This is a genomic window from Shewanella glacialimarina (assembly GCF_020511155.1).
GTDB lineage: Bacteria > Pseudomonadota > Gammaproteobacteria > Enterobacterales > Shewanellaceae > Shewanella > Shewanella glacialimarina.
Genome location: NZ_CP041216.1, coordinates 1441787 through 1499457 on the forward strand (window position 1 = coordinate 1441787; position 57671 = coordinate 1499457).

The following is a 57671-nucleotide window of genomic DNA, read 5'->3' on the forward strand; positions in this document are numbered from 1 at the left end:
CTTTTTTGTTGATGAAAGTGCCACGACGCTGCAGTCATGCCAAGCGGTTTGTAATCAGTACCCTTTAAATGGTAATACAAATGAGCTCAGTTGTAAGGGAATTGAATTTCGTGAAGAGGGGGCTAACTCTGTTGATAAGACGGCCAGATGCGAAATTTGGACTGCAGCCATTGTAACAACAGCACCTCAATACACTTACAGCTGTTACGCAAGGTTAAATGAAATTCCTGAAGTATTGTCATTTAAAAATCCACCTGATTTTGATGAACCATCAGATAACGATTACAACAACGTCTATGAGGTTGAAGCTATCGTGTCAGATGGGGATGATAGCCACAACACCTCTCAAATTATCAAGGTCAGCGTTTTCCCCGAAGGCGAATATATTGGCACTAGTGGCACCGCTTGCCGAGCTGGTTCTCAGAACGAAGGACACCCTGAAGATCCTGATAACGATAATTATTTTATTGTCTCGAACGACGAAGATTCTTTAGCAAGCTGCCAAGCGCTTTGTAATAGCTACCCAACAGAAAATGATCCTCTTGTTAATTGTACAGGCGTGGAATTTCGATTAGAAGGTGCTGATTATGCCGATACAACAGCGCGATGTGAGCTTTGGACAGTGCCCATTATTGCCACTACCCCACAAAAAGAATATGGCTGTTATTTACGTGAGTTAGTACTGAATGAATACACCCCCGACATTAGTACGTTTGTTGGAAAATACAATGGCTATGGAATAGCAGAAATGGTTTTAGAAAAAAAATCATCGAATGAATTGACTTGGATAGAAAATGGGCAAAGTTGGACTGTTTCACTTACTGCAGATAGAAACTTTCTTAATGTTGGTACTGATTATCCCGATTGGGGGCCATTTTCACCACGACGACAAGTAAAAGTTATCTGGGATGCCCATGAAGTGGCTGCTCTGCACTTTGATAAAACTCGCCCATGGGACTTTAGTTTGCGATTAGAAGGCGCCAACATTTACAGCCGGACTTGGTCAGAAGCTAAGGCTGCAAAGTCACAAGGTGTTTATCAAGCTTATATCGATCTTAACCCAGATAATAACTTTATTCGTGTTGAGGAAGCCCAGCGGCAAATAAGAGAGTTGAAGTGGGCCGTTGCTGAACTCATAAACACCGCAGAAGGCTATAAGGACTATAAAAAGGATTTAGGTGCCTACGGCCGCACTGATGAAGCGGACAGGCGAATTGGTACTTTTAAATCATATGTCACCGCTGAAGTACTCTCAATTTGGGTTGATGAGATTGTGCCTTTTATTGGTGAAAATGATGATCTCGAATTGTATTACATGTTGGAGTTCACCAAAAATGACTTCAGAGCTCGCCCTGATGATTTAAACTGGACTAACAGTGATGTCATATTGGAATCAATAACTCAGCCAAACGGAGATAAAATTACCAATATTAACAATGGTATCGAAGACGCTTTTATTCCTGGTGCATCAACAGAAAAAACCATCGTGGTCGAACAGTGGCAATCATTACGTTATGGTGGGTTAATGTTTGAATTTGATGACCTGCCAAGTAATTCTAATTATTGGTTTTCACAATACGGTATCTTTGATTCAGGCTGGAAAAACGGTGAGCATCGGACATGGGCCGGTGGCGCAACAACACTTTCAAGATCACTCGATTTTAGTTATTTCACGCTAGATCCAGATGACTTAGAATACAACAAGCCTGAATTAAAGATCCACGATATTAGGTTTGAGTGGAATGAACCCATCCGTTTGACCTATGAATTTACCAAGCGCACTGCAGAGCAGCATGAAGAGTTTCTTCAAAAGAGCACGCTTTATTGTGCCGATCCGGTACTTAAAGATGACAAGTATGACAAGCGATGGAGCAGCAAAATAATGGCACCTGGTTTTGTTATCAGAAACGAAACCGGTTACACCTATAGTGTTTCACTTGAACAAGTAGGGCCTGTTTATTCTCAAGAAATTGGGCCAGGAAAAATATTTAGTCGAGATACTTTCTGGGGACCTTTTACCATAGCAGCAAATCTTAATTTGACTGGCGAGCAAAAATACTCAGATTGGGATGTTATTGTTCCCATTGCACAGTTTACTGCAGAAACGTTATTCACTCTCTATACAGGAGGAGCCGGCAAGATTGGATCATTTGGCCAATTATTTAAAGCCGGCGTGAGGTCCACCGCTTCTTCAGCAACAGCGTTAAAGGGAGCGGCTTTTCTTTCTAGGTCTAGTTTTGGAAGGGCCTTATTATGGGTAGGAAGACAATACATATCAAAACCCACTGGTAGCTGGACTATAAGAATTATTAAAGGCGCAGCAACTGGAGCTGCTGTAACCGTGGCAACATATGATATTAATCAAGAGGTTAACCGCGCTTTTACAGACGCTTTGTATAAGAATGTATATGCAGAAGAAAATATCAAAGAAAGCAGAGCTGGTAGTTATTCTGGAGCTTATGGCCGCGTGCAAATGTATCACATTATAGGCGGCCCACGCTTACCCTGCTTAGATGCTGACGATAACATAGTAATAGAATCAGATGAATTGCAAATATTGAATGATGAAGAGTGTTCAAATAACCCTAGATGTTCGATGGACTAATTAACCTGATAACGGTTTAAACCATAACAAATGAGATTGAAATAGACATCTGTGGTATGACGTCGTGGCTAGTTCACGTTTACGTTGTGTAATTTATGCTGGCAAGCTAGTTAAAAATAAGATGTGAAAACGCATAGCGTTGACTCATTCTTCGCCCAACTAGAACCTTATATGGTTATTGTCGAAGCACATAATGGATCTAACTTTTGGGTACCGTAGCTTCAAAGGTTTGGTTATGATGCTAAGCTAATTGTGCTTCGGTAAGTTGTCACTTGCAGTCATGGAAATATGAATAATTATGACGATACCGTTTGTTATAGCTAATGCAGTTCAAAAACCTAACATGTTTTTTTAAAGCCAAAACTAGTCGAGCAGCAAGACGCCGGTGTGAATTATGAAACATCACTGACCACGTGGCCTTGATATTACGAGTATCCTGAATATCTTTGCTGCAGATAATAAATATCAATCAAGTATTGGACTTGTTAACCTAACCAGAGTGCAGCCGTTTGGTAATTTAGTGGATCAAAGTAAACCTTTACAAAAGGGGCGATTTCTAACACGCTTATCCTCTCAATAAGCATCAGCTTTTGAAGACTACAGGCATCCAATTTATATCGCTTTGCCTTTGAGTAATTTTCGCATCCACATTCGATTAGGGCTCAGCAGGGTTTGTGTTTCAAGATTAATAGGCATGATTTCACCGCATAGGCTTGCAGCCAGACACTCGGCAACTAAGGGCGCTGAACTTAACCCCCGAGAGCCACATCCGCCTAAAACAAATAACCCATCATGAATAGGAGCTGGTGTCGTTTGCCAGTATTGTTGCCATAAACTGGGTTTATCTTTGCTGGCTTGTTGAGTTTGGTAGCGTTTATTTAATTCTGCCATATCAGTTGCATAACCCATTACCGGAAAATGGTCGCGACTGACCATTCTAATACCGACACGGGCTTCATTTTTACTCACATCGATATCGTCTGGCCAACTTACATCAGCAAAGCTTTGGCTCATTTTCTTACCGTTTTCTTGTTGTTCAGTCGGACAAAAATCTAAATGTTGAGGATTTTTGACATAACTGGCGCCGACACAGTGAAGTTCTTCATAAACCGGGGTTAAGTAGCCATTGGCGCAAATCACCGTTTTTAGACTGGCAAGTGTTCCTTGTGAAGGTACATGGCTGACCTGTCCCCTGAAGCCGCTGAGCGGGATCTCACGGGTTTGTTGATAACGGGTTAAATTTGCACCATTGGCAACGACTAACTGCTGGTGAAAGGCGATAGGTGAGTCTTGTTCGTTACACAGTTGCTCGCCAGAAAATAATCCCCAACCTTGCGCTGTTTGTTTGATAGATTCAATATTGCAGTTCATCTTTATGGTGATATTGCCAATAGCGATAGCATGATCTAATGAGGCTTTGGCAAATTCATAGGGGCAAATCCATCCTCCTAAAGGGTAAAACAAACCTGTTTGCTTTATTTCTACACCGGCAATGTCGCTCGCTTGATTTGCCGATACCGGACGAGCAATATCATCAGGCCAGTCCTGGCCTTTGATTATTTTATCCAGCCGCGCTTTGCTGCGTTCATCAAAACCTGTGTGAAGTACACCACAGAAGCCATGACTAACGTTATAACCTTGACTGGTTAAACGTTGAATCCGCTGACGACTATACAAAAAAGCCTGTTGAAAAAATTGACTTAATGCATCATTTTCGGGTGTGAGCAAAGGATAAATGGCACCTTGTCTATTGCCTGACGCACCTTGACCAATCTCTTCGTCCTGACAATAAAGCACCACGCTTTTGCCTCTTTCTGCTAACGATAAAGCGAGTGAAGCACTGGCTATACCGCCACCAATAATTCCTATGTGCTGATTAATTGATGCAGGCGTAAGCGGACCTTGATAGGCGAAAGTAGCTTGTTGTTGATGCCTTAATGCTTGTCGCTCTTGGCAAGCAATCGTATCAACAGCGTTAGTCGATGTGGTTGGCCCAGTTACTTCCTGAGTGATTGAAGCAGTGGTTTGCTCCGTCAATAACTTAAACCCAGCCTGAGCAATAGCTGTTTGCAGAGAATAGAAAAATGGATCCGTTTGCGTGATTGGTTTGTCGTAAATACTGATTGCCGTATTATTATGGCTAAGTCTGCCGAGTTGCCAAACATTGGCTATCTGGTAAAAGTGATCCCTTAATAAGGGCGTCATCGTATCGGAACAGGCAAACCAATGGTGAACCTTATGTTGAATATTGGCTACGCTTGATAATTGCAGCTCAGTGCGACTAAAGTAGCAGTCTATTGAAATATCATCTCGAATATTAATGCGCTGACAGCCTTCAATCGGCGCAATGGCAATATCTAAAATAAAATCGCATAATATTTGTTTAAAATGTAACATAAAAGCATTAAATTCAGCTTGTTGCTCTTTGCTATGATGAGTAAATAAACTCACATGCAAACGACCATGTTGCCAGGCTGGGCTGGTTTGTTTTAATTGTGTAAATGCAGCCACTAAATCATTAATATGTGACGGTTCAGCTAGGCCTAAATGTCCAACATGGATCAGCTTTGTTTCTGTATCAAGTTGTTTTATAAGCCGCTGGAGATAATTCAGATAATGATTTACCATGATTAAATTGGTGCTTTTACTCAAAATAGTTTACTCAAACAGGAATAATTAACATTATTTTACCTGTGTTTATGGAAAGCTGACCACTTAAATGCCGTAAAACAGATATTATTGCCGCAATTAAGTGCCGACATCTACTAAATGGATATCAAATAATGAAAAGAGTCGTGATCACCGGGCTAGGTATAGTTTCAAGTATCGGTAACAATAAGCAAGAAGTGTTAGATTCACTTAAGGCGGGTCGCAGTGGCATTACCCATTCAGCGCAGTTTGAAGAAATGAAGCTGCGCAGCCACGTTTGGGGCGATATTAAAATCAATCCGGCAGACCATATTGACCGTAAAGCACTACGTTTTATGGGCGATGCAGCGGCTTATGCTTATATCGCGATGCAAGAAGCGATTGCTGATGCTAATTTGACTGAAGAGCAGTATTCACATGACCGTGTTGGATTAGTGGTTGGTACCGGTGGTGCGTCTTCTTCAAATCAAGTACAAGCCGCTGACACCTTGCGCGAAAAAGGCGTCAAACGTGTCGGGCCTTATATAGTGCCACGCATTATGTCTAGCACTGCTAGCGCGTGCCTAGCAACGCCGTTTAAAATCAGAGGCGTTAACTACTCCATTAGTTCTGCCTGTGCAACATCTTCCCACTGTATCGGCCATGCCGTTGAGCTTATCCAAATGGGTAAGCAAGACATGGTATTTGCTGGTGGCTCTGAAGAAGTTGATTGGACGCTTACTATGGGCTTTGATGCTATGGGAGCGCTATCGACTAAATATAATGATAACCCAACTAAAGCATCGCGCACCTATGATGCAGACCGTGATGGTTTTGTGATTTCTGGCGGCGGTGGCATAGTCGTTGTTGAAGAGTTAGAGCATGCTTTAGCCCGAGGCGCAAAAATTTATGCTGAAGTTATTGGCTATGGCGCATCGTCAGACGGTTACGACATGGTTGCACCATCAGGCGAGGGCGCGGTTCGTTGTATGAACCTAGCACTAGCGGATGTTGATACACCGATTGATTATGTTAACTCCCATGGTACCTCTACTCCAGTTGGTGATGTTCGTGAACTAGAAGCACTACGTGCGGTATTTAAAGATAAAATGCCTCCTGTTGCATCAACTAAGTCACTTACTGGTCATGCACTAGGCGCTGCGGGCGTGCATGAAGCGATTTACAGTATGTTGATGATGGAAAATAACTTTATTGCACCAAGTATCAATATTGATAACATTGATGAGCAAGCGAAAGATATTCCTATTGTTCGCGAGCTACGTGAAGCTAACTTAACAACAATTATGAGCAATAGCTTTGGTTTTGGTGGCACAAATGCCACATTGGTTATGCGCAAATATAAGTAACGTCTTACAGTTTACCCAATAAAAAACCAGTCGTTAGACTGGTTTTTTTATTGCTATAGCTTGGGTAGCTAATTAAATACTTAATCTATTGCATCATGGGGCCAAAACCTAAGCTCCATAAAATAACGCTTGAACCCATCAACGCGACCAGTAAGACCAAACCTGCCGTCACTACCGAACTTGCATAGATAAAGCCTTTTTCTTCTGGAATGTTCATTATTATCGGAACACCGGCATAAAGCAGGTATACAGAGTAGGCTAAACCGAATAAACCGACCACCATAATAAACCATAGTACCGGATATAAAGCGGCTAAACCGACCATAAATAAAGGTGTTGCGGTATAGGCAGCGAGTTCAACGGCTTGGGTATAAGTTGGGTCTGCATCAAATGTTTTACCCATCCAGTAGGCCAGATATGCTAAGGCCAGCACGCCAGCAATAAGGCCAAAGTACATTCCAACAGACATTATCATCGCACTTTCACTGGTTAGAAATAAGGCCTCCCCAGCACCAGGGTTCCAACCAATATGTGCGGTTGCAAAATATGCACATATCGCAGGGATGAGGGCAATAAGCAGCACATGGCTAAGGCTGCTTTTGAGTGCCTCATGATTTTTTTCAATTGTTTGCCACTCTTGTTTTGGATGAGTGTAAAGCCCCATTAAGTGATTCAGTATCATTATTGTTATCCTTGTTTAGCACATTACTACAAGCTCGCCAAACTACAGACGAACTGACTACAGCTCTTTACAATCGCCTTAATCAGTCCTGCGTATACTTAGCACTACAAAATTGAGTAGTAATATTGCCAAGTAATAACCTCATTCCTAATTTGAAGTATATCTATTAAGGTAATTGAATGCGCTTGTTAATATTAAGTTAAAACTAACTGCGCATAAGACTATTTATTGAACATAAATGGCATTTCGTCAAGCGGTATTATGTTTTTGTGTTCATAAAAAAAATATCTGCAGGTAAGATAGTCACAGATACTTGATAGGATAATGGGCTTTATGCAGCAACTACTTGCACCAATTAATGAGTTTTTAGGTTGTGAAACCCCTAACAGTTGGATTGAACATGCTAAAAAACCGCAACAATTAACGGATTTATTAATCGACCACTGTAACTGCGAGTTAAAAGCGGCTCAAACCGCGATGATGATGGTGCGTAAATATGCGATTGATAAAAGCAGCGCAAATATACTAAAAACCTGGGCTAAACCCTATGAAGATTTTGTCTATAGCCAAGCCCGAGATGCTCATGCTTTTCTTAACCGTGATGTGAAAAAGAATGACATTACTAATGAGCTAGTTGCTAACCATCGTTTAAGTATTAGTGCTGATTTACTATCAAAAATGATTAAGTTGATTAAAGAAGAGTTCCATCATTTTGAGCAAGTACTACAAATTATGACGGCTAGAGGCATTGATTACAGTAATATTCGTGCAGGTAGCTATGCTAAACAGCTCATTAACCATGTACGTACCCATGAACCGCTCACTATAGTAGATAAGCTAATAGTAGGTGCATTTATTGAGGCTCGCTCATGTGAGCGATTTGCTAAAATTGCCCCTCACTTAGATGATGAATTAAATAAGTTTTATATTTCTTTGTTGCGTTCAGAAGCGCGTCACTATCAAGATTATTTATCACTTGCTCAAGATGTAGCGGGTGAGGATATCAGTGATCGTATCGCGTATTTCAGGGTGCAAGAAGCGGCATTGATTATGACTGATGATACCGAGTTTCGATTTCACAGTGGCGTGCCAGTGTAGTTATAGGTAACGATACACAGCTCTTGTAATGCTTTGGTGCGTGATTGAGTTGAATACATCATTGGCAAAAAATAAAAAATCAGTGTTTTGAGACCGTTTTTGATGTCGAATTAATTTTCAATAAAAGGTAATTGCACCAATTCACAACCTGATTTATCAACCATTAATACACTGCCTTGGGTATACCAGTCGCCAACAACAACCCGCTTTTTGCCTTCGGCTAATAAGTGAATGTTAGGGCGATGAGTGTGGCCATGTATCATAAGATCACAACCGGTTTCAGCAAGTAAACGCTGAACAGCACTTGGCTCAACATCCATAATTTCATAATGTTTTTGCTGATTGCCCGTTTGACTTTTTTGCCTGATTTTAGCGGCAATATTTAGGCGGGTCTGTTTAGGCAAGTGTGAATAAATCCAGCGGACTATGGCTAGGCTGCGAAAGCGTCTAAAGCGCTGGTAACCAATGTCTAAAGTACATAAGCTATCGCCGTGCAAAATAACCGTTGAGTTGTCATAAAGATTGGTTTTATACACATCGGGTAATAAGGTCATGCCTGCTTTGCGACAGAATGCCTCACCGACCATAAAGTCTCGGTTACCCTGGGTGAAAAAAACCGGTATATGTTGAGACACTAGCTTGATGGAATTAGCTATTTCAATGGTATATATTTCGGCGATATCATCACCCATCCACACTTCGAACAAGTCACCAATAATATAAAGTGCTTCTACATTATCTAAGCCTTGTTTTAGAAACAGCAAGAATGCCTGGGTGATGTCAGGGCGATCTGCACTTAAATGCAAATCACCCACAAAAGCGGTACGCATTACTTAACAGATACGCTTTGAATAATAATCGCTTCTAATGGTACATCTTGATGCATGCCACGGTTACCTGTTGCGACCACTTTCATTTTTTCAATGATGTCTAAACCTTCAACCACTTCACCAAACACACAGTAACCCCAGCCTTGAGACGTTTCTGACTTAAAATCAAGGAATGTATTGTCATTGACGTTGATAAAGAATTGCGCTGTAGCTGAATGAGGATCAGAAGTACGTGCCATGGCTACCGTACCCTTGCGGTTTGATAAGCCATTGCTTGCTTCGTTTTTAATTGAAGCATTAACACGTTTTTGATCCATTTCTTCTGTAAAACCACCGCCTTGGATCATAAATCCATCAATTACACGGTGGAAAACAGTGCCTTCGTAAAAGCCTTCTTCTACGTATTTCATGAAGTTAGCCGCTGTAATAGGGGCTTTTTCAGCATCAAGTTGTAAGCTAATGTCACCAAGGTTGGTATGTAAAGTAATCATGAAGTCTCACTTAGATAAAATAATTTGCGGCGATTCTAACTTATCTTGATTGCTGCTTAAAGCATTGTGTTCAAAAGCGTGTCCATCATGCTAGAATCGCTAGGAATTATTTTTCGATTAATATGCTTAAAAGAGAACTTCGATGTTAAAGATTTACAACAGTATGAGCCGTGAAAAACAAGAGTTTAAACCGATTAACCCAGGTAAAATTGGGATGTATGTTTGTGGCGTAACGATTTATGACTTATGCCACATCGGTCATGGCCGTACCTTTGTATCCTTTGACATGATAGTGCGTTATTTACGTTACATAGGTTACGAGGTTAATTTTCAACGTAATATTACCGATGTTGACGATAAAATTATTCAGCGTGCTAATCAAAATAATGAATCTTGCGATGCGTTAACAGAGCGTTTGACCGCGGAAATGCACAGAGATTTTGATGCACTCAATATGGTACGTCCTGATTTTGAGCCAAAAGCCACATTGCACATGCCTGAAATTATTGAAATGGTGCAGCGTTTATTAGACCGTGGTCATGCTTATGTTGCCCCGGATGGCGATGTATTATTTAGTGTTGCATCTTACAAAGATTATGGCCGTTTGTCTGGACAAAATCTAGATCAACTTCAAGCTGGTGCACGTGTAGAAGTGGATCAAAGCAAGCAAAATCCGATGGATTTTGTGCTATGGAAAATGTCAAAGCCGGGTGAACCTACCTGGGATTCGCCATGGGGCTCAGGTCGTCCAGGTTGGCATATTGAATGTTCAGCCATGAACAGCAAGCACTTAGGGACGCATTTTGATATTCATGGCGGTGGCAGCGATTTACAATTCCCACACCATGAAAATGAAATAGCCCAGTCCTGCTGTGCCCATGACACGCCTTATGTAAACTACTGGATGCACTCAGGCATGGTGATGATAGATCGTGAAAAGATGTCTAAGTCATTAGGCAATTTTTTTACCATTCGTGATGTATTAGCGCATTACGACCCTGAAACTGTGCGTTATTTCTTATTGTCTGGCCATTATCGTAGCCAGTTAAATTATTCAGAAGATAATTTAAAACAGGCCCGAGCCGCATTAGAGCGCTTATACACCGCGCTAAAAGATTTAGACTTAACCGTTGAGGCTGCGCCAGCCACAGAGTACGTCGCTAAGTTTAAATCAGCTATGGACGATGACTTTAATACCCCTGAAGCCTACTCAGTACTCTTTGATATGGTGCGTGAAATCAACCGTCTTAAGTTAACGGATATGGCCGCAGCTTCGGCATTAGGTGTTAGCCTTCAACAGTTAACCTCAGTATTAGGTATTGTCAGCCAAACTCCGGACGCTTTCTTCAAAGGTGAGGGTACTGATGATGAAGTGGCTGAAATTGAAGCCTTGATTGTTGAACGTAACCGCGCCCGTACAGAAAAAGATTGGCCAGCAGCGGACGTTGCACGCGATCGCTTAAACGAGCTTGGCGTCGTGTTAGAAGATGGCCCAAGTGGCACTACATGGCGTAAAAAGTAATTAGATTGCTGACAAAATAAGCCTGCTAATTAAGCAGGCTTTTTTGTGGCTGCAATTTGCTCATTTTGAACAAAGGCATCTAAGCAATCTAAACCACTGCGGCTTTGATATTGCCAAAAGGTATTGATTAAACGACTTCTGGCTGAGTCTTGAACAGTGTTCTGTACTTTACTGTCAGTTAAATCATGGCGCTGATCAGCAAATTCAATTAAATAATCCTGTAAATCACTAAAGGTGAATAAGTCGATGCCTGCCTTAGGTAATTGAGCTACATAGGGGTATTCACTGCGACATTCTGCTTGATAGTGTGCTTTATCAAATAAGAAAAAAGCAATGTCACATGGGTATTGCAGGGCATCTATAAAGATAGATGAATAGTCTGTTATTAACAAATCAATTTTCTCCAGAATGCCGTAAATATCATCCCAAAAAGTGACATTAATAATATTCGAATACTGGCTTAGCTCAGTCGCAAGATGCGCTTCATTTGGATGTAACCTTATCAACAAACATTGATTCGACTGTTGTAATTGTGCTGACAAACGTTCAAAGTCGATAGCTTGAGTATAAATGTTGGCAGCGTTATCTAAATGGCTGTCGCGCCATGACGGCGCATATAGGATAACTTGCTGCGTGTTTAACGGCAGCTGAAGTTGCAACCAATCTTCACTTTTATAACGCTGATAATAGTCGGTGCGTGGATTGCCACAGGTTAAAAACTGCTCATCGTTAATTCTAAAGCTACTAGCAAACAGTTTTTTAACCGTATCGCTGGGAGCTATCATTAAGTTTGGGCGGACATATTGTTGATGATACAGGGCTTTAGCAATGAACTTTTGGCTGATATTTTGCGGATGATAAACCTGAAATAGTGGGCCATTACTGATATCAAATTCGATTTGTTTTAATGGCGAACCGTGCCATAAGTTAATTTTAACAGCGCCTTTGGCTAGGTATTGATTAACATCGCCAATATAGGTGTTATACACATAATACTTAGCGGTTGCACTATGCCACACACCTAACAGTGACCATCTTAAATAGGCTTCATATCCCTCAGCTTGTAAACGCTTAACTATGTGTTTATCAGCGGATATCCAAATGGCGCGGATGGTTTGTTGTTGCTGCCAGTGTAAAAATAAGTATTTACTGTTATCGGCAAATTTATCTTTATAACAGCCCATCACCGCTTTGTGACCTCTTGGATTCAAGCCTGAAAGAGTATAAATAAGCTGCGTGATAGCAAAGCGCATAAACAGTAAAATAGCTTTCATGGCCGTTATCCAAATTGAATGAGTGAACCGCAAATTAAACCGTTTGCGGGCTTAATATCGCGGGGCGAGTGTTAGCTAAATTATTTTTGATATCAGTGGTCGATATCTGCTGGGTACGTTCTAAATATAGGACGTTACAAATATCATTCAAGTCATCAAATTTACCTGCCCAATCGTCGCCAATTGCAAATACATCAGCATTGAGGCGAATAATATCGGTACGTTTTTGACGCCAATCCGTTTCAGCTATCACCATATCAACGTATTTACAGGCCTCAACAATTTCAATTCTTTGCTGATAATTAAAGAAGGCGGCTTTGCCTTTTAAGGCATTAAACTCATCGGTTGAGACGCCCACAATTAATCTATCTCCTAAGCTTTTTAAACGCTTAAACAATCTAACATGGCCAAAATGGAATAAATCGAATGTGCCGTAGGTTATAATGGTTTTCATATCTGTATCCTCAAATTTTGTCTGGTATGCATTAAGCTAATTGCCATAAACGTTTGACGTATCCGAGTTGACTTAACTGCTGAAACTCCATTTCAACCAATTCGACTTCTTCTGCGGGAGCATTTTTATCAAGTAACAGTTGTACCGGGCCAAATACCCCGTATTTTGCCTGTTGGTTTAAGGTTGCGCTTGCCCCGAAAAGCAATAGATTGCCTTTGGCCACATGCCACAATTGCGGTAACTTGGCTAATATTTGTGAATTGACAGCGATTTCGTATAACTGAATTGTGCGTTGCTGGTTACTACAGGCATTGAAGCGAGTGATAGGCTGCTGAGGATGAGTGGCTTTGGCGACCAGTAAACTTATTAGCATTAAAGGTAAAGCCAGTATCAGCAAAGCAAAGCCAATGAATCTATGGACTAATGACGGTTTTTGCTGTGGCTTAACGCCAGTCTGACAAGCTGCAACAAGGCTAGTATCATCAACTTTTACCCAGGTACTTTGGGCTATATCTATGATGTAATCTTGCGAAATAATTTGATTTTGTACGGTGAGATTTCTACCCACAAAAGTATTGGGCATGATGATGCTATCATTTAGCTCGCTGTCTTCTATAAAACAGTTTTGGCCAATAACGATTAAGTTATTACAGTTAACTGATGGGTGGACGAAGCTATTTGCGCCAATGCAGCCATAAACGATTTGTTCAGCAAAACTTGGGCATTGGGTTTGTTGACCAAGGTATAATCCTGCTGCTCCCATGCTATCGGCCTTACGGCCTTTAATGGCGAACTCATCGGCATGTTCTATGATGTGCCTAGTCGCAGCAACAAAGTTTTCAATACTGTCTAAATGGAAGGTTTTTCCGTGTAGTACTTGGTTGATGCTACGCTGTTGATTAAGGGGTAATTCGGCGATAGGCCAATTTAAACTTGCCCCATGTGAACGGCCCGCGGGTAACATTAATAACCCAGGATTTTGATTGTTCATAGTTGCTAATACAAAAGTGTGCTTTATGTTTGAAGCAAAATCGACAAACCTTTTAATACAGGGCGTTCTAACGATATCACCGCGGACAACCAACTGAGTTTGTTGTGGGTCTAACTGCATACGTTGTAGCACTGAATTAACATCTTCTTCAGGCTTACTTAAAAAGTAATCTATGGTTAGGTTCCATTTGGCCCCTGTGCCAATATGCGCTTCAATCTCACTTGCTCGGTTGGCAACCACTAACTTCGCATGGGTAATACCTGCACAAGATAAGTCCTCTAACGTATATTCAATTAAGGCTTTATTCACTAAAGGCATTAATGCCGCGCTGTACTGACGATTCAGTGGTGCTAGTTCTGTGGCTGAACGATTAGCAAAAATAATGGCTTGCATGGTCTTCTCCTAATACGCACCACGGGCAAATAACACCGCGGGTATGGTTTTAAATAATAATTGAATGTCTTTAACCAGCGATTGTTGGTAGATATAATCAACATCTAATTCAACTTGTTTATCAAAAGGAATGTCAGATCTTCCTGATACTTGCCAAATACAAGTGATACCGGGTTTTACCATCAATCTGCGTCTATCTGACAATTGATATTGGTTCACTTCAGTAGGTAATGCAGGACGCGGGCCAACTAATGACATCTCGCCTTTTAATACGTTCCAAAGTTGTGGTAATTCATCAATTGACAGCTTGCGGATCCACTTACCAACGTAGGTGATCCGTGGGTCTAGCTTCATTTTAAACAGGACCCCACCACGCATTTCATTTTCACTTTGAAGCTTAGCTAAACGCGCTTCAGCATCACTAAACATCGAGCGAAACTTCCACATGGTAAAAGGTTGATTGTCTTGCCCAGCACGGGTTTGGTTGAATAACACAGCGCCTTTTGATTCGAGACGAATAGCCAACGCAGTGAATAGGAATAGCGGTGAAAGTAATATCAACAGCGCACCTGAACCAAGGATATCAAGCAGCCTTTTGGCGATTTGATTCAGTTTGATTTTAAGAAAAAACCATTGATATTTTTTGTGGTTAACTTGCTGCGAATTTTTGCCTAACATCGAGAAATTTTGCTCTGCTGTTACGGCTAAATTTGCATTTTGAAAGCTAACCGCTTCATTTTGCAATTCATCTAATTCAAGTGTTGATTCAGGTTTGCTATTGAATATCTTTTGTTGGGCTAACTCGATAAAGACACGCATTACAAATAAAGGATTACCCACAATATAACGGCGCCACATTCTTTTAGGCTCTTGCATTAATCGCCAGGTCCATTCCATTCCCATTTGACGAACGGCAACAGGTGCTCTGCTTACGGCATCAGCATAAAAATCAAATAAGCCACCGATACCGATAGCCGCACCAACGCTTAGCTTTGAACTGTGTTCAGCTATCCAACGCTCTTGTGTTGGTGCGCCCATAGCGACTAACAGTATTTTTGCGCCAGAGGCATTAATTTTGTTGATTACATCATCGGTTTGTTGCGCAGAAAAATAGCCATCATGGGTGCCACAAATACGTAACTGTGGGAAGCGCTGCTGCATTTTTGCCGCCGCCTTATTAGCTATATCCGGTTTCGCACCTAACATGAATATGCCCACGTCCTGTTCGGCAGCTTGTTGGCATAAAAGTGGAAACATATCAGTACCATTCACATTATCTTTTAGGGCAATTTGATGAATTTTACAGGCCAGACGTAAACCACTTCCGTCAGCAAATACGTGCTTATTGTGGTTGAGTATTTGTCGATATTGCGGGTTTTTATAGGCGATGTTCATACAGTCAGCATTCACAAATGCATAGCTGTCGCACTTAGGGGTTTTAGCACTGTTAAGGATACTGCTAATAGCATCACTCATGGTGATATTACTGATGGTGACTTTGAATAATTGAAACTGCTTTTGAGTTGAGCAAACCACAGTCGAAGACAAGGCGTACCCCAGCAAGCAGCGCAGTGTTGCTAGCAGGTAGCATAATACTGAAGTGTTCAGTTTAGGGTTAATCACATATGGATCGTAGGCTATGCCCATTCTGGCGTGCATTTGCTTAAATGACATTAACCCAGGACGAGCCAAGTAATCATAATAGGGTAAAACGGCATATTGATATTGGCTTCCTACTAATCCTAGCTCGCCTTTTATGACATTCAGTAAACCTAGCAGATAAGATAGTTTTGAATGGGTAAACTGCAACAATGCAATCGGTTCACCCTGACCACTGTGAAGGTAGATAGTCTCGAGTGCTTGTCCTGAGGTTACTTTGAGATGAATAGCCTTAAGCACTAATATAGGGCTGATAAATACCAGTAACATTAAGCTCAGTAGAGTCTCGATAATTCTTACTGACGCTGAAATTTGTGCAGTGTGAGTTCGCATAAGCCACCTCGATATATTGTTGAATTTCCACTAGGAAATTAGTTGTTATATATCTAGCAATGCTTAAATCGTGCCATTTTTTAAGTCGTTGGTATTTAAGGTTTTTTAATTTACTAATTAAGGAGGGAAGAACCTGTTTGCAGTTTGCAAGGCAGCATGCAAACAGGTTTGTATCAGACGGGATAAGGAATGTTACATGAGTGCTTTTATAAAAAGATAGATGACACACCATCACGGCTAATTTTATACTTTTGGATACTGCCAATGGCTTTTTGGCCTAAACTTTCTAGCCAATGATAGGCAAAAGCGGGTAACAACCATTGCATATATGCCGCACTGACAGTGCTAATGGTTCTGCCCATTTCATCTTTTAAGATTTTAGGTGACGTTGTTAAGGCTTGTGTTGCTAGTTTAGCGGCCATTTTGCCATCTTTCATTCTAATAGCCTGGCGTGCCAAATATCGTAGTTGATAAGCCCTAGCATCATTTTCATGGCGTTTTAACAACTTAGGAGCAAAGTAACGTGCCTTACTGATCATTTGTTCCCATGAGGCTAACTGTTTCAGTAAGTTAGCAGACAATCCGCCATGATTTAAGCGATAGTAAGTTAATGGTTGTGGTAAGCCTTCCATTTTCCATTTTGTGGTTGCCACAATGCGCAGCCAGCATTCAATATCTTCAGATTGACGAAATTTTTCGTCAAAATAGCACGAGTAAAGCTCATAATGGTTCACTGCTTGAAAGCGAATATCATTGAGTGTTGCACGGCGGATCACCGGCGCCGAACCATTACCTACTGGGTTGCGGCATAATAAATGCGCCGCATCAATATTGTTGAGTTGTGGCATCTGATAAAAGTCTAATAACTTGCCTTCATAGCTCATAAAACTCGAGCGAGAAAAGCTGATCCCGACTTTTGGGTTGGCATCAAGATGATCGCAATGACGTTGCAGTTTTTCTGCATGCCACATATCGTCAGAATCCAAAAATGCCACATACTTACCAAGCGCATGCCTGATCCCCGTGTTACGTGCTGCAGCCAGTCCTTTGTTTTCCAAATGGTTAATTATCTTAACTCGGCGATCATGGAATTGTTGGCAGATTTTCAAACTGTTATCTGTTGCACAATCATTGACAATGATCAGCTCAAAATCAGTGAAGGTTTGTGCTAAGACGGATTCAATGGCTTGTTTTACAAACTTTTGCACGTTATATACGGGCATAACAACAGTAATTTTAGGGCTCATAGTGATTCTCCTACAGAGGTAAGTTGTTGATTATTTTTAAATACTTTTTGGTAGCTATAGATACAAATGACTGGCAAGGTGACGAGGTAACTCACCATTACGGTTTGTGCCACTGTGATCAAACTGAATTGGCAAGCAATGCCGATGACGATTGCCAGACAAATGGTAAGTGATACATTAATTTTGAGGTTGGTTTGACTTAAACCATTTGCAAGTAACAATTGGCTTGCGGCTTCGCCTAGCGGTCTTACTAAGCCACTTAGACATAGAAACAGGAATACATTTATGGCATCTGTTGATAGCCATTTATCACCGTAAACCAATGGAACATACCAATCAGAAAGTGCACTTTGCAATAAAATAACAGGTACGGTTATTGCCATAATGGCGGCGATACTGCTGAGGTATTTTGCCGATAAATCATCCTCAACCGCATTACGTTGGCAAAGGTGGCTATAAAATGCGGTGCCAAAGCTTTGAATTAACCCAAGGCTTATCCCCAGGCTAATGTTGTAAGCAAAAAAGTACACCCCTAAAGCTTCTACACCCATGAAGTAGCCGATTAATAAGTAATCAATATTTTGTCTGAGGGTGTTGGTTAAATCGCTTAAGCTAACGGGTATGCCAAAGTGTAAAAGTGTGATGACTTGAGCATGTTGAATACCTGTAACCAACTGTATTTTAGGTAAGGGGTTGTGGTGACGATGAATCGCAATCCACACAATAATCACCAATACTTTGGGTAAAATGATTGCCCAAATTTCAAACCCAGCCAACGCTAGTGTTGCCGTAAGCGCAGCATCAATAAGGGTTTGCCAAAGATTTGCTCGGCCGACAATACGCATTTTGTTATTGCGTAAGTTTAAGGTGGCATATTGCATACCTATTGGTAGTAATAAAAAGCTCGTTGCCATTACCGCAATAGGTAAAATTAACGATGAGTCATGGTAATAACTGGCAATCGGGTAACTGGTTATTAGCATCAGCAAAAATGCTAATAAACACACTCCCCAGTTAACCCAGTTAGCACTGCTTAAATGGCCAATGAATTGCTCATCATCCATACGGATTAATGCTGCTGATGTAATTCTGCGTGTTGCGGTACAAATCAACTCGAACAGGGTGAGTACAATTGCCGCTTGGCCAAACATTTCAGGCATCAGTAATCTGGCCAGTACGATACTTGAAAGCAGGCGAATAATACGTCCACTAAACTGGGCCGAACCTAACCACATCATGCTTTTTCCTAGCCCTGTAAATCCTGAGCGAATTAGCATGAGGGGTTGATCAAATAATGTTTTATGCTGGTGTTTCATATTCATCCTAGCGTTAATTTATCGCTTTGTATGCTAGGGGTTACACGAATCGTGCCATATGTTAAGGTTCTGTTTTTAAATGATTTTCATTTTATTTTTTAGTTTTGACAAATGGTTTTGCAGAATGCAAAGGCAAAATGCAATGTGGAGGGGATTAAGTTTGTGACAGCCAAGGTGAGCGCTGAAGTGGTGAAAGAGATCGAATGGTGAGATATTTCGATACTGATAATGTCTAACAGGGTCTTAGCGGCTTAGATTCTCGCGACTCATATTTTAATCATTGAAATTTGAATTGTCAGGGAATAATCATCTTGTTATCAAAAAGCAATTACTCAATTTACGGCCCTCACCATTGCATTTCAGTTATAAAATCTTTGACGCTGATGATGTAGCGCATTGTTTTTAGTCTAGTCTGGTTGATATTTGTTCATTAGGTTCTTCTGTGGGCATGTTGTCATTGTCTGCAATTAAGGCTTTACCTAAAATAATTAAGCCGGGCCAAAACAGATAAGCTAAGATTTCGAGGTTTTCACCTAAGGTGTAAAGCATTAGTAGCATTAATATCGCCATACCAACTTTAGCTAAAGGGCGGGCAAATATATTAACCATCAGCACAACAAAGCTCACTAGCATAGGCATAGCTAGTGCAACTGCACCCACTAAGCCTTTTACGAACAAAAGCCCATACCAGGTATGATGTGACCCTATTGGCATATATTCCACCATGTGCGGGCCTCGCTCAACAATGCCATGTCCAAATAATACCGCCTCATTCCACCAACGCTCGACGGCAATGTCAGCTAAGGCCTGTCTTACTCTGGTGGAATCCGCCCTTGCTGATTTTACCGCGGCAATACTCATGGTTATTTTGTTAAGAATCGATTCTCCGACAAACCCTGTGGCCAGAATAACAGGACACAGAATGAAATAAAGTATTGGAGAGCGGACAAATTTAAGCATAGAGAAATAGCCAAATAAGGCGAGATAACAAATTAATGCTAAGCGTGACTGCGACATTAACACCATTAACAGACTGCCTATCACTCCCCAGCGTTTCCATTGAGTTGATGATTCTTGTAAAGCAAAAATGAAATATAAGTTGCCAAGCATGCCTAAGGCTGGAGCCCAAGGAGTGAATAGTCGCCAACGTGGAATGCCGCTACCAGGGTCTATTTCATATAAGCTTAACGAGAAAAACTCAGGGCCAGGGCCACCAATAATGCTTAAAGGGGAAACATAAAGGGTGCTGGGTAAACGGATAATCCAAGCCAATAAAAATATAGGCAATAATAAAACCGTGTGTTTACACACTTGGCAGCAAGCCCGATAAATAATTTGCGGTCTGATATCAAGGCAAGCTACCACAGGGAAAATGGCCAGAAGTGCCCAGCCTTTTGCCCAACCAATAGTGGATTTAATTAATTTTGCCAGACCTAAACCTTGCTCTAAATGGCCTACAATTAATGCCATTAACATCACCCACATACCCAATAACCATACATAGTGGGCTAGGCTGATAGTATGTGCTGGTTGATAAGATATTTTTTTAATCAACAAGCGACAAAACAATATCCAGGCAATCACAGGGGCGACAATATACAAAGCACCCAATAGCCAAAACAGGTAGCTATACACTATTGCTTTATAGACGAGTCTTTCGTCAGCATTTTGCGGAGTAACGGTTTGCGGATCCATAAAATACTCAGTCCTATTAGTGCCATAAATGACGCGCCCAAAGCCGCTACCAGTAATAACATTGTCGCTAAATTATCTGCTTTTGATGGTAGAGAAGGTGGTGACAATAATTGCAATAATGGATAAGCAGTAAAAATATCGGCCTTACCTACATCCATTTTTGCTACTGCTGAGGTCATTACCGCTGTCGCTAATTGATGAGCGCGGTGTAAATCCTCTAATTTAGCCGCATCATCATTAGAAAGCTCTAAGCGAGTTTCCCACTGCAAAATTTGGCTATCAAGTGTATTTAGCTCTTCATTAAGGCCAGTGTTAGTGGCTTTTAACTGAATGAGCTGCTCCATTAAATCGGCACGACCATCAATATCATCTAATAATAGCTTGTTAATCAATGTGCGATCGGCTTTACCTTTTTGATGTGCAATTAAAGTGTTAATTCTTTCTGATAGGGCATTTTGCAACTTTGTTTCTTCTGCGTTTAGGCTGGTTATTTGTGGATGATTACTGCCAAAATGTGCAGAAAGCTCGTGTAATTTACCCAATATTTCATTGTGAGATGTCAGTAATTGCTGAAAATATTTATCATTGTGCAATTTTAATAAATCGGCGGCTTCATTGGCAGTGGTGCCTAAGTGCAACATTAATGATTTTTCTTCTGCTTCGATACCTTTCAATTTTGAAATCATATTAACGCGGTTATGACGTAGACGTTCGATGGTGAGTGCTAATTCTTTAAATTGGTCAAGTGAGACTAAGCCGCGTTCAGATTGAAACGCTAAAATTGCGTCTTGGGATAGCTTCACCTTTTGGTTGTATCCCGCTAAACCCTGAATGATGCCACTTTCCCTTAAATTAACTTCATCGTCACGTAAGTCGTTTAGCAAATTTTGCAATGAACGGTAAAGCGCCCAGGCTTTATCTTGCGCTTCTTTTGCCGAGCCGCCTTTGATACTAAATTCCATTAAGCCAGTTTGACTGGGTAATTTAAGTTTTGGTTTACCAAGCTGGCCAACAGGTATTTTTAAGCTGGTTGCCGCAGAGGTCAGTAATAAGTCAGTGTCTGATATTGCTTTATAGTTTTCACGTGGGTCAATTGCCGAGCTTAAATATGGTGAGCTTGATGAGCTGGTGGCCTGACCAATACTGTCCAAACTCACCAATGCGCCTGCACCATTACCCGGTAAAATCAGAGTCCATTTAGACACATAAGAAGTTGGTTTAATCGCCATCAGTAAGAAAGTAGCAGCCCAGATTATCAGTAAACTGACTAATGCGGTTTTAAGATACAATTTTTTACGGGCTTTAGGGGTGAGTTTACTGCCTTCTAATGCCGCGCGCTTAATCCAAAACAAATAAGCTAATTCACTTAAGCTATTATCTTTTGAATCATTTATTTGATAATCAGCTTCATTGGAAGATTTTTTTGAGTTGTTCTTTACCGGCTCAGTAAAAGGCACACTGATCTTTTCATATTCAATTATGTTTTTTTCAATGACGTTATCCATGGGAAACTCCTTTATAACCAGCCAATCAGGCTTGAAGGAATAAGCACTTCGGTTACGCTGCGGGCCATTTCACGGAAGTTAGTCATGCGAGAGTCATAACAGGCAAGTCCGTCACCAGGAAGCAACACAGGGTTCATCTTATTTGACCAGGGTTGTTGAATAAGGCCATCAATAGAGCGTTCTACCACATCCACTTGATTAGATAATGGATTTTTAGTGATAAGCAAAATGTAACGTCCAGCGTTAGTTGTTTGTGCACCACCGACACAGTTCGCGGCAATGGCGCCATTCAATAAACGTGTTCCATAAGGAAAACGTGTTGCCTCACGGTCTACTGCAGATTGACTGTTTGAGCTTGCTGGTTGAGTTAGGTTTGAAATATACACTCGAATACCGGGAGCTGTGATCGGCGATGGTCTGGCTAGCTCATCATCAAACTGATTACTGCTTGGCACATGGACTTTATCGCCACTCATTAATGTGAACTCTTTGATAGCCTCACCGGTTAATATACCGCTGAGATCAAGACTATAAATTTGATTATCACGAATAACATTGACTGCGGTTAAGTCGGCATCAGGGCGAATGCCACCAGAGGATCGCAGAGCGGCTTCAATGCTACGTTCGGTGGCCTGATCGCCGGCATAGTTGCTGCCATCATCTTTCTCTTCAATGGGAAGTTTCTTGTTGATCATGTGTTGACCAGGTTCAAATACGGCACCTGAAGTCATAATGTTAATTGGCGCCCAGCTGATTGGAACAATGCTAATGCGGATAGCATGTGGCTGCATTAAATTTTCAATAATAAGCTGGTTTTTAATTGCGCTGTTGAGTTGCGCTAAAGTGAGGTTTTTAGCCACAACAGCCCGCATGTAAGGCAAATAGATATTGCCGTCAGCATCAATCTCAACGGCTTTGCTAAAATCATCACCGTTTAAGATACTGATATCTAATTTATCGCCAACAGACAGCTTAAGTTGGGCATTTTTCCATTGAGTTGCTTGTAAACTCGGGTCTAAATGACCGATCTTAAAACTGTCTTTAGTTATAACAGCGTTGTTGGCATCGTTCATGGTCAGATGTTCTGCAAGTGTAAATGCAGGGTTACTGGGTCGTTGGGCACTAATTTGGCGGTCATAGGGCATATTTTGACCAAAGTAATGGCATTCTGTCAGAGTGTCAATTTGACAAATATCTTTGCTAGCAGGTGCATTCGGGGTCACACAGCCGGTTAAGCTGGTGCTAAAAATACCGATAAGTGCTGCAAGTTTTGTGTTTGTCATAATGTAGCTCCTTAGAATGAATCAATTAAGATAAATGCGAGTTAACTGGCAATATCTTCGATGATTGAGCTATAACGTAAGTTGTCTAATGCTTGTTCCTCTGATTCATAAATGTCCATAATATGATGCAAGCGAGTCAGTTCGATTAATGCCCTAACGCTGGATTTTGGGTTAAGCAGGACAATATTTCCTTGATAACTCATTGCCTGTTTACGGGCTGAAATTAACACTGATAAGCCACTTGAATCGATATAATCTAAGTTGCTCATGTCGATGACTAAACGGGTATGGCCTTGATTGATGTAATCTAAAATCGCGGCGCGGTATGTGGGTGTTTGTGCCATAACCATTTTTGCTGGTAGACGAACCACACTGGCATGTTTTTCTGCTTTTAATTCGAAGTTCATAATGTCACCTCATTTTTTGTTAAATTACCAAGTAAGATATTTTTGTCGTTTTACATTTAGTTGTAAGGGACGTAAAACAACCTATCTTGCGTGCTTAAGGATTAGCAGTAAGCATGCCAATGTTTAATTGTCTGTTTTTGTTAGGTAATTAGTGTTTTTCGATCTGGGTTTTGCAAATTGAATATGAAAATTAGCAATATGCAACAGATTGCATATACCTCTTTTTAGGGACTTAAAATCTTGAAATGAGCATTAATAAATAAAAGTCACAACATAGTTAAACGATAGCGAGCACTTGGCATTTGAGTCTTTGTTGGTAATAAATACCTTAAATCAGTCTGATTTAACCATTTCGCAGACAAGTTTTTACCCGAGTGGCTCAGTTAAGTAGCTTGTTTCACCTAAATCCGGTTTTACTACTTTCAATGAATGTTGTTGCAGAGCTGAGGGCGGTCAGCAATATACTGGTAAGTGGGTTATTGGTCATTTATTTAACTAACAAACCTACTCAACCTAGCTTTATTAAATGTAAATAATTGGACTCGATAGGTTTCAATTCATAAAATGACTAGCTTAATCAGATTAGTAAAGGTAAAGGCATGTTGCTGAAATCAGTTTGCGGAATGTTAGTTCTATTTGGGCTTAGTGCTTGTGCTACTTCACTTCACGACAATAATGATGGTCAGGATAACAGTAACGTGCCGCAGGTCCCAGTTGACAGTGTTGACCCTATGAGGGAGAACAACGAGCGTCTTATTAAAGAGGGGCGCGAGGATGTGTGGCGAAAAGGCATGAAATAACCTCAACTTGGTATAGAAACGCTTATTAAGCATAATATTTAATGGCGTTTATTGAAGTAGTTTTTATTGCCGTTTAATAAAGTCTCAGTGCTGTGGTTGCGACAAGTTGGCTGCGATTTAGGTGCAGCCAAGCTGATAATTGAGAAAGTTGATTTTGCTGTTATGGTATCTTCCATTTTAATGCCTTAATAGGCTCATTCTTAAATGGCTGCCTAATACCGTAGGTTGGTTTAAAACCTGATCCATCCAGTTATACATAATCCATAATCCTCTGCCATTTTCGGTATTATTATCAGGACAATCTGTTGGCGTTGGCAGCGAGTGATAGGGCGCGGTATCTAATAAATCGACAATAATTCGGTCGGCATTACAATGCATTAATAAGATGATATTGGCAGCATCACATTCGGTGTGTTGCAAGATATTATTCACCCCCTCTAAAGTGCAAGTAATAATCTTAAATCTTTGGCGGTCGTTTATCGCGTTATTCAGCATAAATTGGTCTAGCTCAACACAAAACTGTTGTTGTTCAATAACTTGATGGTTTAAGTTTAATTGTAAACTATTCATGTTGCGCTCCTTATGCCACGGATAATGGCGAGGGGGTTATTTGAGTTAATAAGTTATTACTCGGGTCTTTAGCGGTATTCTGTAATTGAGTTGTATTATGTGGTTGGGTAATGGTTGGACTGTGTGTGTTATTTGAAAACAACATAATAGACATGTCATCCTGACCATCACCTTGCTTCCAATCGGATAGGGCATGACGGATGTGGTGCATCATGGCATCACCGCTGATGATTTGTTTCAGGCTACAAAGTGTTTTTAATCTTTGTAGCCCAAACATTCCATGAGTCGGGTTATTCATTTCATAAATCCCGTCGGAAAAAATCATTAACTGTTGATTAGCGTTTAACCTACCTTGCCAATTAACGTATTGGGTATTCTCATCTATCCCAATAGGCAAGCTAGATTGCATATTGATTGAGTCACAATTATTTTCACTGATAAGTAGAGGCTGAGGGTGCCCTGCATTACACAATTCATATTCACCGGTATTGCAATTCATTTTGCCAATGATCATGGTGGCAAATTGCCCTTGATCACTTGGGTCAAAAAAGACTCGGTTAATATATTCCATCAATAGCTCTGGGCTAGTTCGCCAATCGGCTCTATTAGGGTTAAGCGCCTGGGCTAAGGTAAAACTTTGCATTGCAGCGCCAGCACCGTGACCTGATACATCAATCAGAAAAAAACCCATCCACTGCTCATTAATTTTGAAACATTGAAACACGTCACCCGCTAACTCACTAGCAGCCTGAAAGTAATGATTTACCTGCCATTGTTGTAGGGTGAAACGTTTGGCGGGTAACAAAGAGTGTTGAAGTTGTGCCGCTTGCTTTAGTTCGGCTTTTTTTTCAGCTAATAACTTTTTAGTTTGCTTGTGCGAGTCATTGAGCGCTTTGTGCTGAGCTTGCATTATTTTTTGAGTTTTAATCAATCGTAATGCAGCTATGACACGAATGATGAGTACTCTGGGATCAAAAGGCTTTGCTAAGTAGTCATCAGCACCTGATTGCAATGCATATACGAGATCTTCTGTTTCATTATTGCCTGTCAGCAGCAATATATATGGCGTGTAGATTTCGGCTTTCAAACGTTTACAAAGCGCTATGCCGCTAAGATTTGGCATACGCCAATCACTTACCACTAAGTCAATTGCTTGAGTTTGACAAATCGCAATGGCTTCTTCTCCATCAGCAGCCTGATGCAATGCCATAGTACAACCATCAAGTTGTACTTTTTGCAAAATGCTGGCAATAAATAAGCGTTCACTTGGTGTATCTTCAACAAGCAAAATACTAATTTTATGGGTTGCTTCAGTTAAATTCATCTGTGACTCCAGTTTTCAGTTATGCCTGCATCATTGATTATGCAACAGCAAATAAACCACTCCGTGTTTATACCTAATTGGTATAGCAATAGTCATTCCATAATTTAATATTAATATTAAACAATGTCTTACATTTATTAGTTCTAAGTTGTGATGAATCAATTATCAAATTGCATCGTGCACATTGCAAAATGCAACAGCGTCATCCATAGTGATTATGTGGTGTAAAATCAAACGTTTTAGTGGTCAGCTAACAAAGGGAGCAATAATTTGTCTTTTAGATTAAAAACAATTTTAGGCATTGCAATTATCGAGGGCGTGTTGCTTCTTTTATTGGTTTATACCAGTGTCAGTTACCTTAAAAAATCAAATCAAACTGAAGTTGAAAAGCGTGCTCAACTGACGGTGAGTTTGTTTTCTGTTGTCGCTAAGGATGCATTAGTTGACGTTAATAAACCTAAGTTAACCCTTCTTGTAACAGAACTGAGCCAGCAGCAAGAGATTGCCTATGTTTATATTTATAAAGGTGATGACTTAATCGTTGCTATGCATAAAGAGGATGACACTGCTGTTTGGGGAGGGAATGAGCTTACGTCGTCAAATAAAAATGATCATATTTTTAATATTGAAATGCCAATAATTAATCAAAAGAGTGATGTTGGTTCAGTTAAAATTGGCTTTGACCGTTCTGGTTTTGATGCATTACTGCTTCAAGCCTCTACGCGCTTCTTTTCTATTGCTGCACTTGAAATGCTGCTGGTGGCTTTATTTTCCTGGTTGTTAGGCACCTATTTAACCCGCAATTTATCTCTATTGCAAAATGCATCTAAGTTAATATTAGACGGCCAAACAGGCGTTCAAATTCCTGTGTCGGGTCAAGATGAAATTGCACAAACAACCATAGCCTTTAATCTGATGGTACGTAATGTCGATGCCAGAACACATGCATTAACAGGGGCGAATATTCGCCTGAATACCATTCTAGAGTCTGCCGCTGATGGGTTTATTGTCATAAGTCCTGATGGCGTTATTAGTGAGGCAAATAAGTCTGTTACAAATCTTTTCGGTTACACTAAAGAAGAGTTAGTGGGTCAAAATGTAGCTAAATTGATGCCCATGAATGAGCGTCCTATGCGCGATGGCTATATGAAACGTTATTTAGAAGGGGAGAGTGCGAAAATTATCGGTGTAGGACAGGAGTTAAAGGTCGAGCATAAAGATGGCCGACAGTTTCCAGTTGAATTATCTATTTCAAAAATGATTATTGATGAGGAAGTTTTATATTTAGGTTTCCTTAAAAACCTTACCGAAATTAAGCTCAATCAAGAAGCTGCTGCTCGAACTCAGTCGATATTATTAGCGACCTTAGAAGCTAGTCAAGATGCATTAATCACCATAGATATTACTGGTAGTATTGTGGAGTTTAATACCGCAGCGGTTAAATTATTTGGCTTTAGCCGTGATGAAGTTATCGGTAAGCATTTAGAAGAACTTATTATCCCTAAGGCTTTCCAACAAGCGCATAAAAAAGGCATGGAGCATTTTCGCCAAACTGGGCAGGGCGCTGTTTTGCATCAACGTGTTGAGGTTCCAGCTCATAATAAAGCAGGGGAAGAGTTTCCAATTGAGCTTAGGGTGATTCCTATTCAATTAGGTGACGATACTTTGTTTACAGCATTTTTGCGTGATATTTCTGAGCAAAAATCCAAAGAAGAAGAATTACGTCTTGCTAAAGAACAAGCCGAAGCGGGCAGTAAAGCAAAATCGCGTTTTCTGGCAACTATGAGTCATGAGATCCGATCGCCACTGAACGCGGTACTGGGTAGTGTAGAGCTACTGCTACATTCAACTCTGTTAAAAGAACAGCGTGTATATGCCACTATGGCCAAAGAAGCGGGTGATGCTTTACTCAATACCATCAATGATATTTTGGATTTCTCTAAAATTGAAGCGGGTCAAATGGTGTTGGAGTCCCATGAGTTTGAACCAGATAAATTAGTGGCTCAGGTATTACAGATTTTAGAAAGTAAAGCACTTGATAAAGGGGTGCATCTAGCCAGCTTTATTAACCGTAATGTACCGCAGCTACTGGTTGGTGATCCGCAGCGACTTCGACAAGTTATCCATAATTTAGTTGATAATGCGATTAAGTTTTCTAATTCTGGCTGCATTACGGTAGAAATGTGGATACCCGATAGCCACAAAGAACGAGTTGAATTATGTTGTGCGATAACGGATCAAGGTATTGGCATCAGTGAGGAAGCGCAGGATAAATTATTTGCTGAATTTTCTCAGGTACATGACACCCATACAACTAACTATAATGGTACTGGGTTAGGCTTGGCCATTAGTGCCGAGTTAGTGCGCATGATGGACGGTACTATATCGGTTGAAAGTGAATTGGGTACAGGCAGTCGATTCAATGTCATGGTGACCCTCAATGAAAGCTCTGAAACATCGAGTCATTATGTTCGTTTACCAGAGCATGCTAGGGTATTAATTATCCATCCCAATGAACAGCTGTGTAAATTAGTTAAGAAGCAATATGTGCAATATGGCGTTGAAACTACCTATATTCATGATGTTGCTGAAGTTTATAAACACGCTGAGATCCGTGGACGATTCGATCTGATTTTAATAGATGATTCTTGCATGATGACGGTTGATGCTAAGTTGCTGAAAGTATTGAACCAAGAATTTTTACTACCCCAGGGGATTTTGGCAGCGCTCAGCACAGGTGTAAATGCTCAAATATCACAAGTGTTAAATGACATTGGCATTGAGCAAGTGGTCAATAAACCCCTTAGTCGAGCCATGTTATTGAATTTGATCAGTGGTGCAACTCAAGAGAGCAATATTGAAATTGAATCACAGGACATTACTGTCTTTCCTACTAATAGTAAAATTTTATTAGCCGAAGATAGTCCTGCAAATCAGATGGTCGCGGGCACAATGTTAACTAAGCAAGGTGCTGAATTAGCCTATGCCAATAATGGTATAGAAGCAGTTGAAATGGCTCTAGCGGATGATTATGACATTATTTTGATGGATATTCGTATGCCTGAAATGGATGGCTTAGAAGCCACCAATAAAATTTTGCAGCATAAACCACAACAAATTATTTTAGCGATGACAGCAAATGTGTTTAAAGAAGAATTAGCAGCTTGTACTCAAGCTGGAATGCTTGATTTCATTGGTAAACCAGTTAACAGCAAAGTGCTAATTCAAACGGTGGCGCAGTGGTTAAATAATGCAAAGCTACGGCACAATACTGTTAACCCATTACCCAAAATAACCCAAACATTAGACTTACAACTCGCGCCCGATATGGAAGTAAAAAGTCATCCTAATATTGACCTTCAAATTCCATTGCAGAAGCCAATAAAGGTAGCGCTTTTGGATCATTCTCAAACGCCGATAATCGATATCAATGTGATAAACAGCTTAATTGAGGTGATTGGTGAACCCAGTTTGAAAAAAATGTTGGACGTTTTGTGTCAAGAAACCCAAATGCGTATCGACATATTAAATAACATCGACGCAAATGATGATTTTAGTAAGATTGAAGATGAAGCTCATACTTTAAAGAGCAGCTCGGGTAGTTTTGGTGTCACAAGATTATATGAAGTGGCCAAAGTATTAGAAGCCGCTGCAAGGCTTAAACAGCAGCCAATTAATCCACTAATTGAACAAACTATTAACATTGCAGAGCAAAGTATTGCAGCGATTAAACAAACTTATGTATTGAATAAAAAAGAATAAACTCTAATACTTCAAAGGAATATTATGGGATTTCGAGTCATTTTAGTTGAAGATAGTATGTCGCTAGGTGCGTTATATACTGAATACTTGTGCAGCGAAGGTGCTGACGTCACATTGGTGCAATATGGTGCCGATGCGATAAAAGAAATTGACCGTCAACCACCTGATTTGCTTATCTTAGATATCAAACTGCCAGACATGTCAGGTATGGATATACTTCTGCAAGTTCAACAAAGTCATCCAGAGATGACAGTCATTATGATAACAGCCCATGGAACGATTGATATTGCCGTTGATGCTATGCGCTCTGGTGCGTTTGATTTTCTGGTTAAGCCATTTGACAGTAAGCGCTTAGCAATTACGGTTCGCAATGCAATGAAGCAACGTCAGCTTGTCAAACTAGTCTCTCAGTATGAGAACAGTTTACCCAAGGCTAACTACCAAGGGTTTATTGGCGAGTCACTGGCAATGCAAACCGTTTATAAAACCATTGATTGTGTGGCCAACAGTAAAGCATCGGTATTTATATTCGGCGAAAGCGGCACAGGTAAAGAAGTTTGCGCACAAGCGATTCATAATGCAGGCAATCGTAAAAATAAGGCATTTATTGCGTTAAACTGTGCCTCAATTCCAAAAGATTTAATTGAAAGCCAAATCTTCGGTCATACCAAAGGGGCGTTTACTGGTGCCATTAGTCAGCGTGATGGTGCCGCAACCCAGGCCGATGGCGGAACATTATTTTTAGATGAAATTTGTGAAATGGATTTAGAGTTGCAAAGTAAACTATTGCGCTTTATTCAAACCGGAGTATTTCGCCGTGTGGGTGGCTCTAAAGATGAAAAGGTGGATGTGAGGTTTGTCAGTGCAACCAATAAAGATCCTTGGCAGCAGGTGCAAGATGGCTTGTTCAGAGAAGATTTATATTATCGTTTGCATGTTATCCCTATTGAGTTGCCGCCGTTAAATCAACGCGGTAAAGATGTTATGTTAATCGCCAATAAACTGCTTGGACAATACGCTAAAGAAGAGGGCAAACCGTTTAAAGGTTTTGACCACATGGTGCAAAAAGTGTTGAGTGAATATCACTGGCGTGGCAATGTCAGGCAGCTTCAAAATGTGATCCGTCAAATTGTGGTGCTCAATGATGCTGTTGAAGTGGATATCACCATGTTGCCAGCACGTATTGTTAATGGTGAAAAAACTCAAGTAGCAGCGTTAATAGCCCCTAACATTAAGGTGATGGAGCAAGTTAGCTCATCCTCGATTGCAGCACATGACACTGCAGCGGTTATTCAAAATGAAACGGATATCACAACAGTGCAGGTTATTGAGCCATTGTGGAAAACTGAAAAGCGCACCATAGAAAGTGCTATTAACTTATGTGAAGGTAATATCCCTAAAGCGGCTGCAATGTTAGATATCAGTCCATCGACTATTTATCGTAAAAAACAATCCTGGGATGAAATGGAGCAGGTATAACTAAGCTAAACTAGTAGTGTTATTATTTTCTGTAATAAAAATGCCTGCAATCAAGCAGGCATTTTTCATGCAAGCTTTTCTAACCTGCTTAGCTGTGGTACTGCTCACAAGCATATAGCGTATTTTCAAGCAAACTAGCAATGGTCATAGGGCCAACGCCACCAGGAACTGGGGTAATAAAGGCTGCATTTTGTGCGGCTATATCATATTGTACATCACCGACTAAACTACCATTGTCTAAACGGTTAATGCCAACATCAATCACGATTGCACCAGGCTTAATCCATTCTCCTGGTATAAAGCCTGGTTTACCTACTGCAACAACCACAAGGTCGGCTTGACGCACTTTTTGTTCTAGATTTTTTGTAAAACGATGGCATGTTGTCGTGGTGCAACCAGCCAGTAATAACTCCAATGTCATCGGTCTACCGACAATGTTAGATGCGCCAACAACGGTGGCATCTAAGCCATAGGTATCAATACCGGTTGATTTTATCAGGGTCATTATTCCCATCGGCGTACAAGAACGCAGCACAGGAATGCGTTGCGCTAAGCGACCCACGTTGTAAGGGTGAAAACCATCTACATCTTTGTCAGGACGAATGTGCTCAATGACTTTAGAGTCGTCAATATGCGCAGGTAAAGGTAATTGCACTAAAATACCGTCAATTGCAGGATCTGCATTACATTTATCGATTAATGCGAGTAAGTCTGCTTCTGATGTGGATACATCAAGATCAAAGGATTGTGATTCAAAACCGACTTCTTCGCAGGCCTTACGCTTGCTGCCTACATAAACTTGTGACGCGGCATCACTGCCGACTAAAATTACCGCCAGACCTGGTGCACGAAGTCCTGCGTCTTTTCGAGCGGTGACTTTTTGTTTAAGAGTGGTGCGTATAGATTGTGCAATGGCTTTACCGTCAATAAGTTGAGCAGTCATGGCTGTAGAGTTTCCTTTGAGAGACACAGGTATAGATTGATGTTTAACGGAGGCTATTCTAACAGGCGTATGAAAGTGTGTCATTTGCTAGACTAGGAAAATACAGTGAATAAACTATTCGCACTATGATGCTAATCACTTTTTTGCTGTTTAAAGCACCATATAGATTAATCTATTAAAAAAATCGTTGACGCTAGCAAAGTGACTCGTTAATATGCGCTCCGTTCTTGAGACTATATAGCATTATATATTCTCAAATAACGTTTCGGTGATTAGCGCAGCCCGGTAGCGCATCTCGTTTGGGACGAGAGGGTCAGAGGTTCGAATCCTCTATCACCGACCAAATTTAAATGATTTGTGTGAAATAATCTTAAACGGTTAAATAAGCAGGGATCATAGGTTCGAATCCTCGCTTTTTTACAACAGCGTGGTCGACCAAATTTCATTATTTGCTTAAATAATATTTATGCGGATAATATAACAAGCAAGATAGCTTGTTAAGCCAGACAGGAAACAGTGAAAACTGTACCATGCGCCCGTAGCTCAGTTGGATAGAGCACCCGCCTTCTAAGCGGGTGGTCGCAGGTTCGAATCCTGCCGGGTGTACCATTTCAGTGGTGATTGTAGCTCAGTTGGTAGAGTCCCGGATTGTGATTCCGGTTGTCGTGGGTTCGAACCCCATCAGTCACCCCATTATTCTCAAATTAGTATTTAAAGATAAATATTAATCTGATGAACGAATCGAACGTAATTTGTTCGATTATATCAAAAGCGACCTTAGGTCGCTTTTTTTATGTCTTAAAAGCCACTATTGATGCTCGACTAAGCAAAAAACGCTAGCTATAATGTCGCGTCTTGATAAATATCAATTATGAGCTACTAGTGCCAACAGCGTTTTCAGCATTTATAAATAGCTGTGCTGGGTCTTCTAGTCAAAACCATGGTCAAGAAACGAATACTGAGTAGTTGAAATATCGACTGCTACAAAGGACGTTAGACATATTTCGAGGTAAAACAATGCAAGTTTCTGTTGAAACAACTCAAGGCCTAGAGCGTCGCCTAACCATTTCTGTTCCTGCTGGACAAATTGAGAAAGTGGTAAAAGACAATTTATTACGTGAAGCTAAACGTGCTCGTATCCCAGGCTTTCGCCCAGGTAAAGTGCCAGCTTCTGTTATTGAAAAGCGTTATGGTGCTGCTATCCGTCAAGATGTGACTGGCGAAATCATGCAACGTAACTTTATTGAAGCTATTGTTGCTGAAAAACTAAACCCAGCAGGTGCGCCAGTATTTGCTCCTGGTAAAGTTGAAGGCGAAAACTTTGAGTTTGTTGCTACTTTTGAAATCTACCCAGAAGTTGTATTAGCTGGTTTAGATAGCATTCAAGTAGAGCAACCAAAAGCTGAAGTTAATGACGCTGATGTTGATGCAATGATTGAAACCTTACGTAAGCAACACGCTACTTATGCAGCTGTTGAGCGTAACGCGGCTGACGGCGACAAAGTTAAAATGAACTTTGTTGGCAGCGTAGATGGCGAAGAGTTTGAAGGCGGCAAAGCTGATGACTTCGAACTACAACTAGGTAGCAACCGTATGATCCCTGGTTTCGAAACTGGTATCATTGGTCATAAATCAGGTGATGAATTCGAAATCGAAGTGTCTTTCCCTGAAGATTACCACGCAGAAAACTTGAAAGGTAAAGCGGCCAAGTTCGTTATCACCTTAACTGAAGTTCAAGCGGCTAACTTACCAGAAGTTAACGACGAGTTTGCTTCACTATTCGGTATTGCTGACGGTGGCTTAGAAGCACTTAAGGCTGAAATCCGTAAAAACATGACTCGCGAGCTTGATCAAGCGTTAAAAGCAAACGTGAAAGAGCAAGTCATCACAGGTTTATTAGCAGCTAACGAGATCACTATTCCATCTGCACTTGTTAATGGTGAAGTGAATGTTTTACGTCAGCAAGCTATGCAACGTTTTGGCGGCGACGCTAAAAACATGCCTGAGCTACCAGCGGATCTTTTCGCTGAACAAGCTGAGCGTCGTGTGAAGATTGGTCTGTTATTAGGTGAAGTTATCAAAACTAACGAACTTAAAGCAGAAGATACTCGTGTTAATGCATTAATCGAATCTATGGCTTCTGCTTATGAAGATCCATCAGAAGTCGTTGCTTACTACAACGGCAACAAAGAACTGATGCAAAACATGCGTAACGTTGCTTTAGAAGAACAAGCCGTGGAAGCATTACTAAAATCAGCAAAAGTAACCGTTAAAGACGTCGCTTTTGAAGAATTTATGAACAAGGCTACCGGTCGCGCGTAACCTTCGCTTGACTTAATAAGGCGTTCGCCATTTATAATGGTTCGTATGAGGTTCTCATACGAGCCATTTTTTATTTTAGGGAAATGAATAATGTTTAAAGCGCCAGAATCTGTACTTAATGCTCTTGTACCTATGGTTGTTGAACAAACGGCTAAAGGTGAACGTTCATACGACATCTTCTCTCGTTTATTAAAAGAGCGTGTGATCTTTCTAGTGGGACAAGTTGAAGAGCACATGGCTAATCTAATTGTGGCTCAATTATTGTTCCTAGAGTCAGAAAGCCCAGACAAAGATATATTCTTATATATTAACTCACCAGGCGGCTCTGTCACCGCGGGTATGGCCATTTATGACACTATGCAGTTCATTAAGCCAAATGTGAGCACAGTATGTATGGGACAGGCTTGTAGCATGGGGGCATTCTTACTTGCCGCTGGCGCAAAAGGTAAACGTCATTGTCTACCGAATGCACGCGTGATGATCCACCAGCCATTAGGTGGATTCCAAGGTCAGGCATCTGATATCGCTATCCATGCTAAAGAGATGTTAGGCATTAAGAATAAATTAAATGAAATTCTTGCTGAACATACGGGTCAACCGATTGAAGTTATTGAGCGTGATACCGACCGTGACAACTTTATGAGTGCCACTAAAGCAGCAGAATATGGCTTAGTTGACTCAGTAATTACCACTAGAAGCTAATACAAGCTGATTTTTTGCTGTGACTGGGTTATTCTTACTTTAATTGTAAGAATAACTCAGATATACGGCTTGAGAGTATATCGACAAGCAGAGCTCAGACGTCAGGTCTAGGCTGCAACCAGAGGTATAATAATGGGCGATAACAAAAATAACGGTGACAGCACAAAATTGCTGTACTGCTCTTTTTGCGGAAAAAGCCAACATGAAGTCAGAAAACTGATTGCTGGCCCATCGGTATATGTATGCGATGAGTGTGTTGAATTATGTAATGACATTATCCGTGAAGAAATCAAAGAGATTTCACCTAAACGTGATGATGACAAATTACCTACACCTCATGAGTTACGTAATCATTTGGATGATTATGTTATTGGCCAGGATAAAGCTAAAAAAGTATTAGCTGTGGCAGTATATAATCATTACAAGCGCCTTAAAAATGCGTCTCCAAAAGGTGGCCTCGAATTAGGTAAAAGTAATATATTACTGATAGGTCCAACCGGTAGTGGTAAAACATTACTGGCTGAAACCTTAGCGCGTTCACTTAATGTGCCATTTACCATGGCTGATGCAACAACATTAACCGAAGCGGGTTATGTTGGTGAAGACGTTGAAAACATCATTCAAAAGTTATTGCAAAAATGCGATTACGATGTTGAAAAAGCACAACGCGGTATCGTGTATATTGATGAAATTGATAAAATCAGCCGTAAGTCTGACAATCCATCGATTACCCGAGATGTGTCAGGTGAAGGTGTACAACAAGCTTTGCTTAAGTTGATTGAAGGCACCGTTGCTGCAGTTCCTCCTCAAGGTGGACGTAAGCACCCCCAGCAGGAGTTTTTACAGGTTGATACCTCTAAAATTTTATTTATCTGTGGCGGAGCGTTTGCGGGCTTAGAAAAAGTCATTGAACAACGTATAAACACCGGAACCGGCATTGGTTTTGGTGCTGAAGTTAAAGGCGAAGCTGATAAAGCAACTATTTCTGAAGTTTTAGGTCAAGTTGAGCCGGGCGATTTAGTTAAATTTGGTTTAATTCCTGAATTTATTGGTCGTTTACCTGTTGTTGCCACTTTGACTGAACTTGATGAAGATGCCTTAATTCAAATTCTATCCAAACCTAAGAATGCGTTAACTAAGCAATATGCCGCATTGTTTGAAATGGAAAATGTAGAACTTGAGTTCCGCGAAGATGCCTTAAAAGCCATTGCTAACAAAGCAATGAATCGTAAAACCGGCGCACGTGGTTTACGTTCAATTGTTGAAAGTATCTTACTTGATACCATGTACGATATTCCTTCTCAAGAAGGTGTGGTTAAAGCTGTGGTTGATGAGTCAGTCGTGAAAGGTGAGTCTGCACCTATTTTGATTTATGAAAATAGTGAATCGAAAACGGCCTCTGGCGAGTAATAAATATACAGCTAGGTAATAAGTTGAAAAATAAGGAGTCCATTGGGCTCCTTTTTTCGTATTGACCATTGAAACTGAGTGCATCACCCCAATATACTCTGTAATAAGTCTTTTCATGAAACGGAATCGAGCCATGACCCAAGAGCGTGAAGCGCATATCGAACTCCCCGTATTACCACTTCGTGATGTTGTGGTATATCCCCATATGGTTATTCCGCTATTCGTCGGACGGGAAAAATCTATCCGTTGCTTAGAGTCGGCAATGGAACAAGACAAGCAAATTCTATTAGTGGCCCAACGAGATGCTGATCTCGATGAGCCAACAAAAGATGACATATTTGACATAGGTACTGTTGCATCAATATTACAGTTATTAAAACTGCCTGATGGAACCGTGAAGGTATTGGTTGAGGGTGGCCAACGGGCTAAAATTACCCGTTATACCCAGGAAGATACTTTTTTTGTTGCAACTGCTGAGTATTTAGAATCTGAGTCGTTAGCGGAAAAAGAAGAAGAAGTGCTGGTTCGTAGCGCAATAGGTCAATTTGAAGGCTATATCAAGCTGAATAAAAAGATCCCGCCTGAAGTATTAACCTCACTAACTGGTATCGATGAGGCTGCACGTTTAGCCGACACTATGGCGGCGCACATGCCACTCAAGCTTGAAGACAAACAGTCTGTGCTCGAGATGATCAATGTTGGCGAGCGTTTAGAATATTTAATGGCGATGATGGAAGCTGAAATTGACTTATTACAAGTTGAAAAGCGCATCCGTACTCGTGTTAAAAAACAGATGGAAAAAAGTCAGCGTGAATATTATTTGAATGAGCAAATGAAAGCCATTCAAAAAGAGCTAGGTGATATTGACGAAAGCCATGATGAATTTGAGCTCTTAGGTAAGAAGATTGAAGAATCTGGCATGCCAAAAGATGCCAAAGATAAAGCGAGCGCTGAATTAAACAAATTAAAAATGATGTCTCCAATGTCAGCTGAAGCGACGGTTGTCCGCAGCTACGTTGATTGGATGACCTCAGTGCCATGGAAAAAGCGTTCGAAAATAAAACGTGATTTAGCCAAAGCACAAGATGTGTTAGATACTGATCATTATGGTCTAGAAAAAGTAAAAGAACGTATTTTAGAGTACTTAGCAGTTCAAAGTAGAGTCAAACAGCTTAAAGGCCCTATTTTGTGTTTAGTGGGACCACCAGGGGTAGGTAAAACCTCACTAGGGCAATCAATTGCGAAAGCGACAGGGCGTGAATACGTGCGTGTTGCACTAGGTGGTGTGCGCGATGAGGCGGAAATTCGTGGTCATCGTCGTACCTATATTGGTTCTATGCCTGGTAAAATTATCCAGAAAATGGCTAAAGTGGGTGTCAAGAATCCATTATTCCTACTGGATGAAATTGATAAGATGAGTTCAGATATGCGTGGCGATCCATCGTCTGCATTACTTGAAGTTCTAGACCCTGAACAGAATGCGACCTTTAATGATCATTATTTAGAAGTTGACTATGACTTATCTGATGTGATGTTTGTGGCGACCTCAAACTCAATGGATATACCCGGTCCTCTATTAGACCGTATGGAAGTGATCCGTTTATCGGGTTATACCGAAGATGAGAAACTCAATATTGCCAAGCAACATTTGTTGACTAAACAAATTGAGCGTAATGGTCTTAAAGCGAAAGAAATTAATATCGAAGACAGCGCGATTTTAGGCATTATTCGTTATTACACCCGTGAAGCAGGTGTGCGTTCATTAGAGCGTGAATTATCTAAAATATGCCGAAAAGTCGTTAAGCAAATTTTATTAGATAAAGACGTCAAAATGGTTAAAGTGAATCAAGATAACTTGAAATCATTTTTAGGTGTACAGCGTTTTGATTACGGTAAAGCTGAGTCAGCTAACCAAATAGGTCAAGTGACTGGACTTGCTTGGACTCAAGTTGGCGGTGACCTGTTAACTATTGAGGCAACTTCGGTAGCAGGTAAAGGCAAGCTTACCTACACAGGTTCACTTGGTGATGTAATGCAAGAGTCTATTAAAGCCGCAATGACAGTTGTTCGAGCTCGTGCTGAACAGTTAGGCATTAATGCTGACTTTTACGAGAAACGTGATATCCATGTGCATGTGCCAGAAGGGGCCACACCAAAAGATGGACCATCAGCGGGTGCCGCTATGTGCACCGCTTTGGTTTCTAGCTTAACGGGTAACCCTGTTCGCAGCGATGTGGCTATGACGGGTGAGATAACGCTTCGTGGTGAAGTCTTACCAATAGGCGGTTTGAAAGAGAAATTGCTTGCAGCACACAGAGGTGGCATTAAGCACGTACTTATTCCTAAAGAAAATGAGCGTGATTTAGAAGAAATTCCACAAAATGTGATTGCTGATTTGCAAATACACCCAGTGCGTTGGATAGATGAAGTCCTTAAATTAGCGCTTGAGCGTCCGGTCGAAGGCTTCGAAGTGGTTAAAAAGTAGCTCTTTAGTGAAAAATTTGCTCTAGAGTATGAAAAAAGTGAAAAAAGGGGCTTAACAAAACGCTGAGCTGTGGTAGCCTAGGTTTGTGGAGAGTCAGACACACCAAGCCCTTGGCGCATCTGACTTTGAGCTGTATCCAATTTTTATTTTTTTGGTTTTCTATGAAATTTGACATAGTGTTGAGTTTTTAACAAAAAGCCTCCGCAGACCGCTCTAAACATGGATTTGGTTGCGGCGCGACAATAACATTCAAGGGGATGACATGAACAAATCTGAACTAATCGAGAAAATTGCTTCTGGTGCTGATATTTCTAAAGCTGCTGCTGGTCGTGCGTTAGACTCATTTATTGCTGCAGTGACTGAAGGTTTACAAGACGGTCAGAAAATTTCTCTAGTTGGTTTTGGTACTTTTGAAGTACGTCAACGTGCTGAGCGTACTGGCCGTAACCCACAAACGGGTAAAGAAATTAAAATTGCTGCAGCGAACATTCCTGCGTTCAAAGCTGGCAAATCACTAAAAGACGCTGTTAACTAAAAATAGTTAATTACGTCGCCTTTTGTTAGGCATTCGTGAGTTAAGCACTGCTTTGGCGGTGCTTTTTACGAAATGGAATGTCAGTTGTTAATTTCACTGATATTCGGAGTATTGGGTTGTACCCTTGGTAGCGTCTGATAACTCCATGTAAACAAGGCGCATCACAAGAGATGCGCCTTTTTATTTTAATCGCAACAAGCGAGAATTCAGATGTTAGAAAAAATCCGCGAAGGATCACAGGGAATTGTTGCTAAAACGATTCTAGTGCTTGTGATATTTTCATTTGCTTTTGCTGGTGTTAGTAGCTATTTAGGCTCTAGTACTGGTGTACCTGCTGCTATTGTTAATGGAATTGAAATTCCTGAAACTGAATTAGAACAAGCGTTCCAAAACGAGCGTGCTAGTTTAAAACAACAATATGGCGAAATGTTTGATGCTTTATCTGCAGATGACAGCTATATGCAAGGCATCAAGAAAGGTGTGTTAGATCGTTTAGTCGCAAACACTCTTGTCGATCAAGCCGCTGTTGACCTTGGTTTACGTGTTTCTGATGAACAAATAAAACAAGCTATTTTCACTGAACCCGCATTTCAAACCGATGGCCAGTTTGATAACGATCGTTATCAAGCAGTATTGCGTCAATTGAACTATCAGCCAGTCACATTCCGCAATATGATGCGTGTTGATATGACGCGTAGTCAGTTATTAAAGGCGTTAGTAGGTAGTGAGTTTGTACTTGATGGTGAAGCAAAACAGCTTGCTGAAGTACAAAGTCAAACCCGTGACATTCGCTATATCTCTGTTGATTCAACACCTTTTTTAGCATCAGCTGATGTTACTGCTGAAGAAACTAAAGCGTTTTATGATGCTAACTTAATGCAGTTTATGAGCCCAGAGCTTGTCAGCCTTGAGTATGTTGAATTAAATGTGAAAGATATGGTCAGCGATATTGTTGTTGATGATGCTGAAGCGACTGAATATTATCAAGACAATCAATCACAGTATCAAACACCTGAAAAACGCTTAGCGAGCCATATTTATGCTGCTAGTGGTGATGATGCAGCTGATGAGGCAAAGTTAGATGCGATTGCAGCACGTATTGCAGCAGGCGAAGATTTTGCTGAATTAGCGAAAACGGAATCTGATGATAAATTCAGTGCCGAACAAGGTGGTCAAATCGATTGGTTTGAGCAAGGCGTTATGGATGCCGCATTTGATGAAGTCTTATTCAGTCTTGAAAAAGGTCAAGTATCAGCGGTTGTAAAAGGTGAATTTGGCTTCCACATTATTAAACTAGTTGATGTTCAGCCCGGCGCAATTGCTGCGTTTGATGATGTTAAAGCTAAAATTATTGCTCAAATTAAAGAGACAAAAGCATTAAGTATATTCTATGGCTTACAAACTAAGCTTGCAGATACTAGCTATGAAATCCCTGACACGTTAATTGATACTGCTAATGCAGTTAATAAAGAAGTTCAGACAACAGATTTGTTTACTCGAGATAATCCTCCGGCTAATTTAAACAAGCCTGATTTAGTCAAAGCGGCATTTTCAGATCAAGTACTGAGCAGTGGCATGAACAGCGAAGTGATTGAGCTTGACCCTAATCATGTTGTCGTTATCCGTGTTAAGCAGCATCAAGATGCCGGTACCATGAGTTTTGACAAAGTTGAAGCGCAAATCGTACAACGTCTTAAGTATGATAAAGCCAATGAAGCAGCGCGTGAAAAAGCGGCTACTTATATGACTCAGCTTAAAACGGGTGATTTTGCTATTAGTGGAGCAGAATTAGTCACTGTGGCTAAATTAGATCGCTTCAATCAAGACGTTGACGCTGCGATAGCTAATAAAGCATTCAAAATGCCAGCACCAGAAGCAGAAGCTGTGTCAATTGATACTGTTGCACTAGGTGCAGGTTATGCTGTTGTTGTACTTGATAAAGTTAATGCTGCTGAAAATATTGAAGCTAGCTTATTACAGTCGATTAAAGAAGGTTTATCACGTCAATATGGCCAAGCGGATTACCGTGCTGTGATAGATTCGTTAAAGTCTAAAGCACAGATAGAATATCCTGTAGCTGAATAGTTTTTAGCTATACTATCGCGATGCTATAAAAGCCAAGGTTAATTAAACCTTGGCTTTTTTATTTGCTTTATCATCTTATCGATGACTTATCTCGCTTTTACAGCATCTGTTTATATAATGACTTTAATGAGCTATGTTCTCAGGCTTATCTCGATTAAATATGATTTTAAGAGGCTTTACTGTGGATCTTGAGCAGCAATTTGAAGGTGTTTTACAACTTATTGATAACCACTTGAATGAAAACCTGTCCCTTGAGCGATTGGCTGCTGAGGCGGGAGTACCCTTAAACCACTTTGAGTTTATTTTTTATAGTTTGTATCACACTCAAGTTGTTGACTATATCGCGTTATTGAGAAATATTGAAGCGGCTCAAACCTTAGGGTTTGATAAGAGTGTCAGTATCCTTGACGTTGCAAAAGCAGATGGGTATTCATCCACTGTTGAGTTTACCAAAGCTTTTACATCAAGTATTGGTCAAACTCCACAAGCTTTTAGGCAAGCACCCGATTGGGCTAATTTCTTTATAAAACAACAGCCACTAAAAACATTATCGCAGGGGCATAACACCCTAACTGATACTGATGTAAATATTGAAATCATACAGCTAGATAAAGTTGATTTAGTGCTGATTAAACATCGCGGACCTAAAGTTTATTTACCGCAAACTATTCAGGCGTTAGTCGCCTTTAGAAAAGCGCATCAATTAACACTCTTAGATAACCGAACATTTAATTTTGTTTATAGTTTGCCACAAAATATGAGTATGAATTACGCGATTGATATTGGTGTGAGTGTACCTACAGCCAAATTGAGTGATCTACAGGTTGTAATGGCTGATTCAGAATATTTTAAAACGAGCGCTATACCAAGCGGAACGTATGCTACTTTTGTGCATAAAGGCTCTGAAATAGCGCTTCAAGGTAAAATTAGTTATCTTTACAGCATATGGCTAGCTAAAAATAATTTTACGCTTGTAGAGCATCCACTAACCTTTGAACGTTTTGATCTTACTGACACTAATGACGATGTGCATGTGAAAGTATATTTAGCGGTAAGTTAGATCACTATGGTTCAATGTGTGAGTGATTTAATACCCGGTTGATTTAATGTGCCAGTGATTAATGCGTTAGCGTTGTTAAAGTGAGGACAAGGTGCATCAGAGGCTTATCTAGAAAGAGGGAAGAGCTCTTTGAGTGAGTGTGTACTTAGCCCACTTTTATTAAGTCTTACCCCGCTTAAAAAGAAAAACCAGCCAAGTTGGCTGGTTTTTAATATTTGAATCTACTGCTTATAAACTAATAACATCAAACTCGACATTCGGGTTTACATCTGCTTCGTAATCAATACCGTCAATACCAAAGCCAAATAGCTTCAAAAACTCTTCTTTATATTCGCGGTAGTCCGCAAGTTCAGATAAGTTTTCTGTGGTAACTAATGGCCATAAATCACGACAATGTTTTTGAATTTCTTCACGTAATTCCCAATCATCCAAACGTAAACGATTAGTGTCGTCCACTGCAGGAGCTTGGCCATCAGCGCGGAATAAACGCTCACTGAACATACGGTAAATTTGATCCATACAGCCTTCGTGAAGACCTTCTTCACGCATTTTCTTGAATACCATAGCGATATACAATGGCATAACAGGGATTGCCGAGCTGGCTTGAGTCACAACACTCTTTAATACAGCAACATTGGCTGAGCCGCCTTTAGTGGCTAGCTTGTTATTTAATGAATGGGCAGCACGATCTAAATCCATTTTAGCTTTGCCAAGGGCACCGTGCCAGTAGATAGGCCAAGTGATTTCTGTGCCAATGTAGCTGTAGGCGACTGTTTTACAACCGTCAGCAAGTACACCCGCTTGTGAAAGTGCTTCAATCCACAATTCCCAATCTTCGCCGCCCATAACGGTAACTGTATCTGCAATTTCTTGCTCAGTAGCGGGTTCAACGGAGGTTTCAATAATCGTGTCTTTATTCGTATCCACAGCGGTTGCGCTGTAGGTTTCACCTATTGGCTTTAGTGATGAACGAATAACTTCACCGGTGTCGGGCAGTTTACGCACTGGTGAGGCAAGTGAATATACCACCATATCAATTTGACCTAAGTCTTGCTTGATAAGCTCAATGACTTTTTGCTTTGCTTCATGGCTGAATGCATCACAGTTAATGCTTTTTGAATATAAACCTTCGGCTTTAGCAAACTTATCAAATGCGGCAGAGTTATACCAACCAGCAGTGCCAGTTTTAGTCTCTGAGCTTGGTTTTTCGAAAAACACACCGATTGTGGCTGCGTTACTACCAAATGCTGAAGCGATACGTGAAGATAAGCCATAGCCACTTGATGAACCAACCACTAATACCTTTTTAGGACCATTAGTGATTTTGCCTTTTGCTTTAGTTAAATCGATTTGTTCTTTTACGTTAGCTTCACAACCAACAGGATGGGTTGTGGTACAAATAAAGCCACGAATTTTTGGTTTAATAATCATAAGTCAGTTCTTCCTTTGTCGTTGGCACTAGGATAATTAGATCGTCGATGAAATGGCACTTATTTTTGTGTAAAGTTGCCATTTAGGCCAGTGGTTGGAGCAGTTTAACGCTTTTGCATGAAGTGAGTTTGCTCTTGAATGAGCCTTTGGGTGTATTCATGCTTAGGCGAAGTGAATAAGTCTGCGGTATTCGCTTTTTCTACCATACAGCCATTGTGAAGCACCATGATTTTATCGCTGATATGGCGGATGATATTTAAGTTGTGCGACACAAATATATAAGACAAACCGAGATCTTTTTGTAATTTTAACAATAAGTTAATAATTTGCGAACGAACGGACAAATCAAGCGCGGTTAATGCTTCATCGGCAATAATAATTTTGGGGTTAAGCATTAATGCTCGCGCAACGGCAACACGTTGCTTTTGACCTTCAGATACCATATGGGGATAAAAATTAACGTGTTCAGGCAATAAACCTACCTTGCGTAGAGTATCAATTACCTGCACCCGTCGCTCCTCAACGGTAAGGCTTGTACTAAACTTAAGTGGTTCATTCAGCAATTCACCAATGGTTAATCTCGGATTTAAAGAGGTGTTTGGGTCTTGAAAAATCATTCTGATTAATCGGCAACGTTGTTTTACATTACGTGACTCTAAGGCTTCACCTTCAAAGAAAATATCACCACTACTTCTTTGTTCTGCACCGACTAAAATACGTGCAAGGGTTGATTTTCCTGAGCCCACTTCACCGACAATTGCCAATGTTTCGCCACGCCCTAGCTCAAAGGATACGGGTAATAGTGCATCATAATATTGTGGTACGAACCCTTTGTAACCTGTTAAGTATTGCTTACTCAGGTTGGTCACTTTAAGCAAAGGTGTTGTCATCGGCTTCTTGCTCATTTTTGTATGGAAAGTGGCAGGCAAATGCACGGTCTTTGACGTGCTCTATTTTAGGTTGTTTGACACATTGTCGTTTAGCTTCAGGACATCGAGGTCCTAATCTGCAACCTGCAGGGAGATTTTGAATTGAAGGAGATGATCCTTGCAGTGTTGGTAAATTAGATTTATGTCGCATTTTACCCGTGTAATCAGGTAAGTTCTTTAAAAGTGCACGCGTATACGGATGAAACGGACTCGCAACTATCTCATCTGTGGGGCCAGACTCCATCATTTGACCTCCGTACAATACGGTTAAATGATCGCAATATTGGACTAATGTTTCAAGTTCATGGCTAACCAATAAAATCGACACATTTTGCAGCTGATTTAACTGTGACAATAACCTGAATATCTGGGCCTGGGTATTTTGTTCCATCGAGTTTGTCGGTTCATCCGCAATTAATAACTTAGGGTGATTCGCAACCGCCATAGCTATCATGACTTTTTGGCATTCACCTTCTGATAATTCCCATGGATAGCACTTCATTAAGGATTTAGGGCTTTTGATGCCCACTTTATGTAGCCATTTTTGCGCGTTTAGATAGGTATCTTTTGATCTACGCCAAAAAGGAACATTTTTGTTAGGCACCATAGCTTCAATTAATTGGCTACCGACGGTTTTTACCGGATCAAGGCTGCCCGACGGGTCTTGAAAGATCATTGCCATATCGCTGCCCATTAAGCAGCGGCGCTCTTTGGCGGTTAATTCTAGTAAGTCTTTGCCATCAAACATCATTCTGTCAGCCATAACATACCAGTTAGTGCCTAAAATTCCCAAAATGGCTTTAGCTAATATACTTCGTCCTGAACCAGACTCTCCTACCAAACCATGAATTTCTCCAGGGTTCATGGTGAGACTGACTTTCTCTAATACCGCCACTCTACCGTGGTCGGTTTCGAGTTCTATTGTTAGGTTTCGAATATCGAGTAATGGCATAAATTAGTTTCTTATTGGTGCAATAGCGGATCGTAAACCGTCACCAACCAGGTTAACGGCAAGTACGCTGAATAATATTGCTACACCAGGAATGGTAACAGTCCAGGGCGCCAGTAATAAATTATCTAAGCCCTGCGCAATCATCGCGCCCCATTCTGGACTCGGTGCCTGGGCGCCAAGGTTTAAAAAACCTAACGCAGCAATATCTAAAATGGCTGCCGAAATAGCCATAGTAATTTGAATAATGAGCACTTCCCATACATTTGGCATAATAACATACCAAAAAATTTGCAGATTATTAGCGCCGTCAAGCTTAGCGGCAGTGACATATTCTTTTTGTAATTCTTCATGAACAGCCTGGTGAATAGTGCGAATAAACTGCGGCACCATAGCAATTCCAACAGCCCAGAATACGTTATAAAGCCCAGGCCCTATAACAGCGACCACTAAAATAGCCATTAATAGTGATGGAATAGATAATAGGGCATCGAGTAAATGGCCTAAAATACTGGACTTTAGCCCTCGCATCATGCCGGAAATCGAACCTATTAAAAATCCAAAAAACAATGCACAGCTTACAATAATAAGTGACATGCCGAACGTTAGCTGAACACCATGTAAAATGCGGCTGAATATGTCTCGTCCAAGATCGTCAGTGCCTAAAAAGTATTCCACGTGTCCTAATGGATCCCAAGAAGGTGGCAGTAATAAAATTTGTTGATTCTGCTCATTAACAGAATAAGGAGCAATGAAGGGGGCTAAAATAGTGAGTAATAATAAAAAACAAACCCCCCACAATCCAATAAGTGCAAATGGATTTTTAGAAAATGCTTTCCATACTCTACCAGCAGGAGTAGCAATATAGTCTTGTTTATAAATCTTAATAGGAGGCATACAGTTCCTTTTTGCTCATTGGATTGATCACTGTATGGATAAATTCAATCAGTATGCTTAAAAAGATAATTAACAGTGACACAGAAAGTATACCTGCTTGAATGACGGTATAGTCACGTTGGTAAATACCTGATACTAACCAGCTACCTACACCAGGCCATGAAAAAATAACTTCCACAACAATACCATAGCTCGCAAATGAGCCTAACATAATCCCGATGCTTTTAAGCACAGGTATCATTGCATTTGGTAATGCGTGGCGAATAATAATTTTGAATGTATGTAAGCCTCTAGCTTCAGCTGCACGAATATAGGTTTGATTCATCACATGTAACATTGCCTGATGTGTAATGCGCACTATTAAGGTAAAGGGCAAAACCGCAAGTGTAATAGCGGGCAAAATCAAGTGCATGATGGCATCGACAAAAGCTTGAAGCCGATAAGCGGAATCGGATAGCAAGGTATCAATTAACATGAATCCAGTGACTGGCTCAATTTGATAAAGTAAATTTATTTGCCCAGAGATAGGCAACCAGCCTAAGTTTACGCCAAACCAAAGTGATAAGGTTAATCCAAGCCAAAATATCGGGGTGGAATAACCGGTTAAGGTAAGTCCCAATATACTACCCTGGACAAGTTTATTCTTACTCAGCGCCGCAATAACTCCAATTGGTACGCCCAAAAATAATGCGATAGCGCCTGAGAATAGTGATAATTCAAATGATGCGGGTAGCACTGCTTTTAATTCGTCATAAACGGGCTGTTGTGAGTTTATGGAAATGCCCATGTTGCCTGAAAAACGTTGTTGTACATAAGCGATAAATTGTCTTACATAATTACTGTCTAGTTTAAAGTCTTGATATATTTGAACGAATTGTTGATTGGTCGGTTGTTGAATACCGGTTAAAGCGTAGGTCTGATCTACCGGGAATAGATGAGTGGCATAAAATAATACGGCCATCATAATCAAGGTTGTGGCTAAAAACAAACTGCTGCGTCTAAAAAAATATTGCCACATAATTATTTACTCTCTGGTGTTTTCTCAACTATTTTTGCAAATGCAATGCCGCCATAAGGTCTCACTTGCATTGAGGTTATAGTGTCTTTCTTTAAGATAACCTTTTGAGCATGCGCAATTGGAATAAGCGGAACTTGATCACTCAGTATGGCTTCAGCTGCTTGGTATATTGCCTTACGCGCTTCACGTTCAGTAGTATTTTGAGCACTGGTTAGTAAGTGGTCAAAATCTTTTTGGCACCATTTTGAACGGTTATTGTGCGATGCTAAAGCCGCGCAGCTAAGTAAAGGAGTAAAGAAGTTGTCAGGATCGCTATTATCTGCGTTCCATCCAATTAACACAGAGTCATAATCATCACGGATAAGTTTTTGTGTAAATACACTCCAATCATATGAAACGATATTGATTTTGACGCCAATTTTAGCCAAATCGGCCTGAATTAATTCTGCTGTTTTAAGGGCGTTAGGGTTATAAACTCGCGCCACTGGCATTGCCCAGATATCAATCGATAATTTATCAATACCAGCTTCATTTAATAGTGCTTTAGCTTTTGCAGGATCATAGTTATTGGCATTAATATTATCAGAATATGCCCATGACGCGGGCGGTAAAATCCCTTTTGCTTCTACTGCAATGCCATTATATACCACGTCTAAAATATTTTGTTTATCAATAGCGTGTGCCAGTGCGCGTCGGACCTTAATGTCATTTAAAGGTGGTTTTTGAGTGTTGAGCGCCCAAAATGCAACATTAAGCCCAGGTTTAATATCCACTTTGATATGCTTATGCTGGTCTATTACTGCTAGCTCTCCAGCTTTAGGCAAGGCTGATACACTACAGTCGCCGGTAATTAATTTGGTAATACGCGCAGTGCTTTTAGGTGTGATATCAAAAACTAAATGCTCAATGTCTGCCGCAGCTCCCCAATAATAAGGATGCCTGTTATAACGAATGTACTCATTTTTGACATATTGATTTAATTGAAATGGGCCTGTGCCAATAGGCTGGAAATCAATCTGTTCAGGTTCTCCGTTTTTAAGCAACATGTCGCCATACTCTGCTGACAGTATCACCGCAAAGTCTGTGGCTAAATTTGATAAAAATGAAGCATCTTTACGATTTAAGTGGAAAACCACATGGTGAGAATCAATTTTTTCAATTGAACCAATAAGTTTATCAAAACCTATGCTTTGAAAAAATGGATAACCGGTGCGACTAACGAAATGATAAGGGTGTTGCGAGTCAATAATGCGATTAAACGAGAATAAAACGTCGTCTGCATTGAACGCTCTTTGTGGTTTAAAGCGACTTGTTTGGTGAAATAAAACTTCATTACGCAGCACAAAAGTATAATTTAAACCATCATCACTAATGTGCCACTCAGTGGCTAACCCTGGCACAATATCACCCAGTTCTGGGTCGTAATTAACTAACCGACTGTATATTTGATGGGAAGTGGCGTCGATAGTCGTGCCTGAAGTAACAAGTTGAGGGTTAAAACTTTCTGGGTTACCTTCACTACAATATACTAGTCCTGGGGGGAGGGTTGCTTGACCACACGCACTGAGCATAAGTCCGCTAAGACATATAAGCATATGCTGAATCTGTTGTCTTAAAGACATTGCCATAACCAAATCGTATTTTGCGAGTCTGAAGGGCTATTTTAGCAGTGTAAATATCTTGGGAGCAAACAAGTTATTAAATTGTTTTTTTTACTTTTTATCTTTGCCCTTTAAATGGTTATTGAATTAAAGGGCAAACAGAGAGTTTAGCTTCACAATAAGTTGTATTTTTTTAGAATTCCGCGTAATTGATGATAGCTGAGGCCTAAATTTTCAGCGGTTTTCTTCTGATTAAACTGGCTTTCAGCTAAAGCTAATTGTAATAAGGTGACTTCTTGTTTTTCTGTGTACTCTTTAAAATCGATAGGGAAGTTGATTGGGGGTAATTGTGTTGTTTGCTCTTGATTGCTCTGTGAAGGTGATGCCTGCATAGAAGTACTTACTTCTGCCCCCAACGACTCTGTGTGTGTCTCATCGGCATTATTTGAAATCACAGGTTGAATAAATGCCTGCTGACGCTCTTTGGTTTTAACACGAGTTTGGGGTCTATAAGGAGATGCGAATGGGTCAAGAATAATATGATCTATTTGCTGCCCCTCGCTGCCTTCTCGATATACGCTACGTTCAACCACGTTTTTAAGTTCTCGTATATTACCCGGCCAGGTATAACTTAATAATTGTTCAACAGCTAAAGGACTAAAACCGCCAAAATATTCTAGTTTGAGTTGCCTCGCCATACTGATGGCAAAGTATTCTGCTAAGTTCATAATATCTTCTGTACGGCAACGTAGCGGCGGTAAAGTGATCACATCAAATGCTAATCGGTCTAATAAGTCTGCCCTAAATTCACCGGATTCAGCCAGTGAAGGTAAATCTTCATTTGCTGCACAGATTAAGCGCACATCGGTTTGTACTGTTTTACTGCCACCCACTCGTTCAAATTCACCGTATTCAATCACGCGCAATAATTTTTCTTGAATAAGCCCAGAGGTATTTGCTAACTCATCTAAAAATAAGGTGCCGCCATCGGCCCGCTCAAAACGTCCCTCGTGCTTTCCTTTTGCCCCGGTAAATGCGCCAGATTCGTGACCAAAAAGTTCGCTTTCGAGTAAGTTTTCACTTAAAGAAGAGCAATTGAGTTTTATAAAACTCTGATCCCACCTACCGGAAAGATAATGTAGCCGCTCTGCGATTAGCTCTTTACCCGTGCCTCGTTCACCAATAATAAGCACAGGCTTTGACAAAGGGGCTATTTTCGAGACATGCTCTAATACTTCGAGTAATGCATTGGATTGACCAATAAGGTTATCTTGCTGAAATTGCTTATTCACAGTATTTTAGTCTTTTACGCTAATTATTGGTGAAAATTATAATAGATGGCTTAACAGAATAAATAAAGAAAAACATCAATTTAACTTTAAGTCATTGAAATTATATAACTTGTAAATGTTGGCACGCATAATGTATTAGTATATTCGACATCTACATACAACTTTGAGGAACACATTATGGGAATTTTCTCTCGCTTTGCTGATATCGTTAATTCAAACATCAGCGCAATACTTGATAAGGCCGAAGATCCAGAGAAAATGGTTCGCCTTATCATCCAGGAAATGGAAGATACAGTAGTAGAAGTGCGTTCTACTTCAGCAAAAGTATTAGCTGAGAAAAAAGAATTGCTTCGCCGTATTAGCCGAGTACAAGAACAGGTACAGGATTGGGAAGATAAAGCCGAATTAGCGATTTCAAAAGATCGTGAAGACTTAGCTAAAGCAGCGTTAGTTGAAAAACAAAAGACAGCTAACTTGCTGGCAACACTTGAAATGGAATTAAAGGTTGTTGAAGAACATATTGCTCGCTTGAAAGATGAAGTGGCGCAATTACAAGATAAGCTAACGGACGCCCGTGCTCGTCAAAAGACGATAATCATGCGCAAGCAAACAGCGACTTCTCGTCTAGAAGTTAAAAAGCAACTTGATTCAAGTAAAATTGATGATGCTATGATGAAGTTTGAACAATACGAGCGTCGTGTTGAAGGGCTTGAAGCGCAAGTTGATGCCTATGATTTAGGTAAGAGATCGACTTTAGATGATGAGTTTGCCGCACTTAAAGCTGAAGACTCAGTTAATGATGAGCTGGCAGCATTAAAAGCAAAAATGAAAGCTAAAAATCAACCTAAATCAAAAGTATAATAATTTTTCAGAGGTGAGTTATGGATATGGATCTTCTTATTGCACCAATTATCATTTTTTTGGTTATTGTGGCACCTATCTGGTTGGTTCTTCATTATCGCAGTAAGCGACAAGTGAGCCAGGGGCTCACTGAAGAAGAATTTAACCAACTTAATGATTTAATTGCTAAAGCGGATAAAATGGGTGGTCGTATTCATACGCTTGAAGCAATTCTAGACAGTGAATCTCCAGAGTGGAGGACCAAACATGAATGAACCTAAAGGGCGAACCTTATACCGTATTCCCCAAACGGGTAAAATTGCAGGTGTATGTTCAGGGGTTGCTGAGTATTTAAATTTTGAAGTTTGGTTGGTCAGAGTAGTTGCCGCATCAATATTTTTACTAGGTGGTAGTGGTGTAATCTTAGTTATTTACATCGCAATGTGGATGATTTTAGATGTAAAACCGCGAGTGCAACAGCACCAAGACAACCATAAAGACATTGAGCTTAAAAAGAAAGTTTGGCAAGCTGGCGAGCCAGCAAAACAAGCTTTGTTTGATGTCAATCGACAGTTTTCAACATTGGAAGCTCGATTACAAAAGCTTGAACAACATGTTACTTCAGACACATTTGATTTGAAACGCCAAATCAATAGTCTGTAATCAAATCTAGGGCGGTTATCCGCCCTTATTTTATTTGGAATCAGCCATGAGTTTACTGGATCGATCGCTCAATAAAATAACTCAGTCAGCCCAATCTTTACTCCATCGCAGTACCGACCGACATGTTCGCTTAGCGGTAACGGGTCTATCTGGTGCTGGTAAAACAGCATTTATTACTGGACTGGTGAATCAGCTGCTACATGCTGGTTTGAACTTCGATAAAAATCCTTTACCTTTATGGCAAGTTGCGCGTGATGGGCGTTTATTGGCGGTAAAGCGGTCATTACAACCTGATCTTGATATCGCCAGTTTTGATTATCAAAGTGCAATGCAAGCTTTGGGTGAACAGCCTCCGCTTTGGCCACCCTCCACGCGAAATATTACTGAACTGCGTTTAGCAATTAAGTATCGTCCAGAGCAAGGTGTGTTAGCAAAATTAACTGACTCAGCGACTTTGATTGTTGATATTGTAGATTATCCAGGTGAGTGGCTACTCGACTTACCTATGTTAAAACAAGATTTTACCGCCTGGTGCTTGAGTCAGCAGCAGGGCGTGAGTCGATTACAAAGCTCCCCTTTATATAGTGCATTTGCAAAACAAGTCACTGCACTCGATTTATCCGCTCCCGCAGATGAGCAAGTGTTAAAGCAAATAGCTGATAGTTATCAGCATCTTTTACAAGACATGGTGCATAAGCAGGGCTTTTATTTTGCTCAGCCGGGAAGAATGCTACTTCCTGGTGAGTACGAAAATACCCCGCTGCTGACATTTTTTCCATTAGTGCATTTATCGCCCATTCAACATGCAGAACTAAGTCAGTCTGATGCAGCTAGCACCTATCAGGTACTAAAAAAGCGCTACCAGCAATACGTTATTCAAGTGGTTAAACCGTTTTATAAGGATCATTTTGCTAAGTTTGACCGCCAGGTTGTGTTGGTGGATTGTTTAAATGGTTTAAACCATGGGCAGAACCAGTTCAATGATATGGGATTGGCATTAAATAGTATTATGGAAAGCTTTCAGTTTGGACAATCGAGTTTACTGAAACGTCTTTTCTCACCTAAAATCGATAAAGTATTATTTGCCGCAAGTCAGGTGGATCGTGTTACCCGAAGCCAACAAAGTCATATTTTGAGTCTATTAACTGACATGCTAAAACAAAGCCAGCATTTTGCTCGTTTTGAAGGTTGTGAAGTCGAAACCATGGCAGTTAGTGCGATTAAAGCGACTCAGCATGGGATGATTAATACTGCAGATGGCCAACAAGAAGTCATAAAAGGGCGCGATAAAACGGGAAAATTAATCACCCTTTACCCTGGTGATGTACCCAGCCACTTACCTGATGCTGAGTTTTGGCAACAACAGGGTTTTGGCTTCCCATCATTCGCACCGCCTTATCAGGACTTTGTTTCTGGTGGCAGTGTCAATCCACAAGAGCGTCTTTATCCCCATATTCGTTTGGATCATTTATTAGAGTTTTTACTAGGCGATAAACTCGCATAATTAGTGAGTATTAATGTATGGAACAGAGAAGTAATATAAAGCAGGCTAAAGTGTTTTCAGCACAAGACGTTGAAGAGTTGATTGAAATGCAACATTCAGACTTTCGTTCAGAACAAGCGTCAAAGCCTATTAAACCAGCACAGTCTTTTGAACACGCCGATTTTATTGACGAATTGTCATCTATGTCGCAAGTTGACGCTGATAGCGATGAATTCAATCAAATGATGCCAGAGAGTGTACTGGATGAAGTGACAAAAGAATCTAAAAAACCACATCGTTGGTCGTTACTGGCAAAGCTATCTTTACTCGCTATTATACTGTTGGTAATAGTACAAACTGTGACAGGTTTGATTAATGCCTTTGAGCAAAGTCCTTATCTATTTAGTTTCTACTCTATGGTACTGACTGTGGTGATAAGTTGGGTTGCCATGATAAGTATCAAAGAGTGGCGTAAGTTAGCGGCACTAAAGCAGGTCAGTGTTGATCAAGACACTGGTTCACGATTAGCTGAAAGCATGCAGATAGGGGAAGCTCAAGCCTATATTCAAACATTACTGCAGCGTTATCCTGATAATAATGCCAAGCGTGCGTATTTATCCCAGGTCAGTGTGGAACATAATGACGCTGAGAAAGTGTTACTGTTTGACGATTTAGTCCTTAGCGAACGTGATGAACTTGCTAAACAATATGTTGCTAGATTTGCTGCAGAGTCGGCATTGTTGCTGGCGGCTAGCCCTTTAGCTGCATTAGATATGGCGTTGATATTGTGGCGAAATCAAGCAATGATTTCAAAAATTGCCAAGGTTTATGGCATTGAACTTGGCTATTGGAGCCGAATTAAACTCATTCGTTCGATTATTGTTAATATCATTTATGCTGGTACAGCCGAAGTGGCGACTGACTTGGGCACTCAGCTATTGTCAGTTGAGCTGACAGGCAAACTTTCCGCGCGAGTCGCGCAGGGCTTAGGCGGTGGTTTGTTAACGGCAAGATTGGGTTATCAGGCGATGAGCCTATGTCGACCGATCCAGTTCAATTCTAAGAATAAACCAAAATTGAGTAAAATACACCAACACTTATTGGCTGAGATAAAAGGGCTAACGATTGATGCATTGAGTCAGTCAAAAGCATTAAAAGAGCAGGTCGTTAAACAAAATACTCCATAAATCAACATGGTGGTTTGTATGTTTTTTAATCTTAGTCTAGCCTTATTATCTGCTTTATTGATGAAGTAGATAATTGAGTCCGCCAGGGAATAGGGAAGTCGGCACATAGGCTCTGATTTTGGATAACAGGAGAACATTATGAAAATATCATCTTTTTGGCTTGCGGCTGTGATGGCGATAGTGCTTTTTGCAGCTGTTAATAATACAGCCTATGCAGCAAAAGAAACACCAATAACGCCAACCATAAAAGCTGCAACTGAATCTACCGCTAAAATGACCGCTAAAGTCAATCTTAATAAAGCGGATGCGGCACAGTTGCAAACTCTTAATGGGATAGGCGAAGCAAAGGCGAAAGCAATCATCGAGTATCGCAATAAAAATGGTAAGTTTACCGATATAAAGCAGCTGACTCAGGTCAGTGGTATTGGTGAAAAACTATTAACTCAAAATGCAGACAGGTTGGCTATTTAAAACGAGTCTGGTAATAAAAAGGAAGCATTAAGCTTCCTTTTTATTTAACTGTAACTGCCTTTTAACTATATTTGTTATAGATAATTACGGCTTGTAGATAGTTGTTCATTGTGCGTTTAAAGCTTCGCCATTGGTGTTGAGCGAATCATCACCCATTAAAAACACATAGGTAGGCATAATATCTTCTGGCGTTTTTAATGCTTGTGGATTTTCAGCCGGGTAAGCTTTTGCACGCATTTCAGTACGAGTAGCACCAGGGTTAATGCTGTTTACTCGCACTGAGGTGTTTTCACATTCATCTGCCAGAACTTGCATCATGCCTTCAGTAGCAAATTTTGAAAACGCATAAGGTCCCCAATAGGCACGACCTTTTCTGCCAACACCGCTTGATGTAAAGATGATAGAGGCATTTTTAGCTTTTCGCATTACAGGTAACAATGCTTTAGTCATAATCGCCGCCGCAGTCACATTCACTTTCATTATTTTTTCCAGTGATGTTAAGTCTATATGCTCAAACGGCCCAAGTGCGCCTAGATGTGAAGCATTATGTAACAGACCGTCCAATTGCCCAAACTGTTCAGCAATAGTGTCAGCCATATCGAGATAATGTTGCTCAGTGGCGCCGTTTAAATCTAAAGGTACTATCGCTGGATTTGGTGAACCCTGTGCAACAATTTCATCGTATACTTTTTCAAGTTTTTTAACGGTTTTACCCAGTAGTATTACCGTTGCACCATGTGCGGCGAATGTTAATGCCGCTACGCGACCAATGCCATCACCAGCACCTGTAACCAATATTGTTTTATTAGTAAGGAGATCTTTTTTAGCTTGATATTCCAACATGATTCATTAATTCCTTGGGACGGAACTGCCCGTCAAATCTACAATCGAACAAAACATAAACGACTGTTTTAAACAAATGACTGATATTTGTATGTCAAACAGTCAATAGTGTGTAATAAACTTGTAGCTAACTCTATATATTTACGTTAACTTGAGACTAGCTAAGGACTAAAATAAGTCCTTATGGTCACAGGATTGGACTATTGTGACCAATTTTTGGGGAAAACAAAATTATTACAACAAGATTTGGGGAAAAAAGATGAAAAGACTCATTTTGGGTGTTGCTATTGCATCTGCTCTAGGACTAACCGGTTGTTCAGAAGAAAGCTTCAATGAAGCAAGAGAAACAGCAACTCCATTAGTACCTGTTTCACATATGCAATTTGATCCAGCTAACGGCAAGGTACCATTACCAAACGATTTACTCTTCAGTGGCACGACAGACGGCACATTAAGTATTCCAGGTGAAAACGGTATTGATTATGTCAATCCACAGCTTGCATTAGGTGCCCTTGATGGCTGGTCAACCTCATCTCCTATTACTATTACTGTTGATCTTGCCAATGACTTAGATGGCAACAAATTAACACTGGATGCAGCTTCTGTATTTCAGCCGGGTGCTGTAAGAGTATTTGAAGCAACGGTTGGCGGGGCATTATCAAGCGACCCAGAATGTAAGGCAGCCGCTTCGGTATCTGCATGTAAAGTAGGTGAAGAATTATCATTTGGCGTAGATTTCGTTTCTAAGGCTTCTGGTAATAAAGTTGCCATTGTGCCACTTAAGCCACTTAAGGCAGGCCAGTCTTATAT

At 40.6% G+C, this 57671-nt stretch carries 47 protein-coding genes and 3 tRNA genes (2 of these 50 running past the window's edge); 24 read left to right on the forward strand and 26 right to left on the reverse strand.

Annotation, left to right across the window (positions count from 1 at the left end; genetic code table 11):
* Positions 1 to 2605 carry the 3' portion of a hypothetical protein gene (locus FJ709_RS06230; protein WP_226414490.1) on the forward strand. 902 nt of this gene lie to the left of the window's left edge, so the window shows 2605 of its 3507 coding nt (coding positions 903-3507); its start codon lies off the left edge, out of view; the stop codon is at positions 2603 to 2605.
* A gap of 612 nt (positions 2606 to 3217) precedes the next feature.
* Here FJ709_RS06230 and mnmC read toward each other — a convergent pair.
* Complete coding sequence (gene mnmC / locus FJ709_RS06235) at positions 3218 to 5257, reverse strand: FAD-dependent 5-carboxymethylaminomethyl-2-thiouridine(34) oxidoreductase MnmC (RefSeq protein WP_226414492.1); 2040 nt, start codon at positions 5255 to 5257, stop codon at positions 3218 to 3220.
* A 131-nt stretch (positions 5258 to 5388) separates the two neighbouring features.
* Between mnmC and fabB the strand changes: the two genes are divergently transcribed.
* Positions 5389 to 6600: a beta-ketoacyl-ACP synthase I gene (gene fabB / locus FJ709_RS06240; RefSeq protein ID WP_226414494.1), complete on the forward strand. Its 1212-nt coding sequence runs from the start codon at positions 5389 to 5391 to the stop codon at positions 6598 to 6600.
* An 85-nt stretch (positions 6601 to 6685) separates the two neighbouring features.
* On the opposite strand, the gene FJ709_RS06245 is transcribed toward fabB, so the two are convergent.
* Positions 6686 to 7282 carry a Yip1 family protein gene (locus FJ709_RS06245; RefSeq protein ID WP_226414496.1) on the reverse strand — a complete coding sequence of 199 codons (597 nt, stop codon included), beginning with the start codon at positions 7280 to 7282 and terminating at the stop codon, positions 6686 to 6688.
* 333 nt (positions 7283 to 7615) lie between these two features.
* Here FJ709_RS06245 and miaE point away from each other — a divergent pair, with 333 nt between their 5' ends.
* The gene (miaE, locus tag FJ709_RS06250; protein WP_226414498.1) at positions 7616 to 8380 is read left to right on the forward strand and encodes a tRNA isopentenyl-2-thiomethyl-A-37 hydroxylase MiaE; all 765 of its coding nucleotides are present in this window, start codon (positions 7616 to 7618) and stop codon (positions 8378 to 8380) included.
* Between the two features lie 110 nt (positions 8381 to 8490).
* On the opposite strand, the gene FJ709_RS06255 is transcribed toward miaE, so the two are convergent.
* Positions 8491 to 9210, reverse strand: a complete 720-nt coding sequence (locus tag FJ709_RS06255) for a UDP-2,3-diacylglucosamine diphosphatase (protein WP_226414500.1) — start codon at positions 9208 to 9210, stop codon at positions 8491 to 8493.
* Positions 9210 to 9701 carry a peptidylprolyl isomerase gene (locus FJ709_RS06260; RefSeq protein ID WP_226414502.1) on the reverse strand — a complete coding sequence of 164 codons (492 nt, stop codon included), beginning with the start codon at positions 9699 to 9701 and terminating at the stop codon, positions 9210 to 9212. Before FJ709_RS06260 ends, FJ709_RS06255 begins: the two co-directional genes overlap by 1 nt.
* 142 nt (positions 9702 to 9843) lie before the next feature.
* Between FJ709_RS06260 and cysS the strand changes: the two genes are divergently transcribed.
* A complete protein-coding gene (cysS, locus tag FJ709_RS06265) occupies positions 9844 to 11223 on the forward strand; it encodes a cysteine--tRNA ligase (protein WP_226414504.1) in 1380 nt (459 codons plus the stop codon).
* Between the two features lie 29 nt (positions 11224 to 11252).
* Here cysS and FJ709_RS06270 read toward each other — a convergent pair whose 3' ends face one another.
* From FJ709_RS06270 to FJ709_RS06315, 10 genes are all read right to left on the reverse strand, one after another.
* A complete protein-coding gene (locus FJ709_RS06270) occupies positions 11253 to 12497 on the reverse strand; it encodes a CDP-glycerol glycerophosphotransferase family protein (protein WP_226414506.1) in 1245 nt (414 codons plus the stop codon).
* Positions 12498 to 12531: 34 nt separating this feature from the next.
* Positions 12532 to 12951 carry an adenylyltransferase/cytidyltransferase family protein gene (locus tag FJ709_RS06275; protein WP_226414508.1) on the reverse strand — a complete coding sequence of 140 codons (420 nt, stop codon included), beginning with the start codon at positions 12949 to 12951 and terminating at the stop codon, positions 12532 to 12534.
* Positions 12952 to 12982: 31 nt separating this feature from the next.
* Positions 12983 to 14335, reverse strand: coding sequence for a sugar phosphate nucleotidyltransferase (locus tag FJ709_RS06280; protein ID WP_226414511.1), 1353 nt, complete (start codon positions 14333 to 14335; stop codon positions 12983 to 12985).
* A gap of 9 nt (positions 14336 to 14344) precedes the next feature.
* The gene (locus tag FJ709_RS06285) at positions 14345 to 16327 is read right to left on the reverse strand and encodes a WecB/TagA/CpsF family glycosyltransferase (RefSeq protein ID WP_226414514.1); all 1983 of its coding nucleotides are present in this window, start codon (positions 16325 to 16327) and stop codon (positions 14345 to 14347) included.
* 206 nt (positions 16328 to 16533) lie between these two features.
* Positions 16534 to 17574: a glycosyltransferase family 2 protein gene (locus tag FJ709_RS06290; RefSeq protein ID WP_226414517.1), complete on the reverse strand. Its 1041-nt coding sequence runs from the start codon at positions 17572 to 17574 to the stop codon at positions 16534 to 16536.
* Positions 17571 to 18890 (reverse strand): oligosaccharide flippase family protein, encoded by a 1320-nt coding sequence (locus FJ709_RS06295; RefSeq protein WP_226414520.1) that lies wholly within the window; start codon positions 18888 to 18890, stop codon positions 17571 to 17573. Before FJ709_RS06295 ends, FJ709_RS06290 begins: the two co-directional genes overlap by 4 nt.
* 402 nt (positions 18891 to 19292) lie before the next feature.
* Complete coding sequence (locus tag FJ709_RS06300; protein ID WP_226414523.1) at positions 19293 to 20585, reverse strand: O-antigen ligase domain-containing protein; 1293 nt, start codon at positions 20583 to 20585, stop codon at positions 19293 to 19295.
* Positions 20525 to 22090, reverse strand: a complete 1566-nt coding sequence (locus tag FJ709_RS06305) for a GumC domain-containing protein (protein WP_226414525.1) — start codon at positions 22088 to 22090, stop codon at positions 20525 to 20527. The genes FJ709_RS06300 and FJ709_RS06305 overlap by 61 nt, the downstream gene beginning before the upstream one ends.
* 11 nt (positions 22091 to 22101) lie before the next feature.
* Positions 22102 to 23373, reverse strand: coding sequence for a polysaccharide biosynthesis/export family protein (locus tag FJ709_RS06310; protein WP_226414527.1), 1272 nt, complete (start codon positions 23371 to 23373; stop codon positions 22102 to 22104).
* 41 nt (positions 23374 to 23414) lie between these two features.
* On the reverse strand, positions 23415 to 23780 hold the full coding sequence (locus FJ709_RS06315; protein ID WP_226414529.1) for an STAS domain-containing protein: 366 nt from the start codon (positions 23778 to 23780) through the stop codon (positions 23415 to 23417).
* Positions 23781 to 24379: 599 nt separating this feature from the next.
* Between FJ709_RS06315 and FJ709_RS06320 the strand changes: the two genes are divergently transcribed.
* Positions 24380 to 24580, forward strand: a complete 201-nt coding sequence (locus FJ709_RS06320) for a hypothetical protein (RefSeq protein ID WP_226414531.1) — start codon at positions 24380 to 24382, stop codon at positions 24578 to 24580.
* Between the two features lie 38 nt (positions 24581 to 24618).
* On the opposite strand, the gene FJ709_RS06325 is transcribed toward FJ709_RS06320, so the two are convergent.
* The 3 genes from FJ709_RS06325 to FJ709_RS06335 are packed head-to-tail and all read right to left on the reverse strand — an operon-like array spanning position 24619 to position 26474.
* The gene (locus FJ709_RS06325) at positions 24619 to 24756 is read right to left on the reverse strand and encodes a hypothetical protein (RefSeq protein WP_226414533.1); all 138 of its coding nucleotides are present in this window, start codon (positions 24754 to 24756) and stop codon (positions 24619 to 24621) included.
* Position 24757: 1 nt separating this feature from the next.
* A complete protein-coding gene (locus FJ709_RS06330) occupies positions 24758 to 25150 on the reverse strand; it encodes an ATP-binding protein (RefSeq protein ID WP_226414535.1) in 393 nt (130 codons plus the stop codon).
* A 10-nt stretch (positions 25151 to 25160) separates the two neighbouring features.
* Positions 25161 to 26474, reverse strand: coding sequence for a PP2C family protein-serine/threonine phosphatase (locus FJ709_RS06335; RefSeq protein WP_226414537.1), 1314 nt, complete (start codon positions 26472 to 26474; stop codon positions 25161 to 25163).
* 270 nt (positions 26475 to 26744) lie between these two features.
* On the opposite strand from FJ709_RS06335, the gene FJ709_RS06340 reads away from it, so the two are divergent.
* Positions 26745 to 30236, forward strand: a complete 3492-nt coding sequence (locus FJ709_RS06340) for a PAS domain S-box protein (RefSeq protein WP_226414539.1) — start codon at positions 26745 to 26747, stop codon at positions 30234 to 30236.
* A gap of 24 nt (positions 30237 to 30260) precedes the next feature.
* A complete protein-coding gene (locus FJ709_RS06345) occupies positions 30261 to 31715 on the forward strand; it encodes a sigma-54-dependent transcriptional regulator (RefSeq protein ID WP_226414541.1) in 1455 nt (484 codons plus the stop codon).
* Positions 31716 to 31803: 88 nt separating this feature from the next.
* Here the strand turns inward: FJ709_RS06345 and folD are convergent, their stop codons facing one another.
* Positions 31804 to 32658 (reverse strand): bifunctional methylenetetrahydrofolate dehydrogenase/methenyltetrahydrofolate cyclohydrolase FolD, encoded by an 855-nt coding sequence (folD, locus tag FJ709_RS06350; RefSeq protein ID WP_226414543.1) that lies wholly within the window; start codon positions 32656 to 32658, stop codon positions 31804 to 31806.
* Between the two features lie 266 nt (positions 32659 to 32924).
* On the opposite strand from folD, the gene FJ709_RS06355 reads away from it, so the two are divergent.
* The 10 genes from FJ709_RS06355 to FJ709_RS06400 all read left to right on the forward strand — a co-directional run bounded on the left by FJ709_RS06355 (position 32925) and on the right by FJ709_RS06400 (position 43257).
* A tRNA-Pro gene (locus FJ709_RS06355) sits at positions 32925 to 33001 on the forward strand.
* 189 nt (positions 33002 to 33190) lie between these two features.
* Positions 33191 to 33267: transfer RNA gene (locus tag FJ709_RS06360), tRNA-Arg, on the forward strand.
* Between the two features lie 8 nt (positions 33268 to 33275).
* Positions 33276 to 33351 (forward strand) — tRNA-His (locus FJ709_RS06365).
* 324 nt (positions 33352 to 33675) lie between these two features.
* Complete coding sequence (gene tig / locus FJ709_RS06370) at positions 33676 to 34980, forward strand: trigger factor (protein ID WP_226414546.1); 1305 nt, start codon at positions 33676 to 33678, stop codon at positions 34978 to 34980.
* Positions 34981 to 35070: 90 nt separating this feature from the next.
* Positions 35071 to 35682 (forward strand): ATP-dependent Clp endopeptidase proteolytic subunit ClpP, encoded by a 612-nt coding sequence (gene clpP, locus FJ709_RS06375; protein ID WP_226414549.1) that lies wholly within the window; start codon positions 35071 to 35073, stop codon positions 35680 to 35682.
* Positions 35683 to 35814: 132 nt separating this feature from the next.
* Positions 35815 to 37092: an ATP-dependent protease ATP-binding subunit ClpX gene (clpX, locus tag FJ709_RS06380; protein WP_226414552.1), complete on the forward strand. Its 1278-nt coding sequence runs from the start codon at positions 35815 to 35817 to the stop codon at positions 37090 to 37092.
* Positions 37093 to 37225: 133 nt separating this feature from the next.
* Positions 37226 to 39577, forward strand: coding sequence for an endopeptidase La (lon, locus tag FJ709_RS06385; RefSeq protein ID WP_226415879.1), 2352 nt, complete (start codon positions 37226 to 37228; stop codon positions 39575 to 39577).
* A 262-nt stretch (positions 39578 to 39839) separates the two neighbouring features.
* Positions 39840 to 40112, forward strand: coding sequence for an HU family DNA-binding protein (locus tag FJ709_RS06390; protein WP_226414554.1), 273 nt, complete (start codon positions 39840 to 39842; stop codon positions 40110 to 40112).
* A gap of 210 nt (positions 40113 to 40322) precedes the next feature.
* Complete coding sequence (locus FJ709_RS06395; protein ID WP_226414556.1) at positions 40323 to 42197, forward strand: SurA N-terminal domain-containing protein; 1875 nt, start codon at positions 40323 to 40325, stop codon at positions 42195 to 42197.
* A gap of 133 nt (positions 42198 to 42330) precedes the next feature.
* Positions 42331 to 43257, forward strand: a complete 927-nt coding sequence (locus FJ709_RS06400; protein ID WP_226414558.1) for an AraC family transcriptional regulator — start codon at positions 42331 to 42333, stop codon at positions 43255 to 43257.
* A gap of 228 nt (positions 43258 to 43485) precedes the next feature.
* Here FJ709_RS06400 and fabV read toward each other — a convergent pair whose 3' ends face one another.
* The 7 genes from fabV to pspF all read right to left on the reverse strand — a co-directional run bounded on the left by fabV (position 43486) and on the right by pspF (position 51374).
* The gene (gene fabV / locus FJ709_RS06405) at positions 43486 to 44688 is read right to left on the reverse strand and encodes an enoyl-ACP reductase FabV (RefSeq protein WP_226414559.1); all 1203 of its coding nucleotides are present in this window, start codon (positions 44686 to 44688) and stop codon (positions 43486 to 43488) included.
* Positions 44689 to 44792: 104 nt separating this feature from the next.
* The gene (locus FJ709_RS06410) at positions 44793 to 45578 is read right to left on the reverse strand and encodes a peptide ABC transporter ATP-binding protein (RefSeq protein ID WP_226414560.1); all 786 of its coding nucleotides are present in this window, start codon (positions 45576 to 45578) and stop codon (positions 44793 to 44795) included.
* Positions 45559 to 46569: an oligopeptide/dipeptide ABC transporter ATP-binding protein gene (locus FJ709_RS06415; RefSeq protein WP_226414563.1), complete on the reverse strand. Its 1011-nt coding sequence runs from the start codon at positions 46567 to 46569 to the stop codon at positions 45559 to 45561. The genes FJ709_RS06410 and FJ709_RS06415 overlap by 20 nt, the downstream gene beginning before the upstream one ends.
* A gap of 3 nt (positions 46570 to 46572) precedes the next feature.
* Entirely contained in the window at positions 46573 to 47463 is an 891-nt protein-coding gene (locus FJ709_RS06420; protein ID WP_226414565.1) for an ABC transporter permease subunit, read from the reverse strand.
* Positions 47450 to 48481, reverse strand: coding sequence for an ABC transporter permease (locus FJ709_RS06425; RefSeq protein ID WP_226414567.1), 1032 nt, complete (start codon positions 48479 to 48481; stop codon positions 47450 to 47452). Before FJ709_RS06425 ends, FJ709_RS06420 begins: the two co-directional genes overlap by 14 nt.
* A 2-nt stretch (positions 48482 to 48483) precedes the next feature.
* On the reverse strand, positions 48484 to 50109 hold the full coding sequence (locus FJ709_RS06430; RefSeq protein ID WP_226414569.1) for an ABC transporter substrate-binding protein: 1626 nt from the start codon (positions 50107 to 50109) through the stop codon (positions 48484 to 48486).
* Between the two features lie 146 nt (positions 50110 to 50255).
* On the reverse strand, positions 50256 to 51374 hold the full coding sequence (pspF, locus tag FJ709_RS06435; protein ID WP_226414572.1) for a phage shock protein operon transcriptional activator: 1119 nt from the start codon (positions 51372 to 51374) through the stop codon (positions 50256 to 50258).
* A 177-nt stretch (positions 51375 to 51551) separates the two neighbouring features.
* Here pspF and pspA point away from each other — a divergent pair, with 177 nt between their 5' ends.
* The 6 genes from pspA to FJ709_RS06465 all read left to right on the forward strand — a co-directional run bounded on the left by pspA (position 51552) and on the right by FJ709_RS06465 (position 56018).
* Positions 51552 to 52235, forward strand: coding sequence for a phage shock protein PspA (gene pspA, locus FJ709_RS06440; protein WP_226414574.1), 684 nt, complete (start codon positions 51552 to 51554; stop codon positions 52233 to 52235).
* Positions 52236 to 52255: 20 nt separating this feature from the next.
* Positions 52256 to 52489, forward strand: coding sequence for an envelope stress response membrane protein PspB (gene pspB, locus FJ709_RS06445; RefSeq protein WP_226414577.1), 234 nt, complete (start codon positions 52256 to 52258; stop codon positions 52487 to 52489).
* Positions 52482 to 52877: an envelope stress response membrane protein PspC gene (pspC, locus tag FJ709_RS06450; protein ID WP_226414580.1), complete on the forward strand. Its 396-nt coding sequence runs from the start codon at positions 52482 to 52484 to the stop codon at positions 52875 to 52877. Before pspB ends, pspC begins: the two co-directional genes overlap by 8 nt.
* 46 nt (positions 52878 to 52923) lie before the next feature.
* A complete protein-coding gene (locus tag FJ709_RS06455; RefSeq protein ID WP_226414583.1) occupies positions 52924 to 54381 on the forward strand; it encodes a YcjX family GTP-binding protein in 1458 nt (485 codons plus the stop codon).
* Between the two features lie 17 nt (positions 54382 to 54398).
* Positions 54399 to 55547 (forward strand): TIGR01620 family protein, encoded by a 1149-nt coding sequence (locus FJ709_RS06460; protein ID WP_226414586.1) that lies wholly within the window; start codon positions 54399 to 54401, stop codon positions 55545 to 55547.
* A gap of 138 nt (positions 55548 to 55685) precedes the next feature.
* Positions 55686 to 56018 (forward strand): ComEA family DNA-binding protein, encoded by a 333-nt coding sequence (locus FJ709_RS06465; RefSeq protein WP_226414589.1) that lies wholly within the window; start codon positions 55686 to 55688, stop codon positions 56016 to 56018.
* Positions 56019 to 56123: 105 nt separating this feature from the next.
* Here the strand turns inward: FJ709_RS06465 and FJ709_RS06470 are convergent, their stop codons facing one another.
* Positions 56124 to 56861 (reverse strand): YciK family oxidoreductase, encoded by a 738-nt coding sequence (locus tag FJ709_RS06470; protein WP_226414592.1) that lies wholly within the window; start codon positions 56859 to 56861, stop codon positions 56124 to 56126.
* A 259-nt stretch (positions 56862 to 57120) separates the two neighbouring features.
* On the opposite strand from FJ709_RS06470, the gene FJ709_RS06475 reads away from it, so the two are divergent.
* Positions 57121 to 57671, forward strand: partial view of a VolA/Pla-1 family phospholipase gene (locus FJ709_RS06475; RefSeq protein WP_226414595.1) — the 5' portion only. Its footprint extends 1948 nt past the window's final position; only the first 551 of its 2499 coding nucleotides appear in the window; it begins with the start codon at positions 57121 to 57123; its stop codon lies beyond the right edge, outside the window.

Excerpts from the sequence above, each read along its gene's own strand:
- fabB (WP_226414494.1), top strand. The coding sequence starts at position 5,389 with ATGAAAAGAGTCGTGATCACCGGGCTAGGTATAGTTTCAAGTATCGGT.
- FJ709_RS06245 (WP_226414496.1), bottom strand. The coding sequence starts at position 7,282 with ATGATACTGAATCACTTAATGGGGCTTTACACTCATCCAAAACAAGAG.
- miaE (WP_226414498.1), top strand. The coding sequence starts at position 7,616 with ATGCAGCAACTACTTGCACCAATTAATGAGTTTTTAGGTTGTGAAACC.
- FJ709_RS06255 (WP_226414500.1), bottom strand. The coding sequence starts at position 9,210 with ATGCGTACCGCTTTTGTGGGTGATTTGCATTTAAGTGCAGATCGCCCT.
- FJ709_RS06260 (WP_226414502.1), bottom strand. The coding sequence starts at position 9,701 with ATGATTACTTTACATACCAACCTTGGTGACATTAGCTTACAACTTGAT.
- cysS (WP_226414504.1), top strand. The coding sequence starts at position 9,844 with ATGTTAAAGATTTACAACAGTATGAGCCGTGAAAAACAAGAGTTTAAA.
- FJ709_RS06270 (WP_226414506.1), bottom strand. The coding sequence starts at position 12,497 with ATGAAAGCTATTTTACTGTTTATGCGCTTTGCTATCACGCAGCTTATT.
- FJ709_RS06275 (WP_226414508.1), bottom strand. The coding sequence starts at position 12,951 with ATGAAAACCATTATAACCTACGGCACATTCGATTTATTCCATTTTGGC.
- FJ709_RS06280 (WP_226414511.1), bottom strand. The coding sequence starts at position 14,335 with ATGCAAGCCATTATTTTTGCTAATCGTTCAGCCACAGAACTAGCACCA.
- FJ709_RS06285 (WP_226414514.1), bottom strand. The coding sequence starts at position 16,327 with ATGCGAACTCACACTGCACAAATTTCAGCGTCAGTAAGAATTATCGAG.
- FJ709_RS06290 (WP_226414517.1), bottom strand. The coding sequence starts at position 17,574 with ATGAGCCCTAAAATTACTGTTGTTATGCCCGTATATAACGTGCAAAAG.
- FJ709_RS06295 (WP_226414520.1), bottom strand. The coding sequence starts at position 18,890 with ATGAAACACCAGCATAAAACATTATTTGATCAACCCCTCATGCTAATT.
- FJ709_RS06300 (WP_226414523.1), bottom strand. The coding sequence starts at position 20,585 with ATGGATCCGCAAACCGTTACTCCGCAAAATGCTGACGAAAGACTCGTC.
- FJ709_RS06305 (WP_226414525.1), bottom strand. The coding sequence starts at position 22,090 with ATGGATAACGTCATTGAAAAAAACATAATTGAATATGAAAAGATCAGT.
- FJ709_RS06310 (WP_226414527.1), bottom strand. The coding sequence starts at position 23,373 with ATGACAAACACAAAACTTGCAGCACTTATCGGTATTTTTAGCACCAGC.
- FJ709_RS06315 (WP_226414529.1), bottom strand. The coding sequence starts at position 23,780 with ATGAACTTCGAATTAAAAGCAGAAAAACATGCCAGTGTGGTTCGTCTA.
- FJ709_RS06320 (WP_226414531.1), top strand. The coding sequence starts at position 24,380 with ATGTTGCTGAAATCAGTTTGCGGAATGTTAGTTCTATTTGGGCTTAGT.
- FJ709_RS06325 (WP_226414533.1), bottom strand. The coding sequence starts at position 24,756 with ATGGAAGATACCATAACAGCAAAATCAACTTTCTCAATTATCAGCTTG.
- FJ709_RS06330 (WP_226414535.1), bottom strand. The coding sequence starts at position 25,150 with ATGAATAGTTTACAATTAAACTTAAACCATCAAGTTATTGAACAACAA.
- FJ709_RS06335 (WP_226414537.1), bottom strand. The coding sequence starts at position 26,474 with ATGAATTTAACTGAAGCAACCCATAAAATTAGTATTTTGCTTGTTGAA.
- FJ709_RS06345 (WP_226414541.1), top strand. The coding sequence starts at position 30,261 with ATGGGATTTCGAGTCATTTTAGTTGAAGATAGTATGTCGCTAGGTGCG.
- folD (WP_226414543.1), bottom strand. The coding sequence starts at position 32,658 with ATGACTGCTCAACTTATTGACGGTAAAGCCATTGCACAATCTATACGC.
- tig (WP_226414546.1), top strand. The coding sequence starts at position 33,676 with ATGCAAGTTTCTGTTGAAACAACTCAAGGCCTAGAGCGTCGCCTAACC.
- clpP (WP_226414549.1), top strand. The coding sequence starts at position 35,071 with ATGTTTAAAGCGCCAGAATCTGTACTTAATGCTCTTGTACCTATGGTT.
- clpX (WP_226414552.1), top strand. The coding sequence starts at position 35,815 with ATGGGCGATAACAAAAATAACGGTGACAGCACAAAATTGCTGTACTGC.
- lon (WP_226415879.1), top strand. The coding sequence starts at position 37,226 with ATGACCCAAGAGCGTGAAGCGCATATCGAACTCCCCGTATTACCACTT.
- FJ709_RS06390 (WP_226414554.1), top strand. The coding sequence starts at position 39,840 with ATGAACAAATCTGAACTAATCGAGAAAATTGCTTCTGGTGCTGATATT.
- FJ709_RS06395 (WP_226414556.1), top strand. The coding sequence starts at position 40,323 with ATGTTAGAAAAAATCCGCGAAGGATCACAGGGAATTGTTGCTAAAACG.
- FJ709_RS06400 (WP_226414558.1), top strand. The coding sequence starts at position 42,331 with ATGTTCTCAGGCTTATCTCGATTAAATATGATTTTAAGAGGCTTTACT.
- fabV (WP_226414559.1), bottom strand. The coding sequence starts at position 44,688 with ATGATTATTAAACCAAAAATTCGTGGCTTTATTTGTACCACAACCCAT.
- FJ709_RS06410 (WP_226414560.1), bottom strand. The coding sequence starts at position 45,578 with ATGACAACACCTTTGCTTAAAGTGACCAACCTGAGTAAGCAATACTTA.
- FJ709_RS06415 (WP_226414563.1), bottom strand. The coding sequence starts at position 46,569 with ATGCCATTACTCGATATTCGAAACCTAACAATAGAACTCGAAACCGAC.
- FJ709_RS06420 (WP_226414565.1), bottom strand. The coding sequence starts at position 47,463 with ATGCCTCCTATTAAGATTTATAAACAAGACTATATTGCTACTCCTGCT.
- FJ709_RS06425 (WP_226414567.1), bottom strand. The coding sequence starts at position 48,481 with ATGTGGCAATATTTTTTTAGACGCAGCAGTTTGTTTTTAGCCACAACC.
- FJ709_RS06430 (WP_226414569.1), bottom strand. The coding sequence starts at position 50,109 with ATGGCAATGTCTTTAAGACAACAGATTCAGCATATGCTTATATGTCTT.
- pspA (WP_226414574.1), top strand. The coding sequence starts at position 51,552 with ATGGGAATTTTCTCTCGCTTTGCTGATATCGTTAATTCAAACATCAGC.
- pspB (WP_226414577.1), top strand. The coding sequence starts at position 52,256 with ATGGATATGGATCTTCTTATTGCACCAATTATCATTTTTTTGGTTATT.
- pspC (WP_226414580.1), top strand. The coding sequence starts at position 52,482 with ATGAATGAACCTAAAGGGCGAACCTTATACCGTATTCCCCAAACGGGT.
- FJ709_RS06455 (WP_226414583.1), top strand. The coding sequence starts at position 52,924 with ATGAGTTTACTGGATCGATCGCTCAATAAAATAACTCAGTCAGCCCAA.
- FJ709_RS06460 (WP_226414586.1), top strand. The coding sequence starts at position 54,399 with ATGGAACAGAGAAGTAATATAAAGCAGGCTAAAGTGTTTTCAGCACAA.
- FJ709_RS06465 (WP_226414589.1), top strand. The coding sequence starts at position 55,686 with ATGAAAATATCATCTTTTTGGCTTGCGGCTGTGATGGCGATAGTGCTT.
- FJ709_RS06470 (WP_226414592.1), bottom strand. The coding sequence starts at position 56,861 with ATGTTGGAATATCAAGCTAAAAAAGATCTCCTTACTAATAAAACAATA.